The following is a 55,069-nucleotide window of genomic DNA, read 5'->3' as shown; positions in this document are numbered from 1 at the left end:
GTTTTTATGATCGAAAAGAGTATTGCTGTTACGTTGTCACAGTAGTGTTGGAGCTTGGAGCGAATTGGACAATTTCGAGCACAACCGGGGTGTTAGCTGGAATCGAGCCGCTTCCGGTCGGGACGGTAATGGACAGTGACCCGACGCCGGTAGCTCCTGGAGTGTACGTCGATATCCCTTCCATTTGCAAAACGCCGTTAATGTACACGTTAAAGTAGCTATTGTTAGTTGCCAATGCTGGCAACTCTGTCGCTTGGCTGCCGTCGTCTTGCAAAAAGCTGGCTGCGTCGATCGTTAAGGTTGCTCCTTCTGCTATTTCAGCTGTTGTGATGTAAAAAAATCTTGCGACGTCTGGTGCAACCTCTGTCGTGGTAGTAGCGGCGACAAACAATTTAATTAATTGTAAAGCCATACAATCTCCCCTTCTCCATTTTGTGTTTAACATGCTGTGGCCCCGAAGCTGAGCCAATTATCATCCGTTCTTTTTAGTATCTGGAACTCTGTTGGCAATCAGCCGGTGCCATAGGTTCATTTTATTGTATGGATTAATTACAGAGGATGGCTCGGCGATTGCCGCAATGGGAGAAAAATGATGTTTTTGCCCTGCTATACCAGCCTGTTTTACCAGTGAATTTGAATATGAAACAAACATTTTAAACGAATTTGGTCGTTTTATGATCCTGTTATAATAGACGGAATTAAGTGGAATATAGTGATTTTTTACTACCGTTCATTAACCTGCCATTTTGTTTGCTATTCACTTTGGAGATGGGAGGTGAATATACTAATGCAGAATATCTTGCGGAGTGAAATGATCACGAAACAATATGGTGTGTTTGGGTGAGCAAACGAATGAAACGGACATCTTCAGCAGCAAAACATGTGATCGCTGCTTCCAAAGTATACGATTGGACCCATGCTGTACTGACCATTCCTCTCCGTGTGGCGCTCCACTTCCCTCCGCGTGTCTTGCAGGCGGAAACGTACCAGTATAACACCATATCAGACGGAGTGAAAACCGTCTATACAGACGACGATGAACTGAGAGAGTACGGCGACCGCGGTATTTTAGATCCGAAACATGTATCATGGATCAACTTGTTTATTAATGGGGTGCTGCAACCGGAAAAACTGTATGAGGTGGAAAAAGGGAAGCTGACATTGAAGACGGCCGAGCCTCCGCCAAAAGGTGCGCCGATTATTCTTCAATTTATTACAATTAAATCGGGTTTCTAATTTTCTTTACGTCTGCGCATTCGCTTTTCAGAACATGTTCCCGAATCCAAGCAAAGCCTTTGGAGTCCATCCTCCAGGGCTTTATTCGTCATTGCTGAAATGTTGCCGAAGCTTGAGGCATCATTTTTTGGCCGTCAGGAAAAGGTGAATAGGGAAGCACAGCAGTCATCTTCATTGATTTTTGCACCGGAAGTATAGTATGCTGATAGCACAGCGACTATAGGGTGGAGGGATGATGGCCATGTCGATGGCGTATGAAGAATATATGCGCCAGCTCGTGCAGCCGATGCGGGATGAACTCGTCCGCGCCGGCTTCCGCGAATTGCGCACGAGCGAGGAAGTCGAGCAGTTTATGGAACAAGTGGAAGGAACGACGTTTGTCTTTGTCAACTCGGTGTGCGGCTGCGCCGCTGGATTGGCGCGCCCGGCGGCGACGCAGGCGGTGCTGCGGAGCGAGAAAAAGCCGGATCATTTCGTCACCGTATTTGCCGGCCAAGATAAAGAAGCGACGGCGAAAATGCGCGAATACTTTGTCGGCTATCCGCCGTCTTCGCCGTCGATGGCGCTCTTAAAAGGAAAAGAAGTCGTTCACTTCATTCCGCGCGAAGACATCGAGTTTCACTCGATGGAGGACGTGATGGAAAATATTTTGGCTGCGTTTGACAAATATTGCGGCTGATGCGGTGCGAGCGAGGAGCAAACTGCTTTTGTTCCGCATACAACGGCGCGTTGGCGGGAACGATAAGGGCGGAGGTGATCGGCGTGCCGAAGCGGAAAAAAGATCGTTCGAAAACGGGCGTCAGCGCCCCAGATGTTCGAGGGCAAGGCACGACGGAGACGGAGACAGGCGCGTTCGAGCTTGACTCTGCCCGCAAAAAAACAAAAATCGATTAAAAAGGAGCTCCCGATGCGGGGCTCCTTTTGTCGTTTTCACGCGCAAACTCCCTTCGCATCCAACAGAATGCCAAGGGAGCTGGATGGATCGCCAAGAGCGTTTAGGCGTTGGCGATACAACTATAAATAAAGTAAAGCAATGTAATGAGGCTGGCCGCAAAAAAGATCGTGTTCATGTTTCATTTTTCCCGCCTTTCTGTCTATATTTTCGCTGAGAATCTATGATACACTATTCATGTGAACTACCCCCACTTCGCTTTGCTTGAAGTGGGAGCTTCTCAGTTCCACGACGAAAGCATTCTTTCGTCTCCCTGAGCGTGACTTCGGGTCGTCCCAACCCTAGGCATCCGACGATTCGGAGTTCTTTCGCGCCTTGGATATTTTACGCATGGAAGGCTTTGCTTGGTTTTCGCATTGGATATTCTCCATGCAACCCCCTATATCCAGTTCACAAAGAACATGATATACCTTGATTTTATCATGTGTTTTGGCTGACGCCAACCGACATCCATTTGCCGCTGATCGCTGGGCTGCGACCTTCACGCGGTTGAAGCGGGTGTCTTCTTTCGGAACTATGATAAAAGTATATACCAACAAAAGCAAAAAGAAAATGCCGTCTTTGTCTTGCAAAAGGAGAGGAAGAACCGTGAAAAAAGCGAAACGAATGAACGCGTTTTCGGCATCGATTTTCGCCGAGTTGACGGCGTATCGGCAAAAGCAGCGCCATCTTCATGACGAGTGGATCGACTTGAGCGTTGGCAGCCCGGATTTGCCTCCGGCGCCGTTTGTGCGTGAGGCGATCGCCCGCTACGCCAACGAGCCGAATGCGTACGGCTACACATTAAAGGGCATTCGCGAGTTTCATGAAGCGGTCGCCGATTATTATCGGACGGCGCATGGCGTCGTGCTCGATCCAGAGACGGAAGTGACGTACGTGATCGGGTCACAAGACGGGCTCGTTCATTTGCCGATGGTGTTCGCCGACCCGGGGGATGTCATTCTATTGCCGGATCCCGGGTATCCGGCGTATGCGGCGGGGGTGGCGATGGCGGAAGCGGTGCCGTATTTTCTGCCGCTGAGGGAGGAAAACAGCTTTTTGCCGGATTTGCGTGCGATCCCGGAGGACATCGCCAAACGGACGACGATCATGTTTATCAACTTCCCTGGAAATCCGGTTCCAGCTGTAGCGACAGAATCATTTTATCGCGAAGTGGTCGAGTTTGCGAAGCGGTACGATATCCTCGTTGTTTCCGATTTTGCTTACGGCGAGCTGTATTATGACGGAAACAAACCGGTGAGTTTTCTTTCTGTTCCAGGCGCAAAGGACGTTGGCGTGGAGATCAATTCGTTGTCAAAAAGCTACAACATGGCCGGCTGCCGGGTCGGCTACTTGTGCGGAAATGCCGAGGTGATTCGTGCGTTTGCCGAGTTTAAGTCGAATTTGGACTACGGCATTTTTTGGCCGCTGCAAAAAGCGGCCGCGGAAGTGCTCCGCCATGGCGCCGGCTTTTGCGCTGAGAGCCGCATGATTTATCAAGCGCGCCGCGATGCGCTCGTGGATGGACTCGCTGACATCGGTTGGACGGTTGACCGTCCGCAAGCCGGCATGTTCGTGTGGGCAAAAATTCCGGACGGCTTTACATCGCTTTCGTTTGCGAAGGCGCTGATCGACCAAGCCGGCGTCGTCGTGACGCCTGGGCACGCGTTCGGGCCGAGCGGCGAAGGCTACGTGCGCATCGCCCTTGTGCAGCCGGAAAACGTTTTGCGCCTGGCAGTCGAGAAACTCAAGGCAACCGGCTTGTTCGCGTCTCCGGCCGCTGATCGGCGGTAGCGGGAGGTGAAGACGATGAAGCTGCCGTCTTGGCTTCGAAAAACGCTTGTTGCTGCCATTACGGTTTGCACGTTTGGACTTGTCACACCGCCCGCTTCGCTGCTCGCGGCCAAAGAGCCGCCGTCAGATGATGCATCGTCTTCCGATTGGCAGCACAGTCCGGCAAGTCCTGCCGCGGAAGCTGTTTCGTTGACGCGAGCTCAATTCATTGAGCGGACGATGGAAAAGGCAGTTGTCCAGTCCTATGAAAAGTTCGGCCGCAAAATCGCTCCGGTCATTGAAGATGAGTTTCGCGCCGTCATTTTGCCGCGCATTGAAGAAGTGATCGCCGAGCTTGCCGCGCGCTATCCGGAGGAGGAGCTTCGCTATTTGGCCGTGTCAGAGAACCCGTCCGGCGGGCTCGGGGAGCGCATTTTTCATTTGTATCGGGCGGATACGGGAGAGGATTTGATCCGCTTTCACGTCCGCCGCGAGCATCCGCCGCAAGACGGATATTGGTTTCAGTTTCACTATCATACATGCGATGATGGGTTTCAAGCCCATCATGAACTCGGGAAAATCTACTGGTCAAAAAATACGCCGCCGAACTGGCGTACATAATCGCCTGCGGCGTTTTCCTGATTTTGCGCGTTTTTCCCCGCTTCGTTCTATGATATGATTTTCATAGATTGAAAGAAGCGGGGGAACCACGATGAAACGGCTACTCACTAGCTTGCTGGCGGCGCTGTTCGCCATTCCCCTTCTGTCGTTCTCGCCGTATCCGGCTGCCCATGGCGTGCTGCTTGAAGAAAGCAGCCTTGGCCTTAGGGGTGTTCCGTCTCATGATGTGCTTGGCCGCATCATCATCGTGCCGGAGACGGAGTTTTCCGCCTCTGAAGCGAATGAAACGATCCGGACGCTCGCCCGCATTGATCGCACGATTTTAGAGCAGGCGGCAGATCACCATATTTACATCCAACTGTTAACCGGCCCGATCACCGATGAGCCGACGGCCCGCCATTTGCGCGGAAAAACGCCGCGCGGTTATATGCCGGGTTCGAAAACATGGGATGACGTGCCGGGCATCGGCGGGTCGCATTTAGTGCTTGTCCGCCTCGGCCATAGCGAAAAAGGAAAAGGGCATGGCTCGGTCAATTTGGAGCTGCATGAGTTTGCTCATTCGCTCGATTACATTGTATTTGACCGCATTCATGAAACGGACGAATTTCAAGCGATTTGGCGGGAGGAGGCGCCGCGGCTCTTTCCTGGCGAATATTATTTTTTGACCTATCCGGAAGAGTATTTTGCCGAGGCGTTTGCCTATTATTATGCAAGCGAAGAGACGCGGCAAACGTTGCGGGCGGCAGCGCCGAGAACATATGCGTTGATCCGCGGATTGGCGGAACGGGCCTCGTAAAAGGCTCGTTTTTTTATGGACAAGTGGTTCACCATGCGTTGCTTTATGATATGATAGAGCGTGAGGTGAGAACATTGCGGCAATATTTGCAGTTATTGGAGGATATTTTAGAAAACGGCGTCGAAAAAGAGGACCGCACGGGCGTCGGCACGCTGTCGGTGTTCGGCCGCCAGCTCCGCTTCAACTTGCAAGATGGATTTCCGCTCGTGACAACGAAAAAATTGCATATTCGCTCCATCATTTATGAACTGCTTTGGTTTTTAAAAGGCGATACGAACGTCCGCTATTTGCAGGAGAATGGCGTGACGATTTGGGACGAGTGGGCGGATGAAAACGGCGACCTCGGCCCGATTTACGGCGCGCAATGGCGCTCATGGAAAGGGGCGGACGGGAAAACAATCGACCAGATCGCCTGGGTCGTCGAGGAGATCAAACGAAATCCGAATTCACGCCGGCTGCTTGTGAGCGCTTGGAACGTGGCGGAATTGGACGAGATGAAGCTGCCGCCGTGCCATTATGCATTTCAGTTTTATGTCGCGAACGGTCGGTTGTCGTGCATGTGGCAGCAGCGCTCCGTTGATACGTTTTTAGGGCTGCCGTTTAATATTGCCAGCTATGCGCTCTTGACGCATATGATCGCCCAGCAGTGCGACCTCGATGTCGGCGAACTCATTTTCACCGGCGGCGACGTCCATTTGTACAAAAACCATCTTGAGCAAGCGAAACTGCAGCTGACGCGCGAGCCGCGCCCGCTGCCGAAGCTCGTGATCAAACGGAAGCCGTCGTCCATTTTCGACTACGAATACGACGATTTCGAGATCGTCGGCTATGACCCGCATCCGGCGATTAAAGCGCCGGTAGCCGTGTAAAGGAGAGGGGCGGCATGATTTCGCACATTGTGGCGATGGATGAAAACCGGGTGATCGGCAAAGACAACCGCTTGCCTTGGCATTTGCCGGCCGATTTGGCATATTTTAAACGGGTGACGATGGGCCATGCCATCGTGATGGGGCGCAAAACGTTTGAAGCGATCGGCCGCCCGCTTCCTGGGCGGGAAAACGTCGTCGTCACGCGCAACCGCTCGTTTCGCCCGGAAGGCTGCCTTGTGCTTCATTCGCTTGAGGAAGTAAAGCAATGGATCGCTGCTCGCGCCGATGAAGTGTTTATCATCGGCGGGGCTGAATTGTTTGAAGTGACGATGCCCATCGCTGATCGGCTGTATGTGACGAAAATTTTTGCTTCCTTCCCCGGCGATACGTTTTATCCCCCTATTTTGGAAGATGAGTGGGACATCGTTTCCTATACGCCGGGGGTGAAAGACGAAAGAAATCCGTATGAACACGCCTTTCTCATTTACGAGCGGAAAGAGACAAAATAGGCACATATCGTACGTTGGCATGAACGTGCGTTTGCAGCTGGCGTACGGAAAGTTGAAGAAGGCGTCCCAAAAACATGGGACGTCTTTTTTAGTCGGGATACGAACGTTTTGAAACCGACCGCGCCGAACGGTCAAGTGTGTTTTTTCTGCATAGAAGCGGGGCAAAAAAGGAACGATAACAACTAGAACAACGATGGAAATGGAGGAAGACGATGAAGCATATCGTTCCGTTTGTCGTCAAACTGGCCGCTTGGAGCGTCGTCTTGTTTTCGATGTTTACGATCTTCAATGCCCCGCTTTCCTTGATTTCACTCATGACGATCGTGACGGCGCTTGTTTCTTATATTATCGGCGATCTGTTCGTGTTGCCGCGCGTCGGCCATTTTGTCGCTGCCGCTCTTGACGTGCCGCTTTCCTTTTTGCTTATTTGGCCGGTCAGCTTTGCACTCATTGCCCCGTCCGTCAACATGGCGTACGGCGCGTTTTTCAGCGCCTTGGCGATCGGAGCGGTTGAAGCGTTTTTCCATTTGTATATGGAAAACCATGTGCACGAAGAAGCAAGACGGGAAGAAGCGCACCGCTGGTATGATGAGGGAAGATGGGCGACGGAATTTGCCGAGGAAGAAGAGTTCAAAAAAGAGGACGACCGGGCATAGCGCCGGTCGTTTTTTCTGTCCGCTTGCGCATTAAGAAGTAGTTCGCCGTGCAGGTGTTGCACATTCGCCGCGTTGCCGTCTGGCGAGGTGGCTAGGGAGAGGTTTCGAGCAGGAAGGACGGCGCTCATCGGATGGCGTCAGGCCAAAAACGTGAGTCCGGCCGGCGGAAGCGCCCGGTAAAGCGGGACAATCGCGATGATCGCGAGCCAGCCCATCTTCACTCAAAAACTTTTCGAAAATTCCCTTTTCTTTTTGCGAATTTGTGATATAATCTACAAATCAAAGACAACTTAGAAAGAAAGGGAACGAGAACATGGAACAACAGCTGAAACGAAAGCAAGGGGCGGTATACGTCGAGGACATTTTGATCGCGTATCATACGCTGAAGGATGTTGTTTCCCATACGCCGCTGCAAAAAAACCCGCTGTTATCCGAGCGCTATGAATGCAATGTCTACTTAAAGCGCGAGGATTTGCAAGTCGTGCGTTCGTTTAAGCTGCGCGGGGCGTACAACCGGATGAAGCATTTAACCGATGAGGAGCGGAGAAACGGGGTGGTATGCGCCAGCGCCGGCAACCATGCCCAAGGAGTGGCTTACTCGTGCCGGGCGCTTGGCGTGCATGGGAAAATTTACATGCCCGCGACCACGCCTCGGCAAAAAGTGTCGCAAGTGCAGCTATTTGGCAAAGACATGGTCGAGATCGTGCTTGTCGGCGACACGTTTGATGATTCATACAACGAAGCGGTGAAGTGCGCCGAGGCGGAAGGGCGGACGTTCATCCATCCGTTTGATGATGAATACGTCATTGCCGGACAGGGGACGATTGGCGTCGAGGTGTTAAACGACTGCGATGAACCGATCGACTTTTTGTTCGCCAGCATCGGCGGCGGGGGATTGATGGCCGGACTTGGGACGTATGTGAAAAGCATTTCTCCGTCCACCAAGGTGATCGGCGTCGAGCCGGCTGGCGCCCCGTCGATGAAAGCGGCGCTCGAGCGCGGACATGTCGTGACGCTCGAGGAAATCGACAAGTTCGTGGATGGGGCTGCCGTCAAGACGGTCGGGGAAAAGACGTTCGCCTTATGCCGCGGGGTGCTTGATGACATCGTCGTCGTTCCGGAAGGGAAAGTGTGCACGACGATTTTGGAGCTGTACAACGAAAACGCCATTGTCGCCGAACCGGCGGGGGCGCTGCCGATCGCCGCGCTTGATTTTTACAAGGAACAAATCCGCGGCAAGACGGTCGTCTGCGTCGTCAGCGGCGGCAACAACGACATCGACCGGATGCAGGAAATCAAAGAACGCTCGATGATTTACGAAGGACTGCAACACTATTTCATCGTCAACTTCCCGCAGCGGGCTGGGGCGTTGCGCGAGTTTTTGGATGAAGTACTTGGGCCGACCGATGACATCACCCGGTTTGAGTACACGAAGAAAAACAACAAAGAAAGCGGCCCGGCGCTCGTCGGCATCGAGCTGAAACGGCGCGAAGACTACGCGCCGCTCATCGAGCGGATGAAGAAAAAAGGCTTCCCGTTCCAAGAAGTGAACAAAGACCCGAACTTGTTCCATTTATTGATCTAACGAAAAAATACGAAAAAAGTCGGAACAAATTCGCCGCATTCCGACATACTTTTTCACCGGATTGGTGTATAATAGAAGTAAATCGGTGAAAAAGAGGATTGATATTTTGCTATTCAAAAGCCTCGAGTTCAAAAACGCGTATGGGCAGAAAGTGAAGATTATCGAAATTCCTGTATTGGAGGAAGAGAACACGTACCGATTCATGGTCCAACTGCGCTTGGAGGCGTTTATTGCAAAGGTGTACCGATCGAGAACGAGCCGTTCTGTGTATTCGTTCCGCGAACATTTGAAGAAAGTGCTGAAATGGCCTGTATATGAACAGATCTTTAAAGAGACGGTGTTAAAGCATAATGCATGATCGTTGTTGTTTTGCCCCTGGCCGGCAAAACAACTTTTTTTTGGTGGGATTTTGGGCGGTTTCGTTATATAATTGAAACGAGATGACGATGGGGGAGAAACGAAAAGTTCGGCGGAAACTCCGCATGGCCGCTTGATTGAACGCCGCGGGGCGTCCTTGGAACTGGATTCGCCCTTGATGCATACGGGAGTGAATCGATGAAAAACGTAAAAATTGTAACCGATTCGACAGCCGATGTGCCGGCGGCAGTGCCCGCCGAAATGGTTTCGAGCATGATCGGCCACACGCGGGTTGAAACGACGCCGGTCATTTCCATTCACACCGGCCCTGGGGCGCTTGCGCTCATGTACTATACTGAAGAACCAGATCGAGAATAAGTGCAGCTCGAAGGAAAAATGATGTAGACGGAAAAGGATGAACGAGCGATGTGGAAACGGATGATGATGATCGTGGCAGTTTGTTTGCTCGCGGCGTGCGGAAAAACGATTCCGGACGCCAAAAACTGGCCGGTCGCCGACTTTACGTTCGTCGATCAGTCCGGCAAGCCGTTTGGGCTTCGCGACTTGAAAGGAAAAGTATGGGTCGCCGATTTTATTTTTACGAATTGTGAAACGGTTTGTCCGCCGATGACGGCCCATATGGCGAAATTGAAGGAAAAGGCGGAAGAAAAAGGGCTTGATGTGGAATTTGTTTCGTTCAGCGTCGACCCCGAAGTCGATACGCCCGAAAAACTCGAAGCCTATGCGAAACAGTTTACAGACGATCTATCAAACTGGCATTTGCTGACCGGATACAGCCTCGCCGAAATCAGCGAGCTGGCGCAAAAAAGCTTTAAAACGATCGTGCAAAAGCCCGCCAATGATGACCAAGTCATCCACGGCACAAGCTTTTATTTAGTCGGTCCGGACGGTAAAGTGGCGCAAACGTACAACGGCGTGGAAAATGTGCCGTATGACACGATTTTGGAGCATATCGAAATTTTGCAGTCGTCGCGCTAAGGCAAAGGCGGTGCCGCTGTTTTGCCTTCTTTTCGCCTCTCCCTTGTTGCGGCAAAAGGCAGGTGTCAAACGTGAAACGATGGGGATGGCTGATCATATGGAGTTGGCTGCTTGTCGGATGCGCCGCCTTTTCAGCCGGCGGGAAACTGGAGCACCCGAATGAAGCGGCCGGCAAACTGCTGGAAGCGAAGCCGCTGCCGAAAGATATTCATTTGGTCGCTTTAGGCGATTCGTTGACGGAAGGAGTGGGAGACGGCGAAGGGAAAGGCGGCTATGTCGGCCGCCTTGTCCCGCTCCTTTCGGCAGAAGAAGGGGTGCGAACGGTGACAGTGACGAATTTCGGCAAGCGCGGCCGGCGTATCGTCGACCTCGAGCCGGTCATTGCCGCTCATCGAAAGGAGCTCGGGCAGGCGGATGTGATAGTGCTGACAATTGGCGGCAACGATGTGATGAACGTCGTTCGTTCGCACTTTTTGGACTTGTCGCGCGAGCGGTTTCGGCAAGCGAGGGAAATGTTTGCCGACCGGCTCGACCATCTGTTGATCTCGTTGCGCACCGTCAACCCGTATGCGGTCGTTGTGCTCGTCGGCTTATACAATCCGTTTTCCAGCACGTTGCCGAACATTCCGGAAATCGATGACGTCATCGCTGAGTGGAACAGCGCCAGCCGGGCAGTGCTTTCACGGTATGACCGGACGATCTTCGTTGATATTCAAGACATCTTCATCGACCGCGACGAATTACTTCATCGCGACGAATTTCATCCGAATGCCGCAGGATACGAACAGATTGCCATGCGAGTGTATGAAGCGTTAGATCAACAAAAAGAGTGGTGGGTAGGGAGCTTATTGCAATGAATTGGAAACGAGCGTTTTGGATGTTGGCGGCTGTCAACGCGGCGGTCATTGTTTTAGCCGCCGCCTGGCTGCTTAAGCCGTCTCCGCCGGTGAAACGGCCGGCGCACCCGGATGTCGAAGGAGCCTCATTTACTGTTTACTCGAAGAAAGCACATTTGAACGCCGTCATTAACGATTATTTGGTGAAAAAAACGAAAGGCCATTCGCTGCAATACCGCGTTTGGCTCGCCGATCGCGTCTATGTTTCAAGCGAAATCCCTATTTTAGGTCGTCCGGTCGAACTCGTCGTCTCGTTTGTGCCAAAAGTGGTCAAAGGAGGGAATGTCGAGCTCACGGAGCCGACGATTTCGTTTGGCGATTGGAAGCTGCCGGTGACGTATGTGCTTCGCTACTTGCAAAAGCACGCCCCGCTGCCCGATGAAGTGGCGATTGACCCGGAGCACACCCGTGTCTACGTCGCACTCACTGACATTCGCTTTGGCAACAGCTATCAAGTCGCGGCGAAAAAAATCGATTTGGCCGCCGATGAGATCGTGTTTACCTTAACGATTCCGACCAAGCAGCACCAGTGAAAAAGACTGTCCGCGTTTGCAGGACAGTCTTTTTTGCGGTTAGGAGCTCCTTTGCCATCCGCTTTTCCGACGTTTTAGACGAGGCGCAGCCCTTTCGGATAAAAGTTTTTCACCGTTCCTTTCACTTCTTTCCCCCAGGCGAACGGAAATCCATCCACAGCCACAAGCAGCCAACCGCGGTTGCCGTTGGTGGAAAGCGTCTCCCCGCGCCAATATTGGACGATTTCGCGGCTCGCGCTCGATAGGTCAAGCACATGTTTCGCTTCCTCTGTCCGCAGCGCCAAGGCAAGGGCATGGTTCGGCTCAAACCGCTCTTTTTTCACATCCCCTAAGTGCAACCCGGCGCGGACGATTTTCAAACCGGACAAATCCGGGCAACGCTCGGGCAACACAGTCAAATGGGCGCCAAATGACACGAACGTGCCGTCTCGTTTTGTCCGCAATGCCTCTTGTTCAAACTGTCGATACAGGCGGATAGCGGCTTTTGGCGCGCTCGATTTCGCCCACCGCCCCCGCCAAGGCGGGGTGGGCCGCTGTTTTTGCAGTTTGGCGACAAAATGCCCTTCACCTTTCAGACGGTGCGGCCAAAGGCGGGCGGCGTGTACGAGATCGGATCGATTGGTTTTCGTCCACTCCGGCCGCCCCGGCTCGATGCCGCCGATTTTCGCAATTGGCAGCAACCGCAAATCATCGTGCGCCTCAAGCAGCCATTCAATCGTTTGCTCGTTTTCCTCAGGAGAGAACGTGCACGTGGAATAGACGAGAATGCCGCCTTCTTTCAGCATCGCATAGGCGCTTTCCAAAATGCGCCGCTGTCTGGCCGCACACTCTTCGACGTAAGCCGGGCTCCAAAACGAAGCGGCCTCTTCATCCTTGCGAAACATGCCTTCGCCGGAACAGGGGGCGTCGACTAAAATTTTGTCAAAAAAGCCTGGAAACCGCTCGGCAAGCGCCTCGGGAGTTTCATTGACGACAACGGTGTTCGTCAAGCCGAACCGTTCGACGTTCTCTGCGAGCGCTTTGACCCGTTTCGGGTGGATTTCGTTGGCGACAAGCAGCCCTTTGTTTTCCATCATCGCTCCAAGCTGGGTCGTTTTCCCGCCAGGGGCGGCGCACAAGTCAAGCACTGTCTCCCCAGGGGCGGGACGCAGCGCTTCGGCGACCGCCATGGCGCTCGGTTCTTGAATGTAATACAGGCCGGCCGCATGGTACGGATGCTTTCCCGGCTGTTCGTCCGGCTCATAATAAAACCCGGTCGGGCAAAACGGCACCGGGGAAAGGGAAAAGGGCGCCGTTTTTGACCATGCGCCCGGGTCGGTTTTCAACGGATTGACGCGCAAGCCGTTGATTTTTTCGTTTTCATAAACAGCGAAAAACTCGTCTGCTTCTTCATCAAGCAGCTTCTTCATTTTCGCGACAAATGCTTCCGGCAATCTCAACGCAACAAACTCCTTTCTCCGTCCGTCGTCATGAGCGTTTGCCTGGCCATTTCACTTTCGGCTCCGTTTTGTTCAAGATGCGTTGAATGTTGGCGCGATGACGATAAAAGATAAACGAAGCCAGCAACAACACTGCCACCGTCAATGGAATGTCGTCAGTGAAAAAGACGGTGTACACGACCGCATACAGCGCCGCGGCCATCGATGACAGGGAGACGTAGCGTGAAACAGCCAAGACGACAAGAAACACGGCGATGAGCGACAAAAAGAACAACGGCGAATAAAACAGCATCACCCCGCCCGATGTCGCCACCGCCTTGCCGCCGCGGAACTTGGCGAACACCGGATACATATGGCCGACCACGGCGACCGCACCGGCTAACAGCGGATGCACGGGGACGGAAAAAAGCATCGGCAAGCTCGCCGCCAGCGTCCCTTTTAGCATATCGCCGACAATGACGATCGTTCCCGCTTTCGCCCCAAGCACGCGGAACGTGTTTGTTCCCCCAAGATTGCCGCTCCCGTGTTCGCGGATGTCGATCCCGTAGCCGATTTTCCCGACAAGAAGGCCAAACGGAATCGAACCGAGAAGATAAGCAAGAAGCAAAATGAGTGCGGTCATCGAATCAAACACCCTTTACTCAACAAGTTTGTGCATGTTTCTATTTTAACATGCATGAGCGAAAACGGTAGACAGGAATTTTGCATTTCAAGGACATAGCCGCTAAACTGAAAAGAAGAAACGGGCTGTCGGAAAGTCCGTCCGACCCCGGACAGATGAGAAAGGAGCGACCATGATGAAAACGACGGTTGTATGGAACGGAAACATGTCATTCAGCGGCCAAAGCGCTTCCGGTGTGGTGATTCCGATCGACGCCGCGAAAGACGTCGGCGGCAACGATTCAGGCGCTCGGCCGATGGAGCTTTTGCTTCACGCCTTAGCCGGCTGCACCGGCATCGACATCATTCTGATTTTGCGAAAAATGCGGCTTGATGTCCGCGCGTTTTCGATGGAAGTCGAAGGAACGCGCGCCGATGACCACCCAAAGCGGTTTACAGAAATTCATATTCATTACGCGCTCGAAGGCGATTTGCCGGAAGACAAGGTCGTCCGCGCCATTCGGTTGTCAAAAGAAAAATATTGTTCCGTTTCCCATTCGTTAAATGCCGCCATTACGGCGAGCTATTCGATCAACGGCGTGCGCGGGAAGGAGACGATCTAACAAGGAGAAGGGCGTGGCGTTCATGGCCGTTTCGCGTGGCATAGCGCCGAATGACAATACGATGAAAAAGGTGTTCCGATCGTTTGCGGAACACCTTTTTTGTGTTAGAACGGATAACGGCGATCAGTCGTTTGGATGGACACCCCGCCGACCCGCTTTTCTTCGAGCTACGCCCGATAGGCGGCGCGCAAAAAAACTTTGTCCTCATACTTGACACAGCTCTTTTAATTGTTATAATTTTTAACATAAATACGTTATATTTTATTACACAAGAAACGGTTGAGGGGGGCGGCGGGAAACATGAAAAAAATTGAAGCGATCATCCGGCCGGAAAAATTGACCGATACGATTAAAGGGCTGAAACAGATCGGCATCACCGGGTTTACCGTTTCGCAAGTCGTTGGGCGGGGAAAACAGAAGGACACGCAAGGAGTTTACCGAGGAAAAAACTACAAAGTGACGCTTCACCCGAAAGTGAAGCTGGAAATTGTTCTTTCCGATTATATGGTCGAGCGGACGATTCAAACCATTGTCGCCGCTGCGCAAACCGGGGAAGACGGAGATGGGAAAATTTTCGTCTACCCGGTGTTTGAGGCGTACAACATTCGTACGGGCACGTTGGATTTTGATATCGACGAGTTAGCCAATCAGCGGGAGGGACAGGCATGATCGAGCAAGTCAATGCAGTGTGGATCGTCATCGCTGCGGCGATGGTGCTGTTTATGGAAGGCGGATTTAGCTTGCTGGAAGCAGGGCTGGTGCGGACGAAAAACGCCGTCAATGTGACAATGAAAATTTTCGTTGATTTGACCGTTGGAGCGCTCGCCTTTTGGTTCATTGGCTTTGGGTTGATGTTTGGCGATGATGCGTTTGGATGGGTCGGCACGACATTGTTTGGGACGCCGGAACGTATTTCGTTGTCTGTTCCGTTGCCTAGCGCGGCGTTCGTTTTGTTTCAAATCGGGTTTGCGGTGGCGTGTGTGTCGATTATTTCCGGCGCGGTTGCCGAGCGGATGAATTTTAAGGCATACATTGTGACGGTTCTTCTCGTTTGCGCTGCCGTTTACCCATTATCGGGCCATTGGATTTGGCATAGCGACGGCTGGTTGGCGAAACTTGGGATGAAAGATTTCGCAGGGTCAGCAGCGATTCATGCGCTCGGCGGCTTTGCGGCGCTGGCGATCGCCAAGCGGCTCGGGCCGCGAAAAGGGCGGTTCAACTCGGATGGCAGTGTGAACGTATTTGCGCCGAGCAATATTCCGCTTGCTTCGGCTGGGGCGTTCATTTTATGGTTTGGCTGGTTTGCGTTTAATGCAGGCAGTACGCTCGACGCATCCAATAAAGCATTGGCATCGATCGCCCTCAACACGATGCTGTCAGGGGCGGCCGGGGGCGCGTCGGCGCTCTTCGTGACGATGAAAAAGTACGGAAAAGCCGATCCAAGCATGGTCATGAACGGTGTATTGTCCGGTCTGGTGGCCATTACGGCCGGTTGCGCCTTCGTTTCGCAATGGAGCGCGGTGCTGATCGGTCTTGTGAGCGGCGTCATCGTCGTCTATGCGACGCTGTTGGTCGATGCGTTGAAAATTGACGACCCGGTCGGTGCGGTGGCGGTTCATGGGTTTAATGGGGTCTTTGGCACGCTCGCCGTCGGTTTGTTCGACTCGACGCAAGGATTGTTGACGACCGGTCATGCGTCGTTGTTCATCACCCAACTGCTTGGCGCGTTCACGGTCATCGTTTGGGGCTTCGTCAGCGGTGCGCTCATCGCGAACGTATGCGCCAAAACGGTTGGGCTCCGGGCGACAGAGCGTGAGGAAGAAGAAGGGCTCGATATGGCGTACCACGGCATTCCGGCTTACAATGAACTCGAGCGGTTTGCCGATCTCCCGGGCGGGTTGTACGATTTTGAGGAGACGACCGGCATTCGCGTTGCTCCGTTAAACAAGAAAAACGCGGTCGGTTGAACGCTCTCCCACCTACGCTTGTGCTTCGAGGTGGGAGATTCTTGGGAACACCCGCCCCACGGCAGGCTGTCCACCGAGCTAAAAGGGAAAGGCTGTCCGAAGAGATACGTTCAACAGACTCTATCGGGCGGTCTTTTTTGTTTCTGTTGTTCTCAACAGTCAGTTGTGAATTTACAAAATATTTACGAAAAATCATCCTTTCTGCTCTATCATTGTATTGACTCGCAAGGATATAATGGGAGTGAACGAGAAGGCGAGAGAAAGGGGAACCGGGAATGAAGAATTCCAAACGATGGGGAAGACGGGTGCTATCGGCATTGACTGCTGCAGCGGTGCTGGCCGCGACTCCAGTTGGGGCGGCAGGGAACGGGAAAAGCAAGGGAAAGCCGCCTGCTTCCTCGCACCGTTATATTGAGGTGCAGCTGTTAGGCATTAACGACTTCCACGGCCAGCTTAATGTGACGAGAAAAGTCGGCGGGCGGGAAGTCGGACGGGCTGATTATTTGGCTGCTTATTTGAAACAGCGTGAGGCGGAAAACAAAAATACGCTGCTCGTCCATGCCGGCGATGCGGTCGGCGCGAGTCCGCCAGTATCGGCGCTGCTGCAGGACGAGCCGACGATCGAAGTGCTCAATAAGCTCGGCTTTGACGTCGGCACCCTTGGCAACCATGAGTTTGATGAAGGAGTAGCGGAAATGCTCCGCTTGATCCATGGCGGATACCACCCGGCGACCGGCGATTTCGCCGGAGCGGATTTTCCGTACGTGAGCGCCAACGTCGTTGATGCGCAAACGGGAAAGCCGATTCTCCCGCCATATGTGATTAAGCGGGTCAACGGCATGCCGATCGGATTTATCGGCGTCACGCTCACGGAAACACCAACGATTGTGACGCCAAGCGGCGTCGCGGGAGTCAAGTTCATCGATGAAGCAACAGCGATTAACAAAGCGGTCCGGGAACTGAAGAAAAAAGGGGTGCAAACGATCATCGTTCTCGCCCATAACCCAGGCGTATCCAATCCGGATGGGACAAACGCAAGCGGGGAAATTGTCGATATCGCCAAAACGATCGATGATGAAGTCGACGTGATTTTCGCCGGTCATAACCATGCCTATTTAAATGCGGTTGTGGACGGCAAGCTGCTCGTTCAGTCGTATTCATACGGCACGGCGTTTTCTGATGTCGATTTGAAAATCGACCCACGCACGAAAGACGTCGTCGCAAAAAAAGCGGAGATCGTGACGACCTATCATGACGGCATCACTCCGGACCCGGAAATTCGGACGCTCATTGAAAAATATGAAGCGAAAGTCGCGCCGCTTGTCAACCAAGTCATTGGTACAGCGGCCGAAACGATCACCGATGAACAAAACGAAAGCGGCGAGTCCGCCTTGGGCAATTTGATCGCCGATGCCCAGCGGGCGGCGATGAAAACCGATTTTGCCTTTATGAACCCGGGCGGCATTCGCGCCGATATTGAACAAGGCGAAGTGACGTGGGGCGAATTGTACAACGTTCAGCCGTTCAACAACCAGCTCGTGAAAATGACGCTCACCGGCGCGCAAATCCGCCAGCTTTTGAATCAACAATGGCAGCCAACCCAAACGCGCATGCTGCAAATCTCCGGCCTCCGCTATACATGGAGCGCCAGCAAGCCGGTCGGAGAAAAAGTCATTGATATTCAGCTTCCTGATGGCACACCGCTGAAACCGGACGCCGAGTACACGGTGACGGTCAACAGCTTCCTCGCCGACGGCGGCGATGGGTTCACGGTGTTGACGCAAGGGACAAACCGCGAGGTCGGCCCGGTCGATTTGGATGCCCTTGTTTCGTATATTCGCGGTCTTGAGCAACCGTTCTCAGCACGGATCGAGGGGCGGATCAACCGGCTTCCGTAACAGGTGTTGACCGAGGAAAAATGATGGAAGGGCGAACGGTCGCTTATCTAATGAAGAAGGTGTCCCTAAAAGACTCGGGACACCTTTTCTTTACTCCTAATGGGCGGGCTTGCAGCCGCTTGTGCTTGGACGATAGAAAAAGACCGTTCAAGAGAGTTTTTCCGCAGATCAAGATGCTTTTTGCTCGAACAGCTTGATGATCTCCACGATCACTTCGGCCGCTTTCACCATATTGTCGGCGGAAATGTATTCGTAGCGGCCGTGGAAGTTTTCGCCGCCGGCGAAAAGGTTCGGCGTCGGCAGCCCCATGTAGGAGAGCTGCGACCCGTCCGTGCCGCCGCGGATCGGTTTCACCTTTGGTTCAATGCTCAAGTTCGTCATCGCTTCGTGGGCGATGTCAACAATGTGGCGCACCGGCTCGATTTTTTCGCGCATGTTGTAATATTGGTCGTTGATTTCGAGAGTGATTCGGTCGTTTCCATATTTTTGCGCAAGCGAAGCCGCGATCTCTTTCATTTTCGCTTTGCGAGCCTCGAACTGTTCGCGGTCAAAGTCGCGGATGATGTAATGAAGCTTCGTTTCCTCTACACTGCCTTGGAACGAAAGCAAATGGTAAAACCCTTCATATCCTTCCGTATGCTCAGGCGCCTCATGGGCTGGCAGCTGCTGCTGGAACTCCATGGCGATTTTGATCGAGTTGATCATTTTTCCTTTCGCTGTGCCCGGATGGACGTTTTTTCCTTTGATCGTGATTTTCGCTTCGGCAGCGTTGAAGCTTTCATACTCCAATTCGCCAAGCGGCCCGCCGTCGACCGTGTAGGCAAATTGGGCGCCGAATTTGGCAACGTCAAATTTATGCGGCCCGCGGCCGATCTCCTCATCCGGCGTAAAGGCGACGCGCACTTTGCCATGCTTGATTTCCGGGTGTTGAATGAGATAGTTCATCGCGGTCATAATTTCGGCGATCCCCGCTTTATCGTCAGCACCAAGCAGCGTCGTCCCATCGGTCGTGATGAGCGTATGCCCTTTGTAGTGGGCAAGCTCCGGGAAGTCGTTCGGCGACAAGATGATGCCTTGTTCTTTGTTTAACACGATGTCCCCGCCGTCGTACTGTTCGATAATTTGCGGGTTGACGTTGGCTCCCGTAAACTCCGGAGCGGTGTCCATATGAGCCAAAAAGCCGATCACTGGCACGTTTTTGTCCGTATTGGCCGGCAGCGTCGCCATCACGTAGCCGTTTTCGTCGACCGTGACGTCTTCCATGCCGATCGACTTCAGCTCTTCGACGAGCATTCTCGCCAGCTCCCACTGTCCCGAAGTCGACGGGCACGTATGGCTGTTTGGGTCGGATTGAGTGTTGACTTTCGCGTAGCGGATGAAGCGTTCGATCAATTCTTGTTTCATTGGCCCATCTCCTTTATGCATCGATTTGCTTGGATCGATGAATGATTCTTCCAACTGGAAAGGAAAAAATAGACGGCGCTTTCCATTTTATTTTATCATATGTGGATCGAAACAATGAAAAATAGAGGGACAACTTCATGAGGAAAAAAGGCAAGGAGGGTTCGTCGCGACGTCTTTCACGCAACAAAGCGGTTCACCGCCTAGGAAAACCGCTTCGATGTTTTGGATCGTCCGCTTTTCCTTGGTCACATCTTCGGTGCACGCTGCTTGTTTTTTTCGCTTTCTGCCTGTTTTTGCGCAGCAAGATTTCCTGGTGTCGCTTTCGTTTCCAGATTGTTCACGTTTTCTTTTGTTTTTCGATCCACTGCGATCACCTCCTGGCAGTCTATTCAGCTGGGACCATGAAATGTTCGACTATAGTGTTTGCTGGTTTGGCGCAATTATGCATAAAAGCGAGGGAGGAGATGCCGACGATGGCTATTATGTTATAGTGAAAAAGCCAACTGCCGCCGGTTATGCCTTTCTGAAACGGTGAAGGAGACACCGTTTGTCCGGTGCGGATGAAGTGAGCAAGAAAGGAGAGAAGTCATTTGCGATTCAGCTATGTATCCCACCTATATTGCCCAAAGTGTGAACGTACATACGATGTCGACCAAATCCATCAACTTTGCGAATGCGGTTCGCCGCTTCTTGTCGCTTACGACTTGGAGTCGATGCGCCAAAAAGTCAAGAGGGATGTGCTGAGGGAACGTGAAGCGAATTTATGGCGTTATCATGAGTTGCTGCCGGTAAAGCATCCTGAACATATCGTGTCGCTCGGCGAAGGGATGACGCCGCTTGTGCCGATGCAGCGCTTAGGGCGGGAAATCGGCATTGAAGCGCTCTACATGAAAGACGAAGGGGTTATTCCAACAGGGACGTTTAAAGCTCGCGGCGCGGCGGTTGGGGTGTCGAAAGCAAAGGAACTGGGCGTCAAACAGCTCGCGATGCCGACAAACGGCAACGCGGGTGCGGCGTGGTCGCTCTATGCCGCTCGAGCCGGCATCCAGGCGACGGTCGTCATGCCGGTTGATGCGCCGGAACTGACGCGAAAGGAATGCGCCATCGCTGGGGCGGAACTGTATTTAGTCAACGGCCTCATTAGCGATGCCGGGCAAATTGTCGCCAAAGCAATCCGCGAATATGGCTGGTACGATGCGTCGACGTTGAAAGAACCGTACCGGATTGAAGGGAAGAAAACGATGGGACTGGAAATTGCCGAACAATTCTCGTGGCAGCTCCCGGATGTCATTTTGTATCCGACCGGCGGCGTCGGGTTGATCGGCATTTATCATCTCGCGCCGAGAAGACCCCCACTTCCACGCGTGAGCGTCAGTGGGGGATGAATCGGGATTCGTCGTCGATCTTCCTCTTGCCTCAACAAAACAGAAGGTGTAAAATGGATAGGGATAGAACATACGTTCCCTGATGTAGGAGGGAAGATCATGTATAAAGCCTATCGCTTTCGGCTGTATCCCACCCAAAAACAAGTGAAGCTCATCCACCAAACGATCGGGTGTTGCCGATTTGTGTACAACCACTTTTTGGACGAGTGGAATCAGGCGTATGAAACCACCGGAAGAGGGCTTGGCTACAACGAATGTTCCAAGAGGCTGACGGCATTGAAACAAACGCTCCCGTGGCTGAAGGCGCCCGATTCGACCGCCTTGCAAAACGCGCTGCAGCAACTGGACGAGGCGTTTGACCGGTTCTTCGATGGAATCGCGAACGCTCCCCGCTTCAAAAGCAAAAAACACCCGAATCAATCGTACACCGCCCAGTGCAACTACCCAAAGAAAGGGCGCCCATCGATCGAAGTGGACGGCCATCGCTTGAAACTCCCGAAACTTGGATGGGTGAAGTTTGCCAAAAGCCGTGAGGTGGAAGGCCGCATTCTCTCCGCCACCGTTCGCCGAAACCGAACGGGGAAGTATTTTGTCTCCATCCTCGTCGAAACGGAAATCCCTCCATTACCGGCGACGGACAAGCAAGTGGGCGTCGATTTGGGGTTGAAACATATGGTGGTTCTTTCCACTGGAGAGAAGATGGAACACCCCCAGTATTGGCGCCGATACGAAGAGAAGCTGGCCTATTGGCAGCGGGTGATGTCCCGCCGAAAGCCGGGCGGTTCGAACTGGCGCAAAGCTCATTTGAAGGTGGCCAAGCTTCATGAGAAAATCACGAACTGCCGGAACGATTTCCTGCACAAATGGTCCACCCGGCTCATCCGCGAAAACCAAGTGGTGTGCGTGGAGGACTTGCGCGTGCGGAACATGCAGAAGAATCGCAAGCTGGCCAAGAGCATTTCCAATTCCGCATGGGGGCGTTTTCTCAACATGCTCGAGTATAAAGCGAAATGGTACGGGCGGACGGTGGTCCGTGTCGCGAGCACCTTCCCATCGAGCCAATTGTGCTCGTGCTGCGGGCATCGGCAGGTTGAAGTGAAATCGCTCGACATCCGCGAGTGGGTGTGCCCAACCTGCGGAGCCGAACATGACCGGGACCAGAACGCCGCCCGGAATATCTTGAATGAAGGCCTTCGTTTGCTGTCGTTGTAGGGCAGCTGAACCGTGGGACGCACGGGGATGGCTTGGTTGACAGCCTGCCGTGGGGCGGGTGTTCCCAAGAATCTCCCGCCTCTAAGTGTACGCGTAGGTGGGAGAGCGTTCAAAAGGCGATCAAAGAACTGCAGGCGCTCGGCTGGGTGGACGGCCGCATGCCGCGGCTTGTCGCTGTGCAGGCCGAGCATTGCGCGCCGATCGTCAAGGCGTGGAAGGAGAAAAAACGTGAATCGGAGTTTTGGCCGAACGCCCATACAGTGGCGTTTGGCATCAATGTGCCGAAAGCGCTTGGCGACTTCCTTGTTCTTGAGGCGGTGTATGAGACGGACGGTTGCGCTATTGCCGTCAACGATGAAGCGATTTTGGCTGAACAGTGGACGGCAGCCGAACTCGAAGGGGCGTTCATTTGCCCGGGAGGAGCGGCGGCGTTTGCGGCGGCCCGTCAGTTGCGCGAGAGCGGTTGGATTCGTGATGGGGAGACGGTCGTCGTATTAAATACCGGAACCGGGCTGGAATACGCCGATACGGTGGACGTCCATCCGCCGGTGCTCGAGCCGGGGGATATGCTTCCAAAGGAGAATTGACAAGTTGGCGGAGTAGGCGCCAAACATAAAATACATGAGAAAAAATGATAGACAAATGAAAAGAGGTATTGTATACTAAATTAATCAGAATAATAAAAAATGTATAAACGATTCATCTTCGGGGCAGGGTGAAATTCCCGACCGGCGGTGATGAGGCGGATGCCTCTCAGCCCGCGAGCCGCAAGGCAGGATCCGGTGCGAGTCCGGAGCCGACAGTATAGTCTGGATGGGAGAAGATGAAGGTTTGCCGGTGTTTCGTGTGTATTCGAGACGCCTAGTTGAGCATACCCTTTTTCTCCCTTAGGCTCCGTGCTTAAGGGAGTTTTTATTTGCGCTCAATACGGCAGCCTTCTTCTTGTGAGGATGGATCACGAGAAGGGGAGGAGACTTGATATGAAATCGTTCAACGTCCGCGCCTTTGTGGTCATCGGCGTCTTTAGCGCCATGGCGTATGTGCTTATGATGCTCAATTTTCCGCTGCCGCCGTTTCCCAACTTTTTGCTTGTCGACTTCAGCGACATCCCGGCGCTTGTCGCGGCGCTTTTGTACGGTCCGCTCGCCGGCGTTGCGGTCGAGCTATTCAAAAACGTGCTGAACTATGTTTTCGTCGGCAGCGCGACCGGCGTTCCGGTCGGGCAGATGGCCAATTTCACCGCCGGGGTGGCGTTCATTTTGCCTGTTTTCTATATTTATCGAAAAGCCGCGTCGAAAAAAGGCATGCTGCTGGGGCTGGCGGCGGGAACGGCGACAATGGCTCTCATCATGAGCGTGCTCAACTACTACGTCTTTTTGCCGGCATACACGCTTTTCCTCGGCGCTCCGGCGATGAGCGCGCCGGAAACAAAAGCATTGGTCATCTCGGCGATTTTGCCGTTTAACGTCGTCAAAGGAGCGATGGCGGCGGCGGTGTTTATGCTTCTCTTTTTGCGCCTTGGCTCTTGGCTTGAGAAACAAGCCGCATCCCGCCAAGCCGCTTGATGATCAAAAAGCGAGGGTGTTTTTCTCAACCCCTCGCTTTTTTGGTTTGCCGACCGCCTTGGCTTCGTCAAAAGCGAAGACGCGGCACCCACTCGGCAAATCGCTCCTCTTTAAACGGGTTGGCGGTCATCGAATAGCCGCGCTCTTCCCAATAGCCCGGCTCATCTTCCTTCATAAAGCGGATGCCGGACGCCCATTTCGCCCCTTTCCATAAGTAAAACGTCGCCGGCGGAATGAAACGGAGCGGATAGCCGTGCTTCGGCGAGATGTCCTGCCAATCGTGATGCTTGTCTTTCCATCGGTAGACAAACAAGGCATCGTCGCCCATCAGCGCCTCAAGCGGCAAGTTCGCCGAATAGCCGAACCGGTCGCCATTTAAATATCCGTAAATTTTCACGTATTTCACGTCCGGATCTAGTTCGACAAAGCGCAAAAATTCACGAAAGGCGATGCCTTCAAACGTCGTGTCGAATTTTGACCATGTTGTGACACAATGCATATCGATGGTTGAAACCGTCTTGGGCAGCTGCATCACTTCTTGATACGAAAGCGACACCTCCTCTTTCACATCGCCGAACAGTCGGAAATTCCATGTCGCTTCATCGAATTCGTACACATCTCCTTCATGCAAAATCGGCCATTTTTCGGTTTCGAATTGGCCGGGAGGGAGTTGTTTGGTCATGGTCGGCACTCCTTTTTCTGCTAAATTTCTCTTAATTATTCATGATACAAAATAGGGGCAAGGGATGCAACGAAGAGGGGAAGGAGTTCACAATTTATCATCTCGCGCCGAGAAGACCCTCACTTCCACGCATGGGCGTAAGAGGGGGATGAATCGGTATTCGCCATCGATCTCCCTCTTGCCAATTGTGCTCGTGCTGCGGGCATCGGCAGGTTGAGGTGAAATCGCTGTCCATCCGCGAGTGGGTGTGCCCGAACTGCGGAGCCGAACACGATCGAGACGAGAACGCCGCTCGGAATATTCTGAATGAAGGACTTCGTTTGCTGTCTTTGTAAGGCAGCTGAACCGTGGGACGCACGGGGATGGCTTGGTTAACAGCCTGCCGTGGGGCGGGTGTTCCCAAGAATCTCCCACCTCTAAGCGTTAGCGTAGGTGGGAGAGCGTTCAAACAAATCATTTTCAAGCGTGGAAGGGGAAGAACGGGTTTGTGTTGAAAAAAATAGGGCAGGGAGGAGAATGGACATGGAACTCGTTTCTTTTTTGCTTTCCAATCAGATTAGCGAGCGGGCGGAGCGTGTGTTTTTGGAACATAGAGAGCGTATTTTGCGGTTGCTCCCCAAGGCAGATGTGCAGCATGTCGGAAGCACGGCGATTCCCAACAGTCTCACGAAAGGGGATGTCGACCTGCAAGTGCGGGTTCCGGAGTCGATGTTTGCAGATGCCGTCGAGAAGCTATCTACCTTGTATAAGGTGAATGAGGGAAGTATTCGAACCGATTCATTTTGCGCGTTTTATGATGAGACGGCTGATTTGCCGTTAGGAGTGCAGCTGACGGCCATTGGTTCGGAACTTGATCTATTTTGGAAGTTTCGCGAGGTGTTGCTGGCCAACGATCGGTATAGAGTCGAATATGATGAGCTGAAAAAGAAATACGGAGGAAAAAACATGGAAGAATACCGACAAGCGAAACAACAGTTTTTCGGGTACCTGATGAAAACACCGGAGTTTCAGCGGCTATAGGAAGCAGGGAAGAAGGGCTGTGGAAGCGGCGGCACGAAGCAACGGGAAAAGTGGCGTTTGTCCCCCTCGGGTAGGGAAACATTCCTAATTTTCAACGAGGATGCGAATGTATATTCGCGTTTGCTTGATTTGATGGTATAATGAAACATGCACAGCCATATGCAGGGTGGGCAGTGGCCACTCCCTGAACGAAAGGGGGTGGTGCTGATGATGTCGATTGCCGACGCGCTGACGCTCATGATTGCGTTTGCGTCACTCATCGTCGCGGTGATCGCCGTATCAAAAGACAAAAAGTAACCCACCCTGCTAGGCCGAGGCGAGGGTAGGTTACGATGCCCGAGGCTTGGGCCACTGCGCTTCTTGCAGCGGCTGTGTATGGACAGGGCATTGGTGGCCGCCAATGCCCTGCTTTATTGTACGTTCCTGCTTCTTTTATTATACGCGCATAAGGAAGGGGATGACAAGAACTTTAGAGAAAGGGACAGTGAAGATCGAAAAAAATGAAAAAGAGGGTTGACTCTTTCATTTTTTTATAGTAGATTTTACATTGTCGTTCCGATTCTGAAAGAACTGAAATAAAAGATACAAAAAAACTTGACAAACTTTTGGATTGCTTTATAATAAAAATCGTCGCCATTGCCTAGTGGTGATAGCGGAGGGGAAACACCCGTTCCCATCCCGAACACGGAAGTTAAGCCCTCCAGCGCCGATGGTAGTTGGGGCCAGCGCCCCTGCAAGAGTAGGTCGCTGCTAGGCAAACAACGTGGAGTATTAGCTCAGCGGGAGAGCACCACGTTGACAGCGTGGGGGTCACTGGTTCGATCCCAGTATACTCCACCATCATGGGGCGTTAGTTCAGGGGGAGAACGCTTCGCTGGCAGCGAAGAGGTCAGGGGTTCAAATCCCCTACGCTCCATTGTATGCGGTCGTGGCGGAATGGCAGACGCGCTAGGTTGAGGGCCTAGTGGGGGCAACCCCGTGGAGGTTCAAGTCCTCTCGACCGCATCGCTCCAAACAGCTACGGAGGAGTACCCAAGTCTGGCTGAAGGGGTCGGTTTCGAAAACCGATAGGGGTGTCACAGCCCGCGGGGGTTCGAATCCCTCCTCCTCCGCCATAAATATTGATTTAGCTCAATTGGTAGAGACGAGCATAAGCATCATCGAATCCGCTGCGAGTTGCCTCGACGCATCCCGCTTCTTCGAATCAGCTTGTAGAGGAAGAGGCACAGAGCTCAACAATGAGCCACCTTCTTAATTCATCTTATGCCGACTTAGCTCAATTGGTAGAGCAACTGAATCGTAATCAGTAGGTTGCGGGTTCGAGTCCTGCAGTCGGCATCACGATTACGGAGGGGTAGCGAAGTGGCTAAACGCGGCGGACTGTAAATCCGCTCCCTTTGGGTTCGGCGGTTCGAATCCGTCCCCCTCCACTTTATGAGCGGGCCTATAGCTCAGCTGGTCAGAGCGCACGCCTGATAAGCGTGAGGTCGGTGGTTCAAGTCCACTTAGGCCCATCTCTATGACGGCAAGAGTGATTCTTGCCGTCTTTTTTGTGCGCTTGTGACCGGGTTGCATCGAAAACATGAAGGAGTTCCTGTGAATCGTTGTCCAACGATAGCATGCCGCATCGGCCTGTCTCCTAGTACAAAAGAGCTGCCGTCTGGCTCGACATGGATCACCAAAGAATGGTACAATAAGGAAAACAGAATGGTACAAGGAGGCTACAAACGAATGAGCATTTTGAAAAAAGGATTGGCATTCGGGCTGGGACTGGCGATTGCAAGCAAAGAACAAGTGGAAAAGATCATTGACGAGCTTGTCAAAAAAGGGGAATTGTCGCTTGACGAATCGAAGGAAGTGATCGATCAATGGAAGCAGCAGACCGAAGCGCGGAAAACGGAAGTGCAGCGGCTTGTACGCGAGCAAATCAAGCAGGTGATCGATAAACTTGACTTGGCGACGAAAGAAGACGTGCGGCAACTCGAGGAGCGAATCCGCCGTCTTGAAGAAAAGGAACAAAGCGGGCAGTAAACCGATGCGGCCTGTCCGCTCGCTTTTTGCCGCCTTAGGAGAGATGTCCCGATGATCGGAAAACGGATGCGCCATATCGGAAGGTATCACGAAATCGCCGTCTCCTTGCTTCGGCACGGATTCGGGATGATCGTCGATGAGCTCGGCTTTTCGGCTTTTCTTTCTTTGCCGCCGCGATGGAGAGCGGAGCAAGGGAAAAAGGAAGGAAAAACGGTTGGGGAGCGGCTCCGCCTTGTGCTCGAGGAGCTCGGCCCGACGTTCGTGAAGCTCGGGCAAATTGCCAGCACACGGCCGGATTTGATTCCCGCTCCGATCATCAGCGAGCTCGAAAAACTGCAAGACCAAGTTCCGCCGTTTCCGTTTGCCGACGTTCGCCGGACGGTGGAAACAGAACTTGGGGGCTCGCTTGAAACCTTGTTTCGTTCATTTGACGAAACGCCGCTCGCTGCCGCTTCACTCGGACAAGTGCACCGGGCGGTTCTTCCTTCCGGACAAGCCGTGGCGGTGAAAGTGCAGCGTCCGCACATCGCTGCGCGGGTGGAGACGGATCTGGAAATTTTGCAAGATTTGGCCGTGCTGGCGGAACGTCGTCTCGATTGGGCGGCAACCTACCAATTGTCTGAGATTGTCGATGAACTGGCGCGTTCATTACGGCAGGAGCTGGATTATACAGTCGAGGCGCGCCATGCGGAACGGTTTGCACAGCAGTTTGCCGGTGATTCGTCGGTGTATGTCCCGAAGGTGTTTTGGGATTATACGACGAAAACAGTGCTCACGATGGAATATGTCGAAGGAATGAAACTTGGGGAGCTCGAGCGGCTGAAAGCGAACGGCCACTCCTTAAAAACGATCGCCGAGCGTTTGGCTGAAGCAACCTTTAAACAAATGTTTGAGCATGGATTTTTTCATGGCGACCCTCATCCTGGCAATGTATTTGTTCTCCACGATGGAACGCTTTCCTTCATTGACTTTGGCTTGATGGGCCGCCTTCGACCTCATGTCAAACATCATCTTTCTTCACTCATCATCGCCTTAATGCGGCAAAACACGGATGGGGTGTTGGGTGCGATTTACGGTTTAGGGATTGTCCCTGACGGGGTCGATGAAGGAAAATTGCGCGATGATATTGACGAGTTGCGGGAGAAATACTACCGCGTCCCGCTCGGTGAGATCAGTCTTGGGGAAGCCGTCGAGGATTTGCTTTCGGTGGCATTTCGCCATGGCATTCGCATCCCAAGCGATTTGACGCTGTTAGGGAAAGCGCTGTTGACGGTCGAAGGGGTCGTGGAGACGCTTGACCCGCAGTTTCGCATCATGGACGTTGCCGAACCGTTTGGGAGAAAGCTGATGAAAGAGCGTCTTCGGCCTGATCGCGTGGCAGAAACAGCGTGGAAGCGGATTTTTGATTATGGTGAATGGCTGCTCCGACTGCCGGAGGGCGTAAAGGAATGGACGAAAATGATGCGGCATGGCAAGCTTCGATTGGAAATCACGGCTCCTGATTTGGAAGCGCTGCTGCAGAAGCTCGATCAGATTACGAACCGGCTGTCGTTTAGCATCGTTCTTCTTTCGCTGAGCATCGTCCTCGTCGGCCTGATGATCGCTTCATCGCTCGGTCGGCCGTCGACGTTGCTGTGGAATATTCCTGCTGTTGAAATCGGATTGGGTGCGTCCGCTTTTCTATTCGGTTGGCTGCTTTACTCGATTTTTCGTTCGGGAAAATTTTAGCTTTTGTTGCACCATGATTTCGCCGCGTTCGGATTCACCGAGGGCGACCAAACGCCATGGCATGTTTGTTGGCGGGCCAGAGTTCGATTCGGTATAAATTCCGCTATTTTTGAATGGTCTCCCTTCTAATTCTCCATCAGATTATGATGGCAAAAGTGAAAGGAGTGACCTGCAGACGATTAAGACAAGAATTTCAGCACTTGTCTCATCTGTTGAGTCTTTGGACACGCTCTTTCTTTGTGAGTACAGCGGGGACGGTGTCCAGTGAAACCATCAAACGCTATGTGGAATCTCAAAAGAAAAGATTTTCCGTTCCATTCAGAAGGATTTTTCTTTGACAATCGCGAAACTAGTACAGCAAAAAGGAGAATAAAGGAAGGAGAGAACCCGGATGTCCATTGTCAACCCGAGCCGGGAGGAAATCGGCGAGATTTTGCGCAAGGCGAAACGGATTGCCGTCGTTGGATTGTCCAACAATCCGGAGCGCGAGTCGTATATGGTGGCGAAAGCGATGAAAGACGCTGGATACGAAATCATTCCGGTCAATCCGATGATCGATGAGTGGGAAGGCATTCCGGCGGTTGATAAACTAACCGATATCGAAGGCCATGTTGACATCGTCGATGTGTTCCGCCGCTCCGAGCATTTGCCCGAGCTGGCCCGCGAGTTTGTGCAAATCGATGCCGACGTGTTTTGGGCGCAGCTTGGCGTCGTCAATGAGGAGGCGTATCGCTTTTTGAAAGAAAAAGGCTACACGGTCATTATGGATCGCTGCATTAAAGTGGAACATGCGCTCACCAAGCGTGCTTAATCCATGAAACGGCCATCTTGTTCGAGATGGTCCTTTCGTTTTTTTGTCGCACTTGTCCGAATTTGTCGGGGGATGTCAAAAGGCAATGGACAGTCGGGAAGTTTATGGTACAATAGAAACAGGTGTTCTTGTTTTTGTAGGAAGGGGTGGCCTTGTGGCAAAGCGAGCGATATACGAATATAACGAAGATGCCATTCAAGTGTTGGAAGGACTTGAGGCCGTCAGGAAGCGGCCGGGGATGTACATTGGCAGCACCGACAGCCGCGGCTTGCATCATCTTGTCTACGAAATTGTTGACAATTCGGTCGATGAAGCGTTGGCCGGATACGGAAACTACATTTTAGTGCAAATACATAAAGACAACAGCATCACGGTTTTGGATGAGGGGCGCGGCATGCCGGTCGGGATGCATAAGCTCGGCAAGCCGACGCCGGAAGTCATTTTGACCGTGCTTCATGCCGGCGGCAAATTCGGCCAAGGCGGCTATAAAACGAGCGGCGGTCTGCACGGAGTCGGGGCGTCGGTTGTCAACGCCTTATCAGAATGGCTGGTCGTCACGATTCATCGAGATGGCTTCATTTACCGGCAGCGGTTTGAGCATGGAGGCAAACCGGTGACGACACTCGAAAAAATTGGAACGACGAACAAAACCGGGACGATCATCCAGTTTAAGCCGGACCCAACGATTTTCAGCACGACGGTCTTCGATTATGAAACATTGAGTGAACGGCTGCGCGAATCGGCGTTTTTGCTGAAAGGGTTGAAAATTGAACTCGTTGACGAACGGACCGGCATGCGGGAGGTGTTCTACTACGAAAACGGAATTGAAGCGTTTGTCGCCTATTTGAATGAGGAGAAAGATGTGCTCCACCCGGTCGTTTATTTTGCTGGCGAGCAAAACGGCATTGAAGTCGAGTTTGCGTTCCAGTTTCATGACGGTTATTCGGAAAACGTGCTGTCGTTTGTCAACAACGTGCGCACAAAAGACGGGGGCACGCATGAGGCGGGTGCGAAAACGGCGATGACGCGCGTTTTTAACGAATACGCCCGCCGTGTCGGTTTGCTCAAGGAAAAAGATAAAAATTTGGAAGGAACCGATATTCGCGAAGGGTTGTCCGCGGTCGTTTCGGTGCGCATCCCAGAGCACTTGCTGCAGTTTGAAGGGCAGACGAAAGGAAAGCTCGGAACGAGCGAAGCGCGTTCGGCCGTCGATGCGGTGGTGTCCGAGCAGCTCATGTACTTTCTGCAAGAAAACCCGGACGTAAGCGCGATGCTCATTAAGAAAGCGATCCGGGCCTATCAGGCGCGTGAAGCAGCCCGCAAAGCGCGCGAAGAAGCGAGAAGCGGCAAAAAGCGGAAAGGGAAAGAGGCGCTCTTAAGCGGCAAGCTGACGCCGGCGCAAGGGCGCAATCCGCAAAAAAATGAGCTCTATCTCGTTGAAGGCGATTCGGCGGGCGGCTCGGCGAAACAAGGGCGCGACCGTCGATTCCAGGCGGTGCTTCCGCTGCGCGGAAAAGTCATCAACACGGAAAAGGCGAAACTTGGCGATATTTTGAAAAACGAGGAAATCAATACGATCATCCACGCCATCGGCGGCGGCGTCGGGGCTGATTTTTCGCTCGATGATGTCAACTACGACAAAGTGATCATTATGACCGATGCCGACACGGACGGCGCCCATATTCAAGTGCTGCTTTTGACGTTTTTTTACCGCTACATGCGTCCGCTGATTGAAGCGGGAAAAGTGTACATCGCCTTGCCGCCGCTTTACAAAATCAGCAAAAAAAGCGGCAAAAACGAAATCGTCGAATATGCCTGGACGGACGAGCAGCTAAAAGAAATTACGAAAAAAATGGGCCGCGGCTATACGGTTCAGCGCTATAAAGGGCTCGGCGAAATGAACGCCGATCAATTATGGGAAACGACGATGAACCCACAGACGCGTACGCTCATCCGCGTGCGCATTGAAGATGCGGCCCGCGCCGAACGGAGGGTGACGACGCTCATGGGCGACAAAGTCGAGCCGCGCCGCAAATGGATCGAAACGCACGTCGCCTTCGGACTCGAAGAGGAACCGGGATGGATCGGCTGATGGCGGCACGAAGAGGCGCCGCCTTTTTGGTGTTCATGTCCTGTAAGAAAGGAGAGAGATCATGGCAGAGCGATTGTTGGAATTGCCTTTAGAAGATGTGTTGGGCGACCGCTTTGGCCGCTACAGCAAATACATTATCCAAGACCGGGCGCTCCCGGATGCGCGCGACGGGTTGAAGCCCGTGCAGCGCCGTATTTTATATGCGATGCACATGGACGGCAACACGGCTGACAAACCGTTTCGCAAGGCGGCGAAAACGGTTGGAAACGTGATCGGCAACTTTCATCCGCACGGCGACTCATCGGTGTATGAAGCGATGGTGCGGATGAGCCAAGATTGGAAGCTGCGCAACGTGCTTGTGGAGATGCACGGCAACAACGGCAGCATCGACGGCGACCCGCCGGCGGCGATGCGCTACACGGAAGCGCGCCTGTCGGCGATTGCCGCCGAATTGCTTCGCGATATTGACAAAGAAACGGTTCCGTTTGTGCCGAACTTTGACGATACGACTGATGAGCCGACCGTCCTGCCGGCGATGTTTCCGAATTTGTTGGTGAACGGCTCGACCGGGATTTCGGCCGGCTATGCGACCGACATTCCGCCGCATGCGCTTGGCGAGGTGATCGACGCCGTCTTGATGCGGATCGACCGGCCGGATTGCACTGTTGACGAGCTGATGACGGTTCTTCCTGGCCCCGATTTTCCGACCGGCGGCATCATCCAAGGGAAAGACGGCATCCGCAAGGCGTATGAGACCGGCCGCGGGAAAATCATCATCCGCGCCAAAGCCGCCATCGAGCAGGGAAAAGGCGGGAAAAAGCACATTGTCATCACGGAACTGCCGTATGAAGTGAACAAAGCGAATTTAGTGAAAAAAATTGACGAGCTTCGCCTCGACAAAAAGCTCGACGGCATCGCCGATGTGCGCGATGAAACGGACCGGAACGGGCTGTCGATCGTCATCGAATTGAAAAAAGACGCCGATGCGGAAGCGATTCTCAACTACTTGTACAAAAACACGGATTTGCAAGTGCCGTACAGCTTCAACATGGTGGCGATCCATGAGCGCCGGCCGAAGCTGATGAGCTTGCCAGAGCTGTTGGATGCCTACATCGCCCACCGGAAAGAGGTCGTCACCAACCGCTCGCATTTTGAGCTGAAAAAAGCGAATGAGCGGAAGCACATCGTCGACGGCTTGATTCGGGCGCTTTCGATTTTGGATGAGGTGATTGCGACGATTCGTGCTTCAAGCGACAAGCGCGACGCCAAAGAACGGCTGATGGCTCATTACGGGTTCACTGAGGCGCAGGCCGAGGCGATCGTGACGCTCCAGCTGTATCGGTTGACGAACACCGACATCACGGCGCTGCGTCAAGAAGCGGAAGAACTGGATCAAGCGATTGCGGAACTTACGGCGATTCTCGCAGATGAAAAGAAGCTGCTTGGCGTCATCAAAAAAGAGCTGAAGGCGATGAAAAAGCAATATGCCGATGAGCGGCGGACGGTGATTGAAGAGGAGATTGAAGAGCTGAAAGTGAAGGTGGAGGCGCTCATTCCGGCGGAAGACGTGATCGTCACCGTGACAAAAGAAGGATATGTGAAGCGGACGAGCTATCGTTCATACAGCGCCTCAAACGGTCAAGACATGGGAATGAAGGAAACGGATCGGCTGCTCGCCCAGCTCGAGATGAATACGACCGATGTGCTCTTGCTTTTCACCCGCCGCGGCTACTATTTATACTGCCCGGTGCACACGCTCCCTGACATCCGTTGGAAAGAGGTCGGCCAGCACATTTCCCATCTCATTCCGCTTGAACGCGACGATGAACTCGTCGCCGCTGTTCCAGTCTCTTCCTTTGACACCGGGGAGCAGCTCATCTTTGTGACGAAACAAGGGCTCGTAAAGCGAACGGAGCTCGCTCAATACCAAGTGCAGCGCTACACCCGCCCGCTTGTGGCCGTCAATGTGAAAGAGGATGATGACGTCATCGCCGTCTACGCGACGGATGGATGCGGCCATCTTTGGCTTGCGACGCATGATGGACATGGGCTCTTGTTTGCCGAAGAGGAGATCAGCCTTGTTGGCGTGCGCGCGGCTGGCGTGAAAGGGATTCAATTGAAGGAAGGGGACTTTGTCGCCGCTGCGTGCCCCGTTCGCCTAGAAGAGGGGGGCTCGTTCGTCGTCGTGACGCAGCGCGGAGCGGTGAAAAAAGTGGCGATGAGCGAGTTTGAGCCGTCCTCACGGGCGAAGCGCGGCGTTGTGATTGTGCGCGAAGTGAAGTCCAATCCGCACCGAGTTGTCGGCGCCGTCTTTGTCAGCAACGATGAGGAAATGGTCGGATTGCGGACGGAAAAAGGAGTGGTCGAGACGATCGAAGCCGCTTCCCTTCGTCTCTCCGACCGCTACAGCACTGGTTCGTTTGTCGTTGACACTGACGAAGCCGGGCCGGTGGTTGACGTCTGGAAAGAGCCGGCGAAGCTGCTTGGAAAAGGGGAAGAAGGATGAGGTTTAAACGTCAAGAACCGTTCCGGTATCAGTTTGGTCGGCCGCTCCCGGCCGAACTGCGCATAGCCGATGGCGAGCGCAGCGTCTACATTCACGATCTAAGTCCGCACGGGATGAAAATCGAAACGGAAGGCCGCCTTCCTTTTTCAACAGGGGGAACGCCGGTTGACATCTCGTTTTGGCTAAACGCTGCCCCCTTTACGCTGCGGGGGCAGCTCGTCTGGGAAAGACCGTTTGTCCACGCCTACTATTATGGCGTCCGCCTCCATGTCACCAAACAAGAAGAAGCGCACTTGATCGAAGCCATCAAACGACATGCGGCCGAGAGCCGCCGAATATGACGCAAAAAAGGGGCCCGCGTTTTGGCGGGGCCCTTTTTTGATTTTTGACGGAGGTATGGCGCATCCAAAACGGGTGCCCTTGTCACGTTGCTGCCAAGATCGTCTTCACCAAAACTTCCACCATTTATTTGCCCGTGTTCGAGCAGCGCTGGTGCTGGCCGCGGTTTGCCGAAACGACAACACGAGCTCGCGAAACGCTTTTTCCCGTTCTAAAATGCGCAGTTCGAGCTGTTTTCGCTCCTCTTCCTGTCTTACTTTTTCCTCTTGACAGAACGCGACGACCGTTTCCAAATGTTCATGCAGCTGTTCCGTTTTTTGCTGCCATGCGTCCTCGTAATCGCGGAGCGAACGGCGCACCGTTTCGGCAGCTGCTGTCGTTTGCTCCTCGATGTAGTCGAGGCGGCCTTTCACCTCATCCATCGCTTGCCGGACCGTGGCTGTCGTTTCCTGTTTCAAGGCGTCGACGATATCGTCTTTTAAGCGGGCCACTAACTGTTCAGCTATGTATGGCATCCCTTGATGCAGCAGGCGGGGCACATCGATGATTTCCCCTTCCATGACGGCTGTTTCCACTTGAGCGGCTGTCTCGTTGGCTCGCTCTGCCGGTTGTCCGTCCATTTGCCTGATCATTTCAGCCACTTCGCGCGGATGGCGGCCGTCCTCAAGCCAAGTGCGGATATGGCGAAACCGGTCGATCAGCTCGTCGGTGTACATGCGTGCCCCCTCGGTTGTGCGTGGGACGACAATCGATCCGGCAAACTGCTTTTCCCATTGTTTCAAATCGCGGGCAGTGACCCCGATTTTTTTCGCTGCTTCGCGGAGTGTATATGTTTTCATCGCATTCCCTCATCCTTTCTCGTCTTTTGGCATTGATTTGTGTTATGTTTTATTTTCCTACTCGGTCGTTGATTTTCCTGCCGCTTGACAAAACATAACAAAAGAAGTGGAAGTTAGCAAAAAAACAACAACTATTGTCGAAAAAAGAAGAAGGCCATCGAAAGATGTTGACAAACTTGTATATACAAGATAAAATGAATCCAGGTTGTATATACAAGTTTATTTGCAACCGGTTGCTGAAAGCGATTTAACGCTATAGCGATCGTTAAGAAAGAAAAGGGAGGCGTTCATCATGGGGGCATACCAACAAGCAGCCGCGCAAATCGTTGAAGCCATCGGCGGCAAAGAAAACATCGTCGCCGCCACGCATTGTGTGACGCGGCTTCGGTTTGCGCTCAAAGAGGAAGGAAAAGTCAATAAGGAAGCGCTTGAGCGCATCGATGTCGTCAAAGGGTCGTTTTCGGCAAACGGCCAGTTTCAAGTCGTCATCGGCCAAGGGCTTGTCGATAAAGTGTATGACGACCTTGTCGAGCTGACGGGCATCGGCCGGGCGACGAAGCAGGAGATTAAAGACGCTGCGGAAGCGAAGCTCAATCCGCTGCAACGCGCGATTAAGACGCTGGCTGATATTTTCATTCCGATCTTGCCGGCGATCGTGACGGCCGGTTTGTTAATGGGGGTTAACAACGTCTTGACAGGCCCAGGCATTTTTTACGAAGGGAAATCGTTTGTCGAGGTGCACAAAGAATGGGCCGATTTGGCGAACATGATCAACTTGATCGCCAATACGGCGTTCGTCTTCCTGCCCGGTTTGATCGGATGGTCGGCGGTGACGAAATTTGGGGGCAGTCCGCTCTTAGGGATTGTCCTTGGTTTGATGCTCGTCCACCCAGATTTGCTCAACGCTTGGGGCTGGGGAGCGGCGAAAGAAAAAGGAGAGATTCCGGTTTGGAACTTGTTCGGCTTTGAAGTGCAAAAAGTCGGCTACCAAGGGCAAGTGCTGCCGGTGCTGGTGGCTTCCTACGTGTTGGCGAAGCTGGAGCTGTTTTTGCGCAAGCGCATTCCGGATGCGTTTCAGCTGTTGCTTGTCGCGCCGCTTGCGTTGCTCATTACGGGCTTTTTGGCGTTCATCGCCATCGGGCCGGTCACATTTGCGATCGGCAATGCCATTACCCACTTGTTTGTCACGATTTTTGACACGGTTCCGGCTCTTGGAGGATTGTTGTATGGAGCGCTGTATGCGCCGCTTGTCGTCACCGGGATGCACCATACGTTCTTGCCGGTTGACTTGCAGCTGATTGCCAATACCGGCGGCACATTCTTATGGCCGATTTTGGTCATGTCAAACATCGCCCAAGGTTCGGCAGCGTTGGCGATGATGTTTGTCACGAAAGAGGAAAAGCTGCGCGGTTTGTCGTTTACGTCGGCTGTTTCCGCGTATTTAGGCATCACGGAACCGGCGATGTTCGGGGTCAACTTGCGCTTTCGCTTCCCGTTTATCGCGGCGATGACAGGGGCGGCGATCGCCGGCATGTTCATCACGATCAATAAAGTGATGGCCCCGTCGATCGGCGTCGGCGGCTTGCCGGGTTTCTTGTCGATCGTGCCGCAAAAGTGGACGCCGTTCTTTATTGGCATGGCGATTGCGATTGTGGTGCCGTTTGCGCTGACGTTTGTCTTGGGCAAAGTGCGTAAAGCCGCCCGCTAATGATTGCCGTGTGTTGAAGCAAGAGAACGATGTGCGAAATCATCAATTTACCACCATACCATTGGCCGCCGATGCCAATGGTATGTTTTTATCCCGACGAACGAGGTGAAGAGAGATGTCAACAACCCCTTGGTGGAAAAAAGCGGTCGTTTATCAAATTTATCCGAAAAGCTTCTACGACACGAATGGAGACGGCATCGGCGATTTGCCGGGCGTGATCGAGAAGCTCGATTATTTACAAAAACTGGGCGTCGATGTCATTTGGCTGACGCCGATCTACGCGTCGCCGCAGCGCGACAACGGTTATGACATCAGCGATTATTTCCGCATCCATCACGAATACGGAACGATGGACGATTTTGACCGTCTGCTTCACGAAGTGCATGCGCGCGGCATGAAGCTGGTGATGGACATGGTCGTCAACCATACCTCAACCGACCATGAATGGTTTCAGCAGGCGCGCTCCTCGAAGACGAACCCATACCGCTCGTTTTACATTTGGCGCGACCCGAAGCCGGACGGCGGAGCGCCGAACAATTGGCAGTCGAAATTCGGCGGCTCGGCGTGGGAATACGACGAACAAACCGGCCAATATTACTTGCATTTGTTCGATGTGACACAAGCGGACTTGAACTGGGAAAACGAAGAGCTGCGCCGCCGCATTTATGACATGATGCATTTTTGGCTCAAAAAAGGAGTGGACGGCTTTCGGCTTGACGTCATCAACTTGTTGTCAAAAGACCAGCGCTTCCCGGATGACGACGGTTCGGTGCCGCCGGGGGACGGGCGCCGCTTTTATACGGACGGACCGCGCATTCATGAGTTTTTGCAAGAGATGAACCGCGAAGTGTTTTCGAAATATGACGTCATGACGGTCGGGGAAATGTCGTCGACGACGATCGATCATTGCATCCGCTACACGAACCCGAAACACCGTGAGCTGAATATGACGTTTAACTTTCACCACTTGAAGGTCGATTACCCGAACGGAGAAAAATGGGCAGTCGCCCCATTTGATTTCCTTGCCTTAAAACGCATTTTGTCCGAATGGCAAGTCCGGATGTATGAAGGTGGGGGCTGGAATGCGCTCTTTTGGTGCAACCACGATCAGCCGCGCATCGTGTCGCGCTATGGCGATGACGGGGCATATTGGAAAGAATCAGCAAAAATGCTGGCGACGACGATCCATTTGATGCAAGGGACGCCCTATATTTACCAAGGCGAAGAAATCGGCATGACGGACCCGAAATTCACCGATATTCGCGACTACCGCGACGTTGAGTCGCTCAACATGTACCGGATTTTGCGAGAACAAGGCAAAAGCGAGCGGGAAGTGCTTGAGATTTTGCAGCGAAAATCGCGCGACAATTCACGCACGCCGATGCAATGGGACGACAGCCCGCATGCCGGTTTCACGTCCGGGACGCCGTGGATTCGCGTCGCCGACAACTACCGGCGCATTAACGTGAAACAGGCGCTCGCCGACCGCGACTCGATTTTCTACCACTATAAGCGGCTCATTGAGTTGCGCAAACAGTATGATCTCATTACGACCGGGCGCTATGAGCTGCTGCTTGCGGACGATCCGTATATTTTCGCCTATATGCGTCATGGCGATGGGGAAAAACTGCTTGTTGTCAACAATTTTTATCCAGTCGAAACGACGTTCACGCTGCCGAAAGAAGCGGGAGCCGATGGCTATACGGGAGAACTGCTGCTTGCCAATTATTCGGACGCGCCGGCCGATTTTCGCCGCATGCAACTGCGCCCATACGAATCGGTTGTTTATCTTTTGCGCCGGCCGTGATACAATACAAGCGGTGATTCTTATGCATGAAAACAAATATTTAACCATTTACCATGATCTCATTTCCCGCATCCGCCGCGGAGAATGGAAGGCGTACGACAAGCTGCCATCGGAACATGAGCTCGCCGACCGATATGAGACGTCGCGCGAGACGATTCGCAAAGCGCTCCATTTGTTGTCCGAGCACGGCTATATCCAAAAAATGAAAGGAAAAGGATCTATCGTCCTTGACGTCGGCAAATATGACTTTCCCGTATCCGGATTGGTCAGCTTTAAAGAACTGGCGCAGACGATGAAGCAGCCGGTGCGGACGATCGTGCATGAACTGGCGATCATCAAGCCGGATCGCGAGCTCAGGCAGCATCTGCGCGCCTCAAGCAAAGACGAAGTGTGGAAAGTCGTGCGCGTCCGTGAAATCGGCGGAGAGCGGATTATTTTGGATAAAGACTTTTTTCTGAAAAAGCATGTGCCGCTATTGACCAAAGAGATTTGCGAAGACTCGATTTATGAATATTTGGAAACGAAGCTGCATTTGCCGATCAGCTTTGCGAAAAAAGAAATATCGGTCGACGAAGCGACGGACGAAGACCGGCGCTATTTGGATTTGCATGGCGATGACCGCGTCGTTGTCGTCAAAAACTACGTGTATTTAAGCGATGCTGCATTGTTTCAATACACGGAATCGCGTCACCGGCTCGACAAGTTCCGATTTGTCGATTTTGCGCGCCGGAAATGACAACGCCGTCTGTGCCCCAGGTTGTTTGGGAGCCAGTCCGGGGCGGATGGAAGTGGGCCGCGCTGCAAACCGCAGCGCGGCTTTTTTGTTTGCACGGGCAACATAAATTTTATAAGTAAAACTATGTTCTAAATCATCAATGAAAATCATAAAAAAACTACATTATGGCTATCCTTCTTGGTAACAACATCATCGCAAAGGAGGCGCCGACGTGGAAGGAACATGGTGGTCGCTGTTGCCTTTTCTGCTCATCATTCCGTTGGCGGTATGGCTGAAAGAAATTTTGCCCGGCCTCGTGGCCGGATTGCTCGTCGGAGCGTTTTGCCTTGAGTGGTCGGCTGTCGGCGCGATTGAGCGCGCTGTTTCCGCTGTTCTTCACGCCCTGACCGATCCGGAGCATATGAAGGTGGCCGCGTTTTTGTATTTGTTCGGTTCGCTTGTCGGCATGATGCAAATTACCGGCGGGATCAAAGGGTTTGTCGAGAGACTTTCCGGCCGCATCCGCTCGAAGCGGGGGATTTTGTTGTTCGTTTGGCTGACGGTGCCGGTGACGTTTTTTATGCCGATGTTTCGCATTATGCTCCTTGGACCAGTGATGAAAGCGGTCCTTCGCCAGTTTCGCATCGACCGCCGCCGCATGGCGTACATGATCGACGTCTCGACCGAGCCGATCATCGTGCTTTTGCCAGCGGCGACAGCGTTCGTCGGCTTTATGACTTCTGTTGTCGCCGCGGCGCTTGAGCAAAACGACATTCATGAATCGCCGTATGACGTGTTTTTGCGCAGCCTGCCGTACAACTTGTTTGCGATTGTCGCTCTGGCCGTCGGGGTGTTGACGACGATGTTGAACATCCGGATCGGCAAACCGCGGGCGAAAAAAGGAGAAGGGGAAACGAATACACTGCACGGGCTCGGATTGCGCAAGGAGCTGGCGCTGATCAACGGGGAGCCGTTGCACTTGTTTGTCCCGCTGGCGCTGTTAATCGCGCTGACGTTTGCCTTTTTCGTGTACGACGGGAGGAAACGCGGGGCAGAGAATTGGTGGGAGGCGTTTTCCGCGGCCGATGCGACATGGGCGATGCTGTTGGCGCTGTTTGTGACCATCCTTTTGTCGATGATGTTTTATTTGTGGCGCCGACAATCGCTCTCAGAGTTGACGTACCACTTTTTTGCCGGAGGAAACGAGCTGATGGCGCCGATCGGCATGCTCGTTCTCGTATGGGCGGTCTCGGCGGTGGCGGGGGAACTCGGATTTGCGGAGTACGTGTCGTCGACGTTCGGCACATGGCTGCCGGGGGCATTCGTGCCAGCGGCCGTGTTTTTGGTCGGATCGTTTTTATCATACTTTATCGGTTCTTCATGGGGAACGTGGGGCATTTTGATGCCGCTTGGCGTCACGCTTTCCCATGCGACCGGGGCGCCGCTCGAGGTGACAGTCGGCGCCGTGTTTGCGAGCGGGACGTTTGGCGCCTTTGCTTCGCCGCTTGGTGATACGACGATCACGACCGCAGCCATTATGGATATGGACTTGATGAGCTATGCGAAATACAAATTGCGCCTCTCTCTCCTTTGCGCCGGCGTGTCGCTCGTTGGATACGTTCTTTTGCCGCTTTGGGCCGGTTGACCGCAGACGCCCCGTCTGCCCTCGCCGGGCTTTTTTTATCTACCCTGAAAATGTCAAAACTATATAGGTTCCAATAAAGAATTTCCAATTGTTCGTTACCATTTGCACTTCGATACATGCGGATGCAATCTAATGTGTCAGGCAATCGGCGAAGTGTAAACCAAAAATTCAACTTAATTGAAAGAGATTTTCATCCTTTCGCGGCGACGTACTGGATTCGTCACAACATTTTATATCACAAACAATGTTCTAAATAATCAATAATCCAAAACAAAACAATTGCATATCCAAACCAATCGGAGTATGATAAAAACAACATACTGACTAGTTGGTAGCTACAAATCAAACTTGCTCCCGCCCAATGCTCACCCAAACGAATATTGTGGGCGAAAGGGGCAAAAAAAGGCAAGAAAGGAAGAGGGAGAAATGAAGACGCACATCATTACCGTCAACCCACGCTTTTGTGAAACTGATGCGCTCGGACATTTAAGCAACATTAGCTATTTTATTTATTTAGAAGAAGCGCGCACCCGCCTGTTTGATGAATTGCGTTACGGCGGGCGAACGGACGACTGGCATTTTATTTTAGCTTCCACCAAGTGCGATTTTATCAACCAAGGATTCTTCGGACGACGATTGCGCGTGGAAACCAATGTCTCCCGGATCGGCAATAAAAGCTTTCAATGCATTCATCGCATCATGGAAGAGGAAACAGGAAGACTGATCGCCATCGGAGAGGCAGCGGTCGTCCATTTCAATTTCCAAACCCAAACGAGCGAACCGTTGCCTGATGACTTGCGGACCATGCTTGCCGAATACCTTGTGCCGTCCGTGGGGGAAACGATTTCGCCGTTATCGTGCAAAAAAAGGGAGTAAAAAAGGGAGTGGAATATCATCCGCCTGTACGGCGGATTTTTCATTTTCAACTTTCCCACGTTTTTTGGACCGAACCACCGAAGGCGACATACTTTGTAAATAGACGAAATGGCGGAAAGGGGGAATAAACATGGCCATTCACGCTGTGATCGGCAATGCGGTGTATACATGCCGCGGGGAGCTTGAGACGTATTTTCAGCCGTTTCGCGATGGAACGATCGGCCGCTTTCATCCGTTTTCTACGCCGTTTGGTGAACAGCGGCTTATTTACGCCGACTGGACGGCAAGCGGGCGGCTGTACCGGCCGATTGAAGAGAAGCTGACGCATGAGCTCGGTCCATTTGTCGGCAACACGCATACGGAATCGAATGTGACCGGAACGAAAACGACGCTTGCCTATCGCTATGCAAAAGAAATCATCAAACAGCACGTTCATGCCGGGAAAAACGACGTCTTGATCATGCAAGGCGCCGGGACCACAAGCGCCGTCAACAAGCTGCAGCGTCTGCTTGGCTTGCGCGTACCGGAACGGTGGAAGCACCGCTTGTCCCTTCATGATGAGGAGCGGCCAGTCGTCTTTGTCACCCATATGGAGCACCATTCGAATTTATTGCCATGGGTGGAAACCATCGCGGAAGTCGTGGCGGTCCGGCCGACAGAGAACGGGGATGTCGATCTTGACCATTTGTGCGAGCTGCTGGAGCGCTACCGAGATCGGCCGCAAAAAATCGGTGCATTTACTGCTTGCTCGAACGTCACGGGGTTGGAAACCCCATATCATAAGCTGGCGAAAATCATGCACGAGCATGGCGGCCTTTGCTTTGTTGATTTTGCTGCTTCCGCTCCGTACGTCCACATCGATATGCATCCGGACGACCCAATGGAGCAGCTTGATGCCATTTATTTCTCCCCCCATAAGTTTCTCGGCGGGCCAGGCAGCGCCGGCGTGCTTCTCTTTAACAGCCGTCTTTATCATCAGCACGCTCCGGATCACCCCGGCGGCGGGACGGTGTATTGGACCGACCCGTGGGGGAACTATGAATACATCCAAGCCATTGAAGAACGCGAAGATGGCGGAACACCGCCGTTTTGGCAAACCATCAAGGCAGCGTTGGCCATCCAGCTGAAAGAGCAAATGAACGTAAAACAGATGCGCGCCCGCGAAAAGGAACTTGTTTCCCTTCTTTTGCCGGCGTTGAAAAGCACTCCCGGCGTCCGCGTGCTTGAAGGACATCGGGACGACCGTCTTGGCATCATCTCATTTGTCATAGATGGATTGCATTACAACCTTGTTGTCAAACTGCTGAATGATCGCTTCGGCATTCAAGCGCGCGGCGGCTGTTCCTGCGCCGGACCATACGGCCACTATTTGCTTGGCATCGACAAGGAACAATCCGCTGTGTTGCTTCAAGAAGTCAAAAACGGCAATCCTCTCGCCAAACCAGGATGGGTGCGTCTGTCGCTCCATCCTACGATGACGAACGAAGAAGTGTATGCGATCATCCGCGCCGTCCGTCAAATCGCCCGCTATGGCCGCCGCTGGCAGGAGGAATACGAGTACGACGCTGGGAAAAATGAGTTCGTCCACCGTGACGATGATCGGTACATTCGGCATTTCTTTCTCTTTTAAGCTTCCGAGAGCAAGGACGGTCATTTTCCCGTGCGTTTTTGTTTTCAGTCCTAGCCAGAACTCGGTACAATAAAGGCATCTTGACCAAAAGAAGGGGAGAACCGATGAACGAATTGTACCATTTGCTTGTGCGGACCGATCGGGAGCAACAATTGTACAACCAAGCGCGTCGCCTTGCGGAACGATTTGTCCAACGGGCAGCGCATGATGACGAACAGGCAACGTTTCCATTTGCCGATTTTGCCGATTTAAAAGAGGCTGGATTCCTTTCCTTGACCGTCCCGACTGAATACGGCGGCCAAGGGGCGTCGCTTTATGAGCTCGTGCTCGTGCAAGAAACGATCGCCCAAGGCTCTGGGGCAACCGCCTTGGCGTTCGGCTGGCATGCAAGCATTCTCATGCGTTTATTTTTGCTTCGCCGCTGGCCGGAATCGGTGCTCACTCATTTGGCGAAAGAAGTCGTTTGCCGCCACGCGCTCATCAACAGCGCCCACTCTGAACGGACAACTGGCAGCCCGGCGCGCGGCGGTAAACCGGAAACGACGGCCGTCTTTCGCCATGGCCGCTGGGTGCTTCGGGGGCGAAAGACATTTGCATCGTTAGCCCCTGCGCTCGATTACGTATTGATTTCCGCCACGATGGAAGACGGTCGGGTCGGTGAATTTCTCGTGCCGATGTCTGCTTCAGGCATCCGCATCGAGCCGACGTGGAACACGCTTGGCATGCGGGCGACGCGCAGCGATGATCTTGTTCTTGAAGAAGTCGAAGTCGACCAAGAGGCGCTCGTAGAGACGCTTGGAGAAGCGAACGAAGCCGCTCCGGCGCAAGGATGGCTGTTGCACGTGCCGGCTTGTTACTTAGGCATCGCCATTGCGGCGCACAATGAGGCGCTTCGCTTTGCGCAGACGTACCAGCCTAATACCCTGCCTCACCCAATCGCCCTAACACCCGAAGTGCAGCGGAAAATCGCTGAAATGGAATGGCGCCTCACCCATGCGCGCCATTTCCTGTACGTGGTCGCCGACTTATGGGATCGCTATCCGGAAAAACGGATGGCGATGAAAGAGGAGTTGGCAACAGCCAAATTGGTCGCCACCAATACCGCGCTTGAAGTCGTCGATTGGGCGATGCGCATTGTCGGCGGACAAAGCTTGTTTGCTGACAACCCGCTCCAGCGGCATTACCGTGACGTCCGCGCTGGATTGCACAACCCGCCGGCGGATGACTTGACGTTTCAATGGCTTGCCAAGCGGGCACTGGCCCACAACCCACCGGCGCAATGAAACAAGAAAGCGGGTGGAATAATAGAAAGCGTAAAGAGGATCACTCAAATGACACAAAAAAAGCTGTCCCCTCACAAAGCAGGGACAGCTTTTTCCATGCCAAGCCGTTATTCCACCTCAAGCGCCGAACGCAAAAATGCCGGCAAAGCGAAACATTGGCGAAAGATCCCATCGTTCACATATTTCGTGTCATTTGGAATGGTAGTCTGCACCGGAAAATCGAGCGGCCGTTTCGAGCCGATCGTAAAGCTCCACAGTCCGCCTGGATACGTCGGCACCACGGCGGTGTACACAAGCACATGCGGGAACAGTTCGCGAATATTGCGGTACGTCCGCTTCAAAATATCCAAGTGGAAAATCGGCGACTGGCTTTGGCAGACCATCAGCCCGTCTGCTTTCAACGCGCGATGGACGTTGGCGTAAAACTCCGGTGAAAACAAGGCTTCCGCTGGGCCGACTGGGTCGGACGAGTCGATCATAATGACGTCGTAGACGTTTTCTTTCTCTTGCACAAACACGACGCCATCATCATAAACAAACCGCACGCGCGGATCCGATAAGTTGCCGGAGACGGCTGGCAAATGCTCTTTGCACGCCCGGACGACTTTTTCGTCGATTTCCACCATGTCGATGGCTTCAAGATGAGCGTATTTCGCCGTCTCACGAGCTGCGCCGCAGTCGCCGCCGCCGATGATGAGCACCCGCTTCGCTTCCGGATGAAACTGCAGCGGCACGTGCGAAATCATTTCGTTATAAATATGGCCGTCAATCGAGGTCGTTTGCACGACGCCATCGAGTACGAGCATGCGGCCGAAATCGTACGAATCCAAAATCATCACATGCTGGTACTCGGACGGCTCGGCAAAAATCACCTCTTTGATTCGATAGCTGATTTTTAAGTTGTCGCGATCATCTTCGGTGAGCCAGAGCTCTCCATTGTCCATATGCAAGTAAGGTGGCAAAGCGTTTCCTTCGTGTTTCATTGTAACCTCCTTTAGTCATACAGATGTTTTCACACCTTTCTAATCTTAATATATTCTTCGTCTTGTGGCAAACAAAGGGGATGTGATCGGCCGGTGCCGGACGTATTCATCCCGCGCCCATGTTTGACGACTGGTTTCGTTTTTCCAACTGATTATCGTTCTTGCGCCACATCCCGCGCAAAGGCCGCCCATCGGTTTCGCATCATCCCGCGTCTTCCTTCCGTAGAGCGATGCTTAGTGATCGTGTGCCTGCCAAACGCCAAAAAACTCTCCAGCTTATAGCCAGAGAGTTTTTTCTCAACCGCGCCTCTCTTTCAATAAAGAACGAAGTGACGCTCGGTCTTCAAGCAAATCGGCGAGCGTATACGCATCCAACACCCGCAAAAACGCTTCTAACGCCTCGTGAAGTGCGAAGCGGAGCCGACATACCGGCGTTAAGACGCACTCATTGCCGTGAGCGGCAAAACACTCGACAAGCGACAAGTTTTCCTCCGTTTCGCGAACAACCGCGCCGATGGCAATCTCCTCGGGGCGTTTCGCAAGGCGGATTCCACCATTGCGCCCACGGATCGTTTCAATGTAGCCGAGTTTGCCAAGCTCATGGACGATTTTGCTTAAATGATGCTCTGAAATGGAAAAGGCAGCGGCAATGTCTTTGATGTTTGTTTTTTCTTCTTCATCAAGCGCGCCTAAAAACAAGAGAACGCGCAAGGCGTATTCCGTATAGTTCGTCAACTGCATCGTGATTCACAACCTTTAAGGACATTCTTGATCCCATTGTACCACACCTGATTCGAACGGAGAATTGTGAACAATTTATTAAAGATGTATTTGAAATATTGTTTTTTTACAGTGCTTATGGTTGAATAAAAGATGTATTAAAAATACATGTTTTACAAGGGGATGAAATCATGACAACGACAACGAAATTGCATCCAAAAACGATTGAAATTGTGAAATCAACGGTGCCTGTCCTGGAAACACATGGCGAACAAATTACAAAGCGGTTTTATGAACTCATGTTTTCCAACCATCCGGAGCTGCTCAATATTTTCAACCACGCCAACCAAAAGCAAGGGAGGCAGCAACGTGCCTTGGCCGCAGCCGTGTATGCGGCAGCGCGCTATATCGACCAGCTTGATGCTATTTTGCCGGTTGTGCGGCAAATCGGCCATAAACACCGCAGCTTAGGAATCAAACCAGAACAATACCCGATCGTCGGAAAGCATTTGTTGCTGGCGATCAAAGACGTGCTCGGCGACGCCGCCACCGACGAAGTGATCACGGCTTGGGCGGAAGCATATGAAGCCATTGCGTCCGTTTTCATTCAAGTGGAAAAAGAGCTCTACGATGAGGCAGCGGCCAAACACGGAGGCTGGCGTGATTTCCGCCGCTTTGTCATCGCGAAAAAGGTGAAAGAAAGCGATGTCATCACTTCGTTCTATTTGAAGCCGGAAGACGGCAAGGCCATCAGTGATTATTTGCCGGGTCAATACGTGAGCGTTAAACTGTCGATTCCGGGCGAGACGTATACGCATATTCGTCAATACAGCTTATCGGATGCTCCTGGAAAAGGGTATTACCGCATCAGCGTCAAACGGGAAGCAGCTACAGCGGACAAGCCGGCCGGCATTGTTTCCAACTATTTGCATGATCATGTCCAAGAGGGCGATGTGCTTGAATTAAGCGCTCCAGCTGGTGAGTTTACGCTTGATTTATCCAAAACGACGCCGGTTGTGTTCATCAGCGGCGGCGTCGGCATCACACCGCTGTTAAGCATGGCACACACGTTGGCCATCCAACAGCCGAACCGTCCGGCCACGTTCATCCATGCCGCCATCAACAGCCGCGTGCACGCGTTTGACGAGGAGCTTCGGATGTTGGCGGAACGCCCGTCATTTTCTTATCATATTTGTTATGAGTCGCCGTCCGACGAGGACCGCCGCCATCCTCATTTTGGCAAAGAAGGGCGGATTGACCTTGCATGGATGCAATCCGTGATCCCTACGAAAGACGCAGACTTTCACTTCTGCGGCCCGGTGCCGTTTATGAAAACCGTCTATCGCGCCCTCCAACAATGGGGTGTGCCAGAGGAGCACATCCATTACGAATTTTTCGGTCCGGCCGGCGATTTGACGAAAGACTGAGAGAAGCTTTTCGCCTCTAGGCATCTTCCATAAACAAGGGAGATGCCTTTTGTTATCTTCCCTGTTGGCAAGTTCATTAATTTTTTGTATGATGAATTGCAAGAAAAGCAAGAAAAGGGAGAGACAACGCATGACGACATTTCGCCAACATCGCTGGCAATCATTTTTGCAAGGTTACGAGCAGCGCGCTCGAATCCTTATTTCCTGCCCAGATCGCCCGGGCATCGTCGCGGCGGTGACGTCGTTTCTGTACGAACAAGGGGCGAATATCGTCGAATCGAGCCAATACTCGACCGATCCTGAGGGAGGGACGTTTTTTCTCCGCTTGGAGTTCGACTGCCCGAACATCGCCGAGCGAAAAGAAGAGATCGAAGCGGCATTTGCCCCGATCGCTGCTGAATTTGAGATGCGTTGGCAGCTTCGGCTGCACAACGACATTCGGCGAATCGCGATTTTTGTCTCCAAAGCCGAGCATTGTCTGCTTGAACTTCTTTGGCAATGGCAGGCGGGAGAGCTGATCGCCGACATCACCCTTGTCATCAGCAACCACCCCGACTTGCGCGAGACGGTCGAGTCATTTGGCATCCCGTATGTGCATATTCCGGTGACGAAAGAAACGAAAGCGGACGCCGAAGCCGAACAAATCCGTCTGCTTCGTGACTATCAGATCGACACCATCGTGCTTGCCCGCTACATGCAAATTTTGTCGCCGGCGTTTGTCGCTGAATTCCCGGGACGGATCATCAATATCCACCACTCATTTTTGCCCGCCTTTATTGGCGCGCGTCCGTATGAGCGGGCGTATGAGCGCGGCGTCAAATTGATCGGCGCCACATCGCACTACGTCACCGACGATTTGGATGAAGGGCCGATCATTGAGCAGGACGTCGCCCGCGTGGACCACCGCCACCATCCGGACGACTTAAAGCGGATCGGCCGACTGATTGAAAAAACGGTGCTCGCCCGGGCGCTTCGGTGGCATTTGGAAGACCGGGTCATCATCCACGGAAACAAAACGATCGTGTTTTATTGAAACCAAGCGGGAGAGGATTTTTCCTTTCCCGCATGGTATAATGAAGACAAGCAGGATTTCGCCGCCCAAAGAGCGAAATTTCATCCGTAGGGAAGGAGGGAAAAAGCCTATGGGAGAAAAACGGACGCCCAGCGGTTTTCTGTTAAAACAACGTGCGTTTTTAAAATTGTATTTGATTACGCTCACCGAACAGGAGCGGCTCTACGGGCTGAAGCTGCTTGATGTATTGCGCCAAGAGTTCAAGCCGTTCGGCTACCGGCCGAACCACTCCGAAGTGTATAAGGCGCTGCACGATTTGATCGAAGACGGCATTTTAAAACAAGTGAAACAGAAAAAAGAGGGAATGAAGTACCAAGAAGTCGTCTACTATCGGTTCGCCGAGGGCGGACAGGAAAAGGCGAAGCTGTACAAACGCCAGCTCAAGGCGGAGCTTGATCGGTGCGCGGCGCTCATTCGCAAGGCGATTGAGGACAACTTCGGTTGAGAGCGCCTCGTTTTTTCTTTGTTATATTTACATAATATATTTATGGTCTAGTTCTTTTGTTTTGCGTCCCGCCGGGCGATCTAGTAGAATGAGAGGGGAAGATCGCCACAGAGAGGAAGTCAGAAGATGGGAACATGGCCGTTGACGGTCACGAAAGAAATGGAAAAGCGAAAAGAACTGTTCCGCCGCGATCCGGATCGCGCGTTGATTGGAGCGGGCGGGTACAAGGCGGCAGATGAGGCGATCGTGCACGATGCCGCCATTGCGCTCGCGCTTGGGAAAAACGTGCTCTTAAAAGGCCCGACCGGATCAGGAAAAACGCGGCTTGCTGAAACGTTGTCCGCTTTGTTTGGTCAACCGATGCACAGCATCAACTGTTCCGTGGACTTGGACGCCGAAGCATTGCTCGGTTTTAAGACGATCGTGCACAAAAACGGCCAGGCGGTGATCGAGTACGTGCCCGGACCAGTCATCCAGGCGATGACAAAAGGGCATTTGCTATACATTGACGAAATTAATATGGCGAAACCAGAGACGCTGCCGATTTTAAACAGCGTCCTTGACTACCGGCGGCGGCTCACGAATCCGCTCACCGGCGATGTCGTGCAGGCGAAACCAACATTTGGCGTCATCGCCGCGATCAATGAAGGCTATATTGGCACCGTACCGCTCAATGAGGCGCTCAAAAACCGGTTTGTCGTCATCAATGTGCCGTATGTGCAAGGAGAAACATTAAAATCGGTATTGTTGGCGCAAACTACATTAACGGATGAAACGTTGATCGATCGTTTCGTCGCCTTGTCGGCTGATCTGCTTGCGCAAGTGCGAAACGGACAAATCGCCGAGGAAGCGGCTTCGGTGCGCGCTTTGTTGGATGCGTGCGATTTGGCGGCGTACATGCCGCCATTGCGGGCCATTGAACGAAGCATCGTCGATAAGCTCGACGATGAACGGGAACGGGCCGCAGTGCGCAACATCGCTGAAACGTGGTTTGACGAATAGGAGGCGGCGCATGGAGCGGTTTATGATGTTCAATGACCGAACGGTCGACTCGAGTTTGGTCATGCAGCTTTCTGACCTCGCCCAAACGCTCATGCGCCGCCGCGACGTTGCCATCCAGTTCGCCGCCCATTCCGGCGTGCATTCTGTCAAGCCGGTCGTTTACGTCAGCCATTTTTGGGATGGGTATCCACCATTGGAGCGGGAAACGGCAATGAAAAGCGACGTCGGCTTGCGCATCATCGGCACGCGGCGGCATACCGACCTATCGGCGGTCCGCGCCTTCCGACATGCGGTGGAATCCCGACCGCTCTCCAAGCTTTCCAAACAGCTGTTTACATTCGCTGAAGATCTTCGCTTGGAAGCCGTCTGCGAGCGGGAACGTCCCGGGATGAAGCGATGGTTCCGCACGCGCCGCCGCTTGTACCGCCGCTACTTCACTCAGCAATGGCAAGTGAATCGAACGCGCGGCGCTTGGGCTGATCAGTTTTTGGCGGGGATGTATTTGCGGCTCACGGCCGATTCGCCACTTGATGATGCGCCGCTGGCTCCGATGGCGGATGAAGCGGTGCAGGCGCGCCTCGAAACGTTATGGCCGCAATTTTTTGACGCTTCCTCGACAGCCGAGATGGCGGACTGGGTGTTCGCCGTTGTGGAATTGATGGAGGATGTGCTGCCACATGATATGGTCAACGCCTATACATCGCTGCCAATCGTTGAGGATGATGCGGACGAGAAAACAATGACGCTTCAAGATCTCAAACGGACCAACCCATTGGAAAACCGCGATGCCCTTCAAGAGGCGGATGGAGAGGCCAAGCGGCAAGTGCTGCCAACGTGGCATCGGGAAACGAGCCGGACGGGCGGAAGCTTTCTCCGCTTTGAGCTCGAACGAGGCAGCCGCACCGAGATCATCAGCGATGAGGCGAGGCCGGGTGAAGACGGCGATCAGGCGCTGGCCGTTGTGAAAGGAACGTCTCGGCCGACGGCGCGAAACGAGTATGGCCTGGAAGCGCAAGCATCCTTCAGCGAACAGCCGCCGGCTGGAAACAGTGCGCCGTATGGCGAGGCCAACCGCCAAGCCGATCTTGTGCTTCTTCCTTCGTCGCCAAACCTCGCGCATCTTGAGCAATACCGCGCCAAACAGGCGGCGGTGACGCCGTACCGAAAACGGCTTGTGCGCATCATGGAACAATGGCTTGAACATAAGCGCTCCGCTTGGCGCACGAACTTGCCCGTCGGTCGGCTGCGCAAACAATTGGTGTCGTTTTTCACTGATGAGCGGCCGCGCTTGTTTTACAAAAAAGGCGAGCCGACGCGGCGGTTTGATGCGGTCTTCGGCCTGCTTGTCGATTGCTCGGCTTCGATGCATGACAAAATGGAAGAGACGAAAACCGGGCTCGTTCTTTGCCATGAGGTGCTGAAAACGTTGCGCGTGCCGCACCAAATTGTCGGATTTTGGGAAGATGCGAACGAAGCAACCGCTTCGCGTCAGCCGAACTATTTGCAGCTGGCGGTCTCATTCCATCGCTCGCTTGAGCCGTCGAGCGGTCCGGCGATCCTGCAGCTCGAGCCGCACGAAGATAATCGCGATGGATTGGCTATTCGCTGGATGACCGAACAACTCCTCAAGCGCCCGGAAGCACAAAAAGTGCTGCTCGTCTTCTCTGACGGCGAACCCGCCGCGTACGGATATGAACAAAACGGCATCATCGATACGCACGAAGCAGTCGCCGAAGCGCGCCGCCGCGGCATTGAGGTCGTCAATCTCTTTTTAGGCCACGGGGCCGACGATGAACAGACGCGGCGGACGATTGAAAACATCTATGGTCGCTTCCGCGTCTTTGTTCCGCATGTGAGTGAGTTGCCGGATCGGCTGCTGCCGCTCTTGAAAACGTGGTTGCAAAAAAGTTTGTGACAAAAAGGTGGGACCCAATGATCAAATTATTCACTGACAGCGATCTAGACGGCATCGGCTGCGGATTGCTCGCGAAGCTGGCGTTTGCCGAGGTGAACATTTCGTTTTGTTCCTATCGCAATTTGGATGAACGGGTCGTCCAATTCTTGCAAAGCGACGAGGCCAACGGCGCCATGTTGTTTATTACCGACTTGGCCGTCGGCAAGGAAGTGGAACAGCAACTCGCCGAACGGGCGGCGCGTGGCGGCCATGTGCAAGTGATCGACCACCACGTGACGGCGCTTCATTTCAATGACTACCCGTGGGGACAGGTGGTGCCGGTGAGGGATGATGGCAAAAAGACGTGCGCCACCTCGCTCTTTTACGACTATCTCGTCCGCGAGGGAAAACTTGCACCTAATGAAACGCTAGATGGGTTCGTCGAGCTCGTCCGCCAATACGACACGTGGGAATGGGAAGAGAATGGGAATTTGCAAGCGAAGCGGCTGAATGATTTGTTGACGATTTTCGGGCTTGACGGCTTTTGGGAGACGATGAGCGAGCGGCTCGCTTCCGGCGAACCGTTCGCCTTGACAGAGACGGAAGAGCTGCTTCTCGATATGGAAGAAAAGAAAATTCAGCGCTACATTCGGCAAAAGCAAAAACAGCTTGTTCAGCGCTGGCTTGGTGACTATTGCATCGGCGTCGTCTTTGCCGAGCGCCATTTGTCGGAATTGGGCAATGCGTTATCCAAGCGTTATCCTCATCTTGACTTGATCGCTTTAGTCAACATGGGGACGAAACATATTGGCTTTCGCACCATTCATGATGACGTCAACGTCGCTGAGTTTGCCCTGCAATTCGGTGGCGGCGGCCATCCCAAGGCGTCCGGCTGTTTGATCGATGATACAACATTTCCGCTGTTTGTCGTCGAGACGTTCCCGCTTCTGCCGGTATACGGTGATGCGGAACAAAACCAATTGAACAAAAAAGACGAGGCCGAAGGAGTGTTTTGGACAAATCACCATGGCCAATGGTGGCTGAGTCGTAAAACCGCTCAAGGTTGGAACGTGTATGCCGATGGGGGAGAGACCCATACGTTCCCAGAGGAAATCGCCGGCGAACGCTGGCTGAAGCGGCAGTTTGCCGCTGGCCTTGCCCATGATGCAGCCGTGCTCGACTTTTTAAGCGTTCGGCTCGGACGAGACAAAGATGCCATTCAAGCCGACTATCCAGCGGCCGTCAAACAATACAAGCAACAAACCGGCATTGAATCATAATGCCGGTTTTCTTATTTGGAAGTGGAACGGACAACAGCGCTAACTCGCGGTTGCCGGAGCATTCCGGAAGCCGCTTTTTTGCGACAATGCGGCAAAGAAAATGTTAACATAATTGTAACAGTTTTTGTGTTTAGGAAAAACAGTCTTTGATTATAATAAGTACATAGGGAGGTGAAGACGATGAAACAGTATGTCTTTTCCTTCTACACAGTCCAAGGGAAAACGATTGTGTGGGAAGAGGCCATTCCGGCATCTGGGATGATGGAAGCCTTTTCAAAAGCCCAACGGCTTCTGGTGAAACATAAGCAAGAAAAAGGCGTGCCAGTTCGCGTTCGGTATAAAGGCGTCCGCTATCGTCAAACGGATATTGCCTAAACGAAAGGAGAAAGGATGAGATCATGCGGTCCCTGCAGCTGCCGACGCGCAGTGGGTAACGTGCAGCTTCTTGAATGAGAATCAAGAGGCTGCGCGTTTTTATTTTATTTTAGGTGGGCGTGTCGATGGGCGTTTTTTTGTTTTGTCTCACTATTATGAGATTACTTGTTATCGAAACAGACTCTTTCATAACTTCTTATAATTTATATTATGTTAACTTTAGATGGGAGAAAGAGAGAAAAGAAAGTCACAATTCCCTCTACTCCCCCTACGACTCGCCGCAACAGATAAAATTATATGTAATT

The 55,069-nt window shown here is 52.9% G+C and carries 51 protein-coding genes, 7 tRNA genes, 1 rRNA gene, 4 pseudogenes and 1 riboswitch; of the genes and pseudogenes, 55 read left to right on the top strand and 8 right to left on the bottom strand.

What is annotated here, in order from left to right:
- Positions 1-28: 28 nt before the first annotated feature.
- Positions 29-412 (bottom strand): DUF4183 domain-containing protein, encoded by a 384-nt coding sequence (locus BRO54_RS08170; protein ID WP_013145290.1) that lies wholly within the window; start codon positions 410-412, stop codon positions 29-31.
- 440 nt (positions 413-852) lie between these two features.
- Here BRO54_RS08170 and BRO54_RS08165 point away from each other — a divergent pair, with 440 nt between their 5' ends.
- The 15 genes from BRO54_RS08165 (at position 853) to BRO54_RS08095 (ending at position 11,761) form a co-directional block, all read left to right on the top strand.
- A complete protein-coding gene (locus BRO54_RS08165) occupies positions 853-1,236 on the top strand; it encodes a DUF4183 domain-containing protein (protein ID WP_013145291.1) in 384 nt (127 codons plus the stop codon).
- Between the two features lie 241 nt (positions 1,237-1,477).
- Positions 1,478-1,915, top strand: a complete 438-nt coding sequence (locus BRO54_RS08160) for a BrxA/BrxB family bacilliredoxin (protein WP_074043654.1) — start codon at positions 1,478-1,480, stop codon at positions 1,913-1,915.
- Between the two features lie 83 nt (positions 1,916-1,998).
- A complete protein-coding gene (locus BRO54_RS08155; RefSeq protein ID WP_011231272.1) occupies positions 1,999-2,130 on the top strand; it encodes a YuzL family protein in 132 nt (43 codons plus the stop codon).
- Positions 2,131-2,740: 610 nt separating this feature from the next.
- Positions 2,741-3,961 (top strand): LL-diaminopimelate aminotransferase, encoded by a 1,221-nt coding sequence (locus BRO54_RS08150; protein ID WP_074043653.1) that lies wholly within the window; start codon positions 2,741-2,743, stop codon positions 3,959-3,961.
- Positions 3,962-3,982: 21 nt separating this feature from the next.
- A complete protein-coding gene (locus BRO54_RS08145; protein WP_176202420.1) occupies positions 3,983-4,561 on the top strand; it encodes a YpjP family protein in 579 nt (192 codons plus the stop codon).
- Positions 4,562-4,652: 91 nt separating this feature from the next.
- On the top strand, positions 4,653-5,357 hold the full coding sequence (locus tag BRO54_RS08140) for an anthrax toxin lethal factor-related metalloendopeptidase (protein WP_074043650.1): 705 nt from the start codon (positions 4,653-4,655) through the stop codon (positions 5,355-5,357).
- Between the two features lie 74 nt (positions 5,358-5,431).
- The gene (gene thyA, locus BRO54_RS08135) at positions 5,432-6,226 is read left to right on the top strand and encodes a thymidylate synthase (RefSeq protein ID WP_074043649.1); all 795 of its coding nucleotides are present in this window, start codon (positions 5,432-5,434) and stop codon (positions 6,224-6,226) included.
- A 14-nt stretch (positions 6,227-6,240) separates the two neighbouring features.
- Positions 6,241-6,735: a dihydrofolate reductase gene (locus BRO54_RS08130; RefSeq protein WP_074043648.1), complete on the top strand. Its 495-nt coding sequence runs from the start codon at positions 6,241-6,243 to the stop codon at positions 6,733-6,735.
- Between the two features lie 212 nt (positions 6,736-6,947).
- On the top strand, positions 6,948-7,391 hold the full coding sequence (locus tag BRO54_RS08125; protein ID WP_074043647.1) for a YndM family protein: 444 nt from the start codon (positions 6,948-6,950) through the stop codon (positions 7,389-7,391).
- Positions 7,392-7,704: 313 nt separating this feature from the next.
- Positions 7,705-8,976 carry a threonine ammonia-lyase IlvA gene (ilvA, locus tag BRO54_RS08120; protein WP_074043646.1) on the top strand — a complete coding sequence of 424 codons (1,272 nt, stop codon included), beginning with the start codon at positions 7,705-7,707 and terminating at the stop codon, positions 8,974-8,976.
- Positions 8,977-9,082: 106 nt separating this feature from the next.
- Complete coding sequence (locus BRO54_RS08115; RefSeq protein WP_074043652.1) at positions 9,083-9,334, top strand: YpmP family protein; 252 nt, start codon at positions 9,083-9,085, stop codon at positions 9,332-9,334.
- A gap of 197 nt (positions 9,335-9,531) precedes the next feature.
- Positions 9,532-9,711 carry a hypothetical protein gene (locus BRO54_RS08110; protein WP_074043645.1) on the top strand — a complete coding sequence of 60 codons (180 nt, stop codon included), beginning with the start codon at positions 9,532-9,534 and terminating at the stop codon, positions 9,709-9,711.
- Positions 9,712-9,759: 48 nt separating this feature from the next.
- Positions 9,760-10,332: an SCO family protein gene (locus BRO54_RS08105; protein ID WP_074043644.1), complete on the top strand. Its 573-nt coding sequence runs from the start codon at positions 9,760-9,762 to the stop codon at positions 10,330-10,332.
- 71 nt (positions 10,333-10,403) lie between these two features.
- Positions 10,404-11,189 carry an SGNH/GDSL hydrolase family protein gene (locus BRO54_RS08100; RefSeq protein ID WP_074043643.1) on the top strand — a complete coding sequence of 262 codons (786 nt, stop codon included), beginning with the start codon at positions 10,404-10,406 and terminating at the stop codon, positions 11,187-11,189.
- Entirely contained in the window at positions 11,186-11,761 is a 576-nt protein-coding gene (locus BRO54_RS08095) for a YpmS family protein (RefSeq protein ID WP_074043642.1), read from the top strand. The genes BRO54_RS08100 and BRO54_RS08095 overlap by 4 nt, the downstream gene beginning before the upstream one ends.
- Positions 11,762-11,835: 74 nt before the next feature.
- Here the strand turns inward: BRO54_RS08095 and BRO54_RS08090 are convergent, their stop codons facing one another.
- Together BRO54_RS08090 and plsY are read right to left on the bottom strand one after the other, a co-directional pair.
- Positions 11,836-13,200 carry an RsmF rRNA methyltransferase first C-terminal domain-containing protein gene (locus BRO54_RS08090; protein ID WP_074043641.1) on the bottom strand — a complete coding sequence of 455 codons (1,365 nt, stop codon included), beginning with the start codon at positions 13,198-13,200 and terminating at the stop codon, positions 11,836-11,838.
- 28 nt (positions 13,201-13,228) lie between these two features.
- On the bottom strand, positions 13,229-13,822 hold the full coding sequence (gene plsY, locus BRO54_RS08085) for a glycerol-3-phosphate 1-O-acyltransferase PlsY (RefSeq protein WP_044737044.1): 594 nt from the start codon (positions 13,820-13,822) through the stop codon (positions 13,229-13,231).
- Between the two features lie 175 nt (positions 13,823-13,997).
- Here plsY and BRO54_RS08080 point away from each other — a divergent pair, with 175 nt between their 5' ends.
- The 4 genes from BRO54_RS08080 to BRO54_RS08060 all read left to right on the top strand — a co-directional run bounded on the left by BRO54_RS08080 (position 13,998) and on the right by BRO54_RS08060 (position 18,288).
- Complete coding sequence (locus tag BRO54_RS08080; protein WP_074043640.1) at positions 13,998-14,423, top strand: OsmC family protein; 426 nt, start codon at positions 13,998-14,000, stop codon at positions 14,421-14,423.
- Between the two features lie 300 nt (positions 14,424-14,723).
- A complete protein-coding gene (locus BRO54_RS08070; protein WP_074043638.1) occupies positions 14,724-15,092 on the top strand; it encodes a P-II family nitrogen regulator in 369 nt (122 codons plus the stop codon).
- On the top strand, positions 15,089-16,390 hold the full coding sequence (locus tag BRO54_RS08065; protein WP_074043637.1) for an ammonium transporter: 1,302 nt from the start codon (positions 15,089-15,091) through the stop codon (positions 16,388-16,390). Before BRO54_RS08070 ends, BRO54_RS08065 begins: the two co-directional genes overlap by 4 nt.
- A 275-nt stretch (positions 16,391-16,665) precedes the next feature.
- On the top strand, positions 16,666-18,288 hold the full coding sequence (locus BRO54_RS08060; RefSeq protein WP_074043636.1) for a bifunctional metallophosphatase/5'-nucleotidase: 1,623 nt from the start codon (positions 16,666-16,668) through the stop codon (positions 18,286-18,288).
- Between the two features lie 168 nt (positions 18,289-18,456).
- Here the strand turns inward: BRO54_RS08060 and pepT are convergent, their stop codons facing one another.
- On the bottom strand, positions 18,457-19,692 hold the full coding sequence (pepT, locus tag BRO54_RS08055) for a peptidase T (protein WP_074043635.1): 1,236 nt from the start codon (positions 19,690-19,692) through the stop codon (positions 18,457-18,459).
- A 590-nt stretch (positions 19,693-20,282) separates the two neighbouring features.
- Here pepT and BRO54_RS08050 point away from each other — a divergent pair.
- From BRO54_RS08050 to BRO54_RS08035, 4 genes and pseudogenes are all read left to right on the top strand, one after another.
- Positions 20,283-21,023, top strand: a pseudogene (locus BRO54_RS08050) (threonine synthase); the annotation flags it as partial.
- A 153-nt stretch (positions 21,024-21,176) separates the two neighbouring features.
- A complete protein-coding gene (gene tnpB, locus BRO54_RS08045; protein ID WP_074043634.1) occupies positions 21,177-22,289 on the top strand; it encodes an IS200/IS605 family element RNA-guided endonuclease TnpB in 1,113 nt (370 codons plus the stop codon).
- A 107-nt stretch (positions 22,290-22,396) separates the two neighbouring features.
- Positions 22,397-22,876, top strand: a pseudogene (locus BRO54_RS08040) (pyridoxal-phosphate dependent enzyme); the annotation flags it as partial.
- Between the two features lie 110 nt (positions 22,877-22,986).
- Positions 22,987-23,118: riboswitch (FMN riboswitch) on the top strand.
- A 151-nt stretch (positions 23,119-23,269) separates the two neighbouring features.
- Entirely contained in the window at positions 23,270-23,854 is a 585-nt protein-coding gene (locus tag BRO54_RS08035; protein ID WP_074043633.1) for an ECF transporter S component, read from the top strand.
- A gap of 67 nt (positions 23,855-23,921) precedes the next feature.
- Here BRO54_RS08035 and BRO54_RS08030 read toward each other — a convergent pair whose 3' ends face one another.
- Complete coding sequence (locus BRO54_RS08030) at positions 23,922-24,536, bottom strand: sulfite oxidase-like oxidoreductase (protein ID WP_074043632.1); 615 nt, start codon at positions 24,534-24,536, stop codon at positions 23,922-23,924.
- A gap of 173 nt (positions 24,537-24,709) precedes the next feature.
- Between BRO54_RS08030 and BRO54_RS08025 the strand changes: the two are divergent.
- The 18 genes and pseudogenes from BRO54_RS08025 to BRO54_RS07945 form a co-directional block, all read left to right on the top strand.
- Positions 24,710-24,871, top strand: a pseudogene (locus tag BRO54_RS08025) (zinc ribbon domain-containing protein); the annotation flags it as partial.
- Positions 24,872-25,058: 187 nt separating this feature from the next.
- A complete protein-coding gene (locus tag BRO54_RS08020; RefSeq protein WP_074043631.1) occupies positions 25,059-25,556 on the top strand; it encodes a GrpB family protein in 498 nt (165 codons plus the stop codon).
- A gap of 207 nt (positions 25,557-25,763) precedes the next feature.
- Positions 25,764-25,853 (top strand): putative holin-like toxin, encoded by a 90-nt coding sequence (locus BRO54_RS20505; RefSeq protein ID WP_021322622.1) that lies wholly within the window; start codon positions 25,764-25,766, stop codon positions 25,851-25,853.
- Positions 25,854-26,195: 342 nt separating this feature from the next.
- Positions 26,196-26,312, top strand: a 5S ribosomal RNA gene (gene rrf, locus BRO54_RS08015).
- Between the two features lie 9 nt (positions 26,313-26,321).
- Positions 26,322-26,396: transfer RNA gene (locus BRO54_RS08010), tRNA-Val, on the top strand.
- A gap of 4 nt (positions 26,397-26,400) precedes the next feature.
- Positions 26,401-26,472 (top strand) — tRNA-Ala (locus BRO54_RS08005).
- 6 nt (positions 26,473-26,478) lie between these two features.
- Positions 26,479-26,561 (top strand) — tRNA-Leu (locus tag BRO54_RS08000).
- A gap of 17 nt (positions 26,562-26,578) precedes the next feature.
- Positions 26,579-26,671 (top strand) — tRNA-Ser (locus tag BRO54_RS07995).
- 150 nt (positions 26,672-26,821) lie between these two features.
- Positions 26,822-26,894: transfer RNA gene (locus tag BRO54_RS07990), tRNA-Thr, on the top strand.
- A gap of 10 nt (positions 26,895-26,904) precedes the next feature.
- Positions 26,905-26,986 (top strand) — tRNA-Tyr (locus BRO54_RS07985).
- 10 nt (positions 26,987-26,996) lie between these two features.
- Positions 26,997-27,070 (top strand) — tRNA-Ile (locus BRO54_RS07980).
- A gap of 217 nt (positions 27,071-27,287) precedes the next feature.
- On the top strand, positions 27,288-27,587 hold the full coding sequence (locus BRO54_RS07975; protein WP_011231247.1) for a phasin family protein: 300 nt from the start codon (positions 27,288-27,290) through the stop codon (positions 27,585-27,587).
- A 51-nt stretch (positions 27,588-27,638) separates the two neighbouring features.
- Entirely contained in the window at positions 27,639-29,315 is a 1,677-nt protein-coding gene (locus BRO54_RS07970) for an ABC1 kinase family protein (protein ID WP_074043630.1), read from the top strand.
- A gap of 97 nt (positions 29,316-29,412) precedes the next feature.
- Positions 29,413-29,653 (top strand): annotated as a pseudogene (gene tnpA / locus BRO54_RS07965) (IS200/IS605 family transposase); the annotation flags it as partial.
- A gap of 53 nt (positions 29,654-29,706) precedes the next feature.
- On the top strand, positions 29,707-30,126 hold the full coding sequence (locus BRO54_RS07960; protein WP_074043629.1) for a CoA-binding protein: 420 nt from the start codon (positions 29,707-29,709) through the stop codon (positions 30,124-30,126).
- A 154-nt stretch (positions 30,127-30,280) separates the two neighbouring features.
- Positions 30,281-32,218, top strand: coding sequence for a DNA topoisomerase IV subunit B (gene parE / locus BRO54_RS07955; protein WP_074043628.1), 1,938 nt, complete (start codon positions 30,281-30,283; stop codon positions 32,216-32,218).
- 61 nt (positions 32,219-32,279) lie between these two features.
- A complete protein-coding gene (gene parC / locus BRO54_RS07950; RefSeq protein ID WP_074043627.1) occupies positions 32,280-34,724 on the top strand; it encodes a DNA topoisomerase IV subunit A in 2,445 nt (814 codons plus the stop codon).
- A complete protein-coding gene (locus BRO54_RS07945) occupies positions 34,721-35,065 on the top strand; it encodes a PilZ domain-containing protein (protein ID WP_074043626.1) in 345 nt (114 codons plus the stop codon). Before parC ends, BRO54_RS07945 begins: the two co-directional genes overlap by 4 nt.
- A gap of 105 nt (positions 35,066-35,170) precedes the next feature.
- Here BRO54_RS07945 and BRO54_RS07940 read toward each other — a convergent pair whose 3' ends face one another.
- The gene (locus BRO54_RS07940; RefSeq protein ID WP_074043625.1) at positions 35,171-35,902 is read right to left on the bottom strand and encodes a MerR family transcriptional regulator; all 732 of its coding nucleotides are present in this window, start codon (positions 35,900-35,902) and stop codon (positions 35,171-35,173) included.
- Positions 35,903-36,194: 292 nt separating this feature from the next.
- On the opposite strand from BRO54_RS07940, the gene treP reads away from it, so the two are divergent.
- From treP to BRO54_RS07905, 7 genes are all read left to right on the top strand, one after another.
- On the top strand, positions 36,195-37,610 hold the full coding sequence (gene treP, locus BRO54_RS07935; RefSeq protein ID WP_074043624.1) for a PTS system trehalose-specific EIIBC component: 1,416 nt from the start codon (positions 36,195-36,197) through the stop codon (positions 37,608-37,610).
- 115 nt (positions 37,611-37,725) lie between these two features.
- Positions 37,726-39,417 carry an alpha,alpha-phosphotrehalase gene (treC, locus tag BRO54_RS07930; RefSeq protein WP_074043623.1) on the top strand — a complete coding sequence of 564 codons (1,692 nt, stop codon included), beginning with the start codon at positions 37,726-37,728 and terminating at the stop codon, positions 39,415-39,417.
- Positions 39,418-39,439: 22 nt separating this feature from the next.
- Positions 39,440-40,153 carry a trehalose operon repressor gene (gene treR / locus BRO54_RS07925; protein WP_074043622.1) on the top strand — a complete coding sequence of 238 codons (714 nt, stop codon included), beginning with the start codon at positions 39,440-39,442 and terminating at the stop codon, positions 40,151-40,153.
- Positions 40,154-40,364: 211 nt separating this feature from the next.
- The gene (locus BRO54_RS07920) at positions 40,365-41,777 is read left to right on the top strand and encodes a Na+/H+ antiporter NhaC family protein (protein ID WP_074043621.1); all 1,413 of its coding nucleotides are present in this window, start codon (positions 40,365-40,367) and stop codon (positions 41,775-41,777) included.
- 426 nt (positions 41,778-42,203) lie between these two features.
- Positions 42,204-42,653 carry an acyl-CoA thioesterase gene (locus BRO54_RS07915; RefSeq protein ID WP_074043620.1) on the top strand — a complete coding sequence of 150 codons (450 nt, stop codon included), beginning with the start codon at positions 42,204-42,206 and terminating at the stop codon, positions 42,651-42,653.
- 130 nt (positions 42,654-42,783) lie between these two features.
- Positions 42,784-44,283: an aminotransferase class V-fold PLP-dependent enzyme gene (locus tag BRO54_RS07910; protein ID WP_074043619.1), complete on the top strand. Its 1,500-nt coding sequence runs from the start codon at positions 42,784-42,786 to the stop codon at positions 44,281-44,283.
- Between the two features lie 104 nt (positions 44,284-44,387).
- A complete protein-coding gene (locus BRO54_RS07905) occupies positions 44,388-45,566 on the top strand; it encodes an acyl-CoA dehydrogenase family protein (RefSeq protein ID WP_074043618.1) in 1,179 nt (392 codons plus the stop codon).
- A 107-nt stretch (positions 45,567-45,673) separates the two neighbouring features.
- On the opposite strand, the gene speE is transcribed toward BRO54_RS07905, so the two are convergent.
- The gene (speE, locus tag BRO54_RS07900) at positions 45,674-46,549 is read right to left on the bottom strand and encodes a polyamine aminopropyltransferase (RefSeq protein WP_047757889.1); all 876 of its coding nucleotides are present in this window, start codon (positions 46,547-46,549) and stop codon (positions 45,674-45,676) included.
- A 297-nt stretch (positions 46,550-46,846) separates the two neighbouring features.
- Positions 46,847-47,290: a nitric oxide-sensing transcriptional repressor NsrR gene (nsrR, locus tag BRO54_RS07890; RefSeq protein WP_021321618.1), complete on the bottom strand. Its 444-nt coding sequence runs from the start codon at positions 47,288-47,290 to the stop codon at positions 46,847-46,849.
- 170 nt (positions 47,291-47,460) lie between these two features.
- Here nsrR and hmpA point away from each other — a divergent pair, with 170 nt between their 5' ends.
- From hmpA to BRO54_RS07855, 7 genes are all read left to right on the top strand, one after another.
- Positions 47,461-48,696, top strand: a complete 1,236-nt coding sequence (hmpA, locus tag BRO54_RS07885) for an NO-inducible flavohemoprotein (protein WP_074043617.1) — start codon at positions 47,461-47,463, stop codon at positions 48,694-48,696.
- Between the two features lie 130 nt (positions 48,697-48,826).
- The gene (gene purU, locus BRO54_RS07880) at positions 48,827-49,729 is read left to right on the top strand and encodes a formyltetrahydrofolate deformylase (RefSeq protein WP_074043616.1); all 903 of its coding nucleotides are present in this window, start codon (positions 48,827-48,829) and stop codon (positions 49,727-49,729) included.
- A gap of 109 nt (positions 49,730-49,838) precedes the next feature.
- On the top strand, positions 49,839-50,213 hold the full coding sequence (locus BRO54_RS07875) for a replication termination protein (protein WP_011231227.1): 375 nt from the start codon (positions 49,839-49,841) through the stop codon (positions 50,211-50,213).
- 126 nt (positions 50,214-50,339) lie between these two features.
- Entirely contained in the window at positions 50,340-51,215 is an 876-nt protein-coding gene (locus tag BRO54_RS07870) for an ATP-binding protein (protein WP_044736315.1), read from the top strand.
- Between the two features lie 10 nt (positions 51,216-51,225).
- On the top strand, positions 51,226-53,130 hold the full coding sequence (locus tag BRO54_RS07865; RefSeq protein WP_074043615.1) for a nitric oxide reductase activation protein NorD: 1,905 nt from the start codon (positions 51,226-51,228) through the stop codon (positions 53,128-53,130).
- A gap of 17 nt (positions 53,131-53,147) precedes the next feature.
- Positions 53,148-54,389, top strand: coding sequence for a DHH family phosphoesterase (locus BRO54_RS07860; protein WP_074043614.1), 1,242 nt, complete (start codon positions 53,148-53,150; stop codon positions 54,387-54,389).
- Positions 54,390-54,569: 180 nt separating this feature from the next.
- Positions 54,570-54,764, top strand: coding sequence for a hypothetical protein (locus BRO54_RS07855; RefSeq protein WP_011231223.1), 195 nt, complete (start codon positions 54,570-54,572; stop codon positions 54,762-54,764).
- Positions 54,765-55,069: the final 305 nt, after the last annotated feature.

It is taken from the genome of Geobacillus proteiniphilus, from assembly GCF_001908025.1.
Taxonomy (GTDB): Bacteria; Bacillota; Bacilli; order Bacillales; family Anoxybacillaceae; genus Geobacillus; species Geobacillus proteiniphilus.
Note: the sequence above shows the minus strand (reverse complement) of the source record. Positions and strands in the feature narration are given on the sequence as shown.

Coding starts and splice junctions, on each gene's coding strand:
- BRO54_RS20505 (WP_021322622.1), top strand. CDS start 25,764: ATGATGTCGATTGCCGACGCGCTGACGCTCATGATTGCGTTTGCGTCA.
- BRO54_RS08020 (WP_074043631.1), top strand. CDS start 25,059: ATGGAACTCGTTTCTTTTTTGCTTTCCAATCAGATTAGCGAGCGGGCG.
- BRO54_RS08065 (WP_074043637.1), top strand. CDS start 15,089: ATGATCGAGCAAGTCAATGCAGTGTGGATCGTCATCGCTGCGGCGATG.
- BRO54_RS07865 (WP_074043615.1), top strand. CDS start 51,226: ATGGAGCGGTTTATGATGTTCAATGACCGAACGGTCGACTCGAGTTTG.
- BRO54_RS08110 (WP_074043645.1), top strand. CDS start 9,532: ATGAAAAACGTAAAAATTGTAACCGATTCGACAGCCGATGTGCCGGCG.
- BRO54_RS07975 (WP_011231247.1), top strand. CDS start 27,288: ATGAGCATTTTGAAAAAAGGATTGGCATTCGGGCTGGGACTGGCGATT.
- treR (WP_074043622.1), top strand. CDS start 39,440: ATGCATGAAAACAAATATTTAACCATTTACCATGATCTCATTTCCCGC.
- BRO54_RS08150 (WP_074043653.1), top strand. CDS start 2,741: ATGCCGTCTTTGTCTTGCAAAAGGAGAGGAAGAACCGTGAAAAAAGCG.
- treC (WP_074043623.1), top strand. CDS start 37,726: ATGTCAACAACCCCTTGGTGGAAAAAAGCGGTCGTTTATCAAATTTAT.
- hmpA (WP_074043617.1), top strand. CDS start 47,461: ATGACAACGACAACGAAATTGCATCCAAAAACGATTGAAATTGTGAAA.
- speE (WP_047757889.1), bottom strand. CDS start 46,549: ATGAAACACGAAGGAAACGCTTTGCCACCTTACTTGCATATGGACAAT.
- BRO54_RS08035 (WP_074043633.1), top strand. CDS start 23,270: ATGAAATCGTTCAACGTCCGCGCCTTTGTGGTCATCGGCGTCTTTAGC.
- BRO54_RS07960 (WP_074043629.1), top strand. CDS start 29,707: ATGTCCATTGTCAACCCGAGCCGGGAGGAAATCGGCGAGATTTTGCGC.
- BRO54_RS08030 (WP_074043632.1), bottom strand. CDS start 24,536: ATGACCAAACAACTCCCTCCCGGCCAATTCGAAACCGAAAAATGGCCG.
- BRO54_RS08160 (WP_074043654.1), top strand. CDS start 1,478: ATGTCGATGGCGTATGAAGAATATATGCGCCAGCTCGTGCAGCCGATG.
- BRO54_RS08070 (WP_074043638.1), top strand. CDS start 14,724: ATGAAAAAAATTGAAGCGATCATCCGGCCGGAAAAATTGACCGATACG.
- BRO54_RS07870 (WP_044736315.1), top strand. CDS start 50,340: ATGGGAACATGGCCGTTGACGGTCACGAAAGAAATGGAAAAGCGAAAA.
- BRO54_RS07940 (WP_074043625.1), bottom strand. CDS start 35,902: ATGAAAACATATACACTCCGCGAAGCAGCGAAAAAAATCGGGGTCACT.
- nsrR (WP_021321618.1), bottom strand. CDS start 47,290: ATGCAGTTGACGAACTATACGGAATACGCCTTGCGCGTTCTCTTGTTT.
- parC (WP_074043627.1), top strand. CDS start 32,280: ATGGCAGAGCGATTGTTGGAATTGCCTTTAGAAGATGTGTTGGGCGAC.
- BRO54_RS07970 (WP_074043630.1), top strand. CDS start 27,639: ATGATCGGAAAACGGATGCGCCATATCGGAAGGTATCACGAAATCGCC.
- treP (WP_074043624.1), top strand. CDS start 36,195: ATGGGGGCATACCAACAAGCAGCCGCGCAAATCGTTGAAGCCATCGGC.
- BRO54_RS08060 (WP_074043636.1), top strand. CDS start 16,666: ATGAAGAATTCCAAACGATGGGGAAGACGGGTGCTATCGGCATTGACT.
- BRO54_RS08165 (WP_013145291.1), top strand. CDS start 853: ATGAAACGGACATCTTCAGCAGCAAAACATGTGATCGCTGCTTCCAAA.
- BRO54_RS07910 (WP_074043619.1), top strand. CDS start 42,784: ATGGCCATTCACGCTGTGATCGGCAATGCGGTGTATACATGCCGCGGG.
- BRO54_RS07905 (WP_074043618.1), top strand. CDS start 44,388: ATGAACGAATTGTACCATTTGCTTGTGCGGACCGATCGGGAGCAACAA.
- BRO54_RS08140 (WP_074043650.1), top strand. CDS start 4,653: ATGAAACGGCTACTCACTAGCTTGCTGGCGGCGCTGTTCGCCATTCCC.
- pepT (WP_074043635.1), bottom strand. CDS start 19,692: ATGAAACAAGAATTGATCGAACGCTTCATCCGCTACGCGAAAGTCAAC.
- BRO54_RS08130 (WP_074043648.1), top strand. CDS start 6,241: ATGATTTCGCACATTGTGGCGATGGATGAAAACCGGGTGATCGGCAAA.
- plsY (WP_044737044.1), bottom strand. CDS start 13,822: ATGACCGCACTCATTTTGCTTCTTGCTTATCTTCTCGGTTCGATTCCG.
- BRO54_RS08105 (WP_074043644.1), top strand. CDS start 9,760: ATGTGGAAACGGATGATGATGATCGTGGCAGTTTGTTTGCTCGCGGCG.
- BRO54_RS07860 (WP_074043614.1), top strand. CDS start 53,148: ATGATCAAATTATTCACTGACAGCGATCTAGACGGCATCGGCTGCGGA.
- BRO54_RS08095 (WP_074043642.1), top strand. CDS start 11,186: ATGAATTGGAAACGAGCGTTTTGGATGTTGGCGGCTGTCAACGCGGCG.
- ilvA (WP_074043646.1), top strand. CDS start 7,705: ATGGAACAACAGCTGAAACGAAAGCAAGGGGCGGTATACGTCGAGGAC.
- BRO54_RS08170 (WP_013145290.1), bottom strand. CDS start 412: ATGGCTTTACAATTAATTAAATTGTTTGTCGCCGCTACTACCACGACA.
- purU (WP_074043616.1), top strand. CDS start 48,827: ATGACGACATTTCGCCAACATCGCTGGCAATCATTTTTGCAAGGTTAC.
- BRO54_RS08125 (WP_074043647.1), top strand. CDS start 6,948: ATGAAGCATATCGTTCCGTTTGTCGTCAAACTGGCCGCTTGGAGCGTC.
- BRO54_RS07945 (WP_074043626.1), top strand. CDS start 34,721: ATGAGGTTTAAACGTCAAGAACCGTTCCGGTATCAGTTTGGTCGGCCG.
- BRO54_RS08080 (WP_074043640.1), top strand. CDS start 13,998: ATGAAAACGACGGTTGTATGGAACGGAAACATGTCATTCAGCGGCCAA.
- BRO54_RS07875 (WP_011231227.1), top strand. CDS start 49,839: ATGGGAGAAAAACGGACGCCCAGCGGTTTTCTGTTAAAACAACGTGCG.
- BRO54_RS07855 (WP_011231223.1), top strand. CDS start 54,570: ATGAAACAGTATGTCTTTTCCTTCTACACAGTCCAAGGGAAAACGATT.
- BRO54_RS07915 (WP_074043620.1), top strand. CDS start 42,204: ATGAAGACGCACATCATTACCGTCAACCCACGCTTTTGTGAAACTGAT.
- tnpB (WP_074043634.1), top strand. CDS start 21,177: ATGTATAAAGCCTATCGCTTTCGGCTGTATCCCACCCAAAAACAAGTG.